This is a genomic window from Herbaspirillum sp. 1130, from assembly GCF_017833835.1.
Taxonomy (GTDB): Bacteria; Pseudomonadota; Gammaproteobacteria; order Burkholderiales; family Burkholderiaceae_D; genus Herbaspirillum; species Herbaspirillum huttiense.
Map to the genome: position 1 here is coordinate 678769 of NZ_JAFICQ010000004.1, position 57671 is coordinate 736439.

At 64.1% G+C, this 57671-nt stretch carries 50 protein-coding genes (2 of these 50 only partly in view); 16 read left to right on the forward strand and 34 right to left on the reverse strand.

Going from position 1 to position 57671, the window contains the following annotated elements; all coding sequences use genetic code 11:
- The 9 genes from kdpB to JOD78_RS20940 form a co-directional block, all read right to left on the reverse strand.
- Positions 1–1588, reverse strand: partial view of a potassium-transporting ATPase subunit KdpB gene (gene kdpB, locus JOD78_RS20900; RefSeq protein ID WP_121043716.1) — the 5' portion only. The gene continues 608 nt to the left of window position 1, outside the view; 1588 of the gene's 2196 nt are visible here — the first part of the coding sequence; the start codon lies at positions 1586–1588; the stop codon falls past the left edge of the window.
- A 61-nt stretch (positions 1589–1649) separates the two neighbouring features.
- A complete protein-coding gene (gene kdpA / locus JOD78_RS20905) occupies positions 1650–3431 on the reverse strand; it encodes a potassium-transporting ATPase subunit KdpA (RefSeq protein ID WP_209567565.1) in 1782 nt (593 codons plus the stop codon).
- A 1-nt stretch (position 3432) separates the two neighbouring features.
- Positions 3433–3522: a K(+)-transporting ATPase subunit F gene (gene kdpF / locus JOD78_RS20910; RefSeq protein WP_017452361.1), complete on the reverse strand. Its 90-nt coding sequence runs from the start codon at positions 3520–3522 to the stop codon at positions 3433–3435.
- Positions 3523–3850: 328 nt separating this feature from the next.
- On the reverse strand, positions 3851–6001 hold the full coding sequence (locus JOD78_RS20915; protein WP_227022734.1) for a diguanylate cyclase: 2151 nt from the start codon (positions 5999–6001) through the stop codon (positions 3851–3853).
- 340 nt (positions 6002–6341) lie between these two features.
- The gene (locus tag JOD78_RS20920) at positions 6342–7925 is read right to left on the reverse strand and encodes a gamma-glutamyltransferase family protein (RefSeq protein WP_134136605.1); all 1584 of its coding nucleotides are present in this window, start codon (positions 7923–7925) and stop codon (positions 6342–6344) included.
- Positions 7926–7996: 71 nt separating this feature from the next.
- Positions 7997–8410, reverse strand: a complete 414-nt coding sequence (gene hpxZ, locus JOD78_RS20925) for an oxalurate catabolism protein HpxZ (RefSeq protein WP_121043726.1) — start codon at positions 8408–8410, stop codon at positions 7997–7999.
- Between the two features lie 25 nt (positions 8411–8435).
- Positions 8436–11015: a branched-chain amino acid ABC transporter ATP-binding protein/permease gene (locus JOD78_RS20930; RefSeq protein WP_209567567.1), complete on the reverse strand. Its 2580-nt coding sequence runs from the start codon at positions 11013–11015 to the stop codon at positions 8436–8438.
- Positions 11012–11890, reverse strand: a complete 879-nt coding sequence (locus JOD78_RS20935) for a branched-chain amino acid ABC transporter permease (protein ID WP_209567569.1) — start codon at positions 11888–11890, stop codon at positions 11012–11014. The genes JOD78_RS20930 and JOD78_RS20935 overlap by 4 nt, the downstream gene beginning before the upstream one ends.
- Positions 11891–11958: 68 nt before the next feature.
- Positions 11959–13143: an ABC transporter substrate-binding protein gene (locus JOD78_RS20940; RefSeq protein ID WP_034332429.1), complete on the reverse strand. Its 1185-nt coding sequence runs from the start codon at positions 13141–13143 to the stop codon at positions 11959–11961.
- A gap of 212 nt (positions 13144–13355) precedes the next feature.
- Between JOD78_RS20940 and JOD78_RS20945 the strand changes: the two genes are divergently transcribed.
- From JOD78_RS20945 to JOD78_RS20960, 4 genes are read left to right on the forward strand one after another with little or no spacing between them, the layout of a single operon-like run.
- Positions 13356–13808, forward strand: coding sequence for a hypothetical protein (locus JOD78_RS20945; RefSeq protein ID WP_051156467.1), 453 nt, complete (start codon positions 13356–13358; stop codon positions 13806–13808).
- A gap of 9 nt (positions 13809–13817) precedes the next feature.
- On the forward strand, positions 13818–14786 hold the full coding sequence (locus JOD78_RS20950) for a polysaccharide deacetylase family protein (protein ID WP_209567571.1): 969 nt from the start codon (positions 13818–13820) through the stop codon (positions 14784–14786).
- A 27-nt stretch (positions 14787–14813) separates the two neighbouring features.
- A complete protein-coding gene (locus JOD78_RS20955) occupies positions 14814–16046 on the forward strand; it encodes an amidase (protein ID WP_209567573.1) in 1233 nt (410 codons plus the stop codon).
- 31 nt (positions 16047–16077) lie between these two features.
- Entirely contained in the window at positions 16078–16920 is an 843-nt protein-coding gene (locus tag JOD78_RS20960; RefSeq protein ID WP_204725962.1) for a GntR family transcriptional regulator, read from the forward strand.
- Positions 16921–17017: 97 nt separating this feature from the next.
- On the opposite strand, the gene JOD78_RS20965 is transcribed toward JOD78_RS20960, so the two are convergent.
- From JOD78_RS20965 to JOD78_RS20980, 4 genes are all read right to left on the reverse strand, one after another.
- The gene (locus JOD78_RS20965; protein ID WP_134136597.1) at positions 17018–18028 is read right to left on the reverse strand and encodes an LLM class flavin-dependent oxidoreductase; all 1011 of its coding nucleotides are present in this window, start codon (positions 18026–18028) and stop codon (positions 17018–17020) included.
- 95 nt (positions 18029–18123) lie between these two features.
- Positions 18124–19152 (reverse strand): NADP-dependent oxidoreductase, encoded by a 1029-nt coding sequence (locus tag JOD78_RS20970; RefSeq protein ID WP_039786989.1) that lies wholly within the window; start codon positions 19150–19152, stop codon positions 18124–18126.
- A gap of 74 nt (positions 19153–19226) precedes the next feature.
- Positions 19227–19826 carry a TetR/AcrR family transcriptional regulator gene (locus JOD78_RS20975; protein ID WP_039787399.1) on the reverse strand — a complete coding sequence of 200 codons (600 nt, stop codon included), beginning with the start codon at positions 19824–19826 and terminating at the stop codon, positions 19227–19229.
- Positions 19827–19883: 57 nt separating this feature from the next.
- Positions 19884–21131 carry an MFS transporter gene (locus tag JOD78_RS20980; RefSeq protein ID WP_209567575.1) on the reverse strand — a complete coding sequence of 416 codons (1248 nt, stop codon included), beginning with the start codon at positions 21129–21131 and terminating at the stop codon, positions 19884–19886.
- A gap of 101 nt (positions 21132–21232) precedes the next feature.
- On the opposite strand from JOD78_RS20980, the gene JOD78_RS20985 reads away from it, so the two are divergent.
- Entirely contained in the window at positions 21233–22189 is a 957-nt protein-coding gene (locus JOD78_RS20985; protein ID WP_209567577.1) for a GlxA family transcriptional regulator, read from the forward strand.
- 6 nt (positions 22190–22195) lie between these two features.
- Here the strand turns inward: JOD78_RS20985 and JOD78_RS20990 are convergent, their stop codons facing one another.
- The gene (locus JOD78_RS20990) at positions 22196–23353 is read right to left on the reverse strand and encodes a metallophosphoesterase (RefSeq protein ID WP_209567579.1); all 1158 of its coding nucleotides are present in this window, start codon (positions 23351–23353) and stop codon (positions 22196–22198) included.
- Positions 23354–23681: 328 nt separating this feature from the next.
- On the opposite strand from JOD78_RS20990, the gene JOD78_RS20995 reads away from it, so the two are divergent.
- Positions 23682–24224, forward strand: a complete 543-nt coding sequence (locus JOD78_RS20995; protein ID WP_034341298.1) for a hypothetical protein — start codon at positions 23682–23684, stop codon at positions 24222–24224.
- 111 nt (positions 24225–24335) lie between these two features.
- Here JOD78_RS20995 and ppk2 read toward each other — a convergent pair whose 3' ends face one another.
- Positions 24336–25247, reverse strand: coding sequence for a polyphosphate kinase 2 (gene ppk2, locus JOD78_RS21000; protein WP_209567707.1), 912 nt, complete (start codon positions 25245–25247; stop codon positions 24336–24338).
- Positions 25248–25491: 244 nt separating this feature from the next.
- Here ppk2 and JOD78_RS21005 point away from each other — a divergent pair, with 244 nt between their 5' ends.
- Positions 25492–26439 carry a LysR substrate-binding domain-containing protein gene (locus JOD78_RS21005; RefSeq protein WP_121043749.1) on the forward strand — a complete coding sequence of 316 codons (948 nt, stop codon included), beginning with the start codon at positions 25492–25494 and terminating at the stop codon, positions 26437–26439.
- Between the two features lie 80 nt (positions 26440–26519).
- On the opposite strand, the gene JOD78_RS21010 is transcribed toward JOD78_RS21005, so the two are convergent.
- From JOD78_RS21010 to ugpB, 4 genes are all read right to left on the reverse strand, one after another.
- A complete protein-coding gene (locus JOD78_RS21010; protein WP_121043752.1) occupies positions 26520–27614 on the reverse strand; it encodes a sn-glycerol-3-phosphate import ATP-binding protein UgpC in 1095 nt (364 codons plus the stop codon).
- A 34-nt stretch (positions 27615–27648) separates the two neighbouring features.
- A complete protein-coding gene (gene ugpE / locus JOD78_RS21015) occupies positions 27649–28500 on the reverse strand; it encodes a sn-glycerol-3-phosphate ABC transporter permease UgpE (RefSeq protein ID WP_034341291.1) in 852 nt (283 codons plus the stop codon).
- A 52-nt stretch (positions 28501–28552) separates the two neighbouring features.
- Positions 28553–29437, reverse strand: coding sequence for a sn-glycerol-3-phosphate ABC transporter permease UgpA (gene ugpA, locus JOD78_RS21020; protein ID WP_088755676.1), 885 nt, complete (start codon positions 29435–29437; stop codon positions 28553–28555).
- 175 nt (positions 29438–29612) lie between these two features.
- The gene (ugpB, locus tag JOD78_RS21025; protein ID WP_121043755.1) at positions 29613–30926 is read right to left on the reverse strand and encodes a sn-glycerol-3-phosphate ABC transporter substrate-binding protein UgpB; all 1314 of its coding nucleotides are present in this window, start codon (positions 30924–30926) and stop codon (positions 29613–29615) included.
- Positions 30927–31222: 296 nt separating this feature from the next.
- On the opposite strand from ugpB, the gene ubiA reads away from it, so the two are divergent.
- Together ubiA and JOD78_RS21035 are read left to right on the forward strand one after the other, a co-directional pair.
- Positions 31223–32077 (forward strand): 4-hydroxybenzoate octaprenyltransferase, encoded by an 855-nt coding sequence (gene ubiA / locus JOD78_RS21030; RefSeq protein WP_039786971.1) that lies wholly within the window; start codon positions 31223–31225, stop codon positions 32075–32077.
- A gap of 72 nt (positions 32078–32149) precedes the next feature.
- Entirely contained in the window at positions 32150–32809 is a 660-nt protein-coding gene (locus JOD78_RS21035; RefSeq protein WP_209567581.1) for a thiopurine S-methyltransferase, read from the forward strand.
- Positions 32810–32816: 7 nt separating this feature from the next.
- Here JOD78_RS21035 and JOD78_RS21040 read toward each other — a convergent pair whose 3' ends face one another.
- From JOD78_RS21040 to JOD78_RS21055, 4 genes are all read right to left on the reverse strand, one after another.
- Positions 32817–33044, reverse strand: a complete 228-nt coding sequence (locus tag JOD78_RS21040; protein WP_088755680.1) for a hypothetical protein — start codon at positions 33042–33044, stop codon at positions 32817–32819.
- 61 nt (positions 33045–33105) lie between these two features.
- Positions 33106–33864 (reverse strand): peptidoglycan DD-metalloendopeptidase family protein, encoded by a 759-nt coding sequence (locus JOD78_RS21045; protein ID WP_209567583.1) that lies wholly within the window; start codon positions 33862–33864, stop codon positions 33106–33108.
- Positions 33864–34676, reverse strand: a complete 813-nt coding sequence (proC, locus tag JOD78_RS21050; RefSeq protein WP_121043767.1) for a pyrroline-5-carboxylate reductase — start codon at positions 34674–34676, stop codon at positions 33864–33866. The genes JOD78_RS21045 and proC overlap by 1 nt, the downstream gene beginning before the upstream one ends.
- Before the next feature lie 85 nt (positions 34677–34761).
- A complete protein-coding gene (locus JOD78_RS21055; RefSeq protein WP_121043770.1) occupies positions 34762–35463 on the reverse strand; it encodes a YggS family pyridoxal phosphate-dependent enzyme in 702 nt (233 codons plus the stop codon).
- A 72-nt stretch (positions 35464–35535) separates the two neighbouring features.
- On the opposite strand from JOD78_RS21055, the gene JOD78_RS21060 reads away from it, so the two are divergent.
- Together JOD78_RS21060 and JOD78_RS21065 are read left to right on the forward strand one after the other, a co-directional pair.
- Positions 35536–36564 carry a PilT/PilU family type 4a pilus ATPase gene (locus JOD78_RS21060; RefSeq protein WP_209567585.1) on the forward strand — a complete coding sequence of 343 codons (1029 nt, stop codon included), beginning with the start codon at positions 35536–35538 and terminating at the stop codon, positions 36562–36564.
- Between the two features lie 85 nt (positions 36565–36649).
- Positions 36650–37135 (forward strand): glutathione peroxidase, encoded by a 486-nt coding sequence (locus JOD78_RS21065; protein WP_039786962.1) that lies wholly within the window; start codon positions 36650–36652, stop codon positions 37133–37135.
- Positions 37136–37148: 13 nt separating this feature from the next.
- On the opposite strand, the gene JOD78_RS21070 is transcribed toward JOD78_RS21065, so the two are convergent.
- From JOD78_RS21070 to JOD78_RS21085, 4 genes are all read right to left on the reverse strand, one after another.
- The gene (locus JOD78_RS21070) at positions 37149–37529 is read right to left on the reverse strand and encodes a gamma-glutamylcyclotransferase family protein (protein WP_209567588.1); all 381 of its coding nucleotides are present in this window, start codon (positions 37527–37529) and stop codon (positions 37149–37151) included.
- A 35-nt stretch (positions 37530–37564) separates the two neighbouring features.
- Positions 37565–38461, reverse strand: a complete 897-nt coding sequence (locus tag JOD78_RS21075; protein ID WP_204725978.1) for a phosphate/phosphite/phosphonate ABC transporter substrate-binding protein — start codon at positions 38459–38461, stop codon at positions 37565–37567.
- Positions 38458–40743: an EAL domain-containing protein gene (locus tag JOD78_RS21080; protein WP_134136584.1), complete on the reverse strand. Its 2286-nt coding sequence runs from the start codon at positions 40741–40743 to the stop codon at positions 38458–38460. Before JOD78_RS21080 ends, JOD78_RS21075 begins: the two co-directional genes overlap by 4 nt.
- 266 nt (positions 40744–41009) lie before the next feature.
- Positions 41010–42137, reverse strand: coding sequence for a sigma 54-interacting transcriptional regulator (locus JOD78_RS21085; RefSeq protein ID WP_134136583.1), 1128 nt, complete (start codon positions 42135–42137; stop codon positions 41010–41012).
- Between the two features lie 192 nt (positions 42138–42329).
- Between JOD78_RS21085 and JOD78_RS21090 the strand changes: the two genes are divergently transcribed.
- Positions 42330–43238: a LysR family transcriptional regulator gene (locus JOD78_RS21090; RefSeq protein WP_121043788.1), complete on the forward strand. Its 909-nt coding sequence runs from the start codon at positions 42330–42332 to the stop codon at positions 43236–43238.
- Positions 43239–43345: 107 nt separating this feature from the next.
- On the opposite strand, the gene JOD78_RS21095 is transcribed toward JOD78_RS21090, so the two are convergent.
- From JOD78_RS21095 to JOD78_RS21110, 4 genes are all read right to left on the reverse strand, one after another.
- Positions 43346–44146 (reverse strand): SDR family NAD(P)-dependent oxidoreductase, encoded by an 801-nt coding sequence (locus JOD78_RS21095; RefSeq protein ID WP_134136580.1) that lies wholly within the window; start codon positions 44144–44146, stop codon positions 43346–43348.
- 10 nt (positions 44147–44156) lie between these two features.
- Complete coding sequence (locus tag JOD78_RS21100) at positions 44157–44927, reverse strand: SDR family NAD(P)-dependent oxidoreductase (RefSeq protein WP_034329145.1); 771 nt, start codon at positions 44925–44927, stop codon at positions 44157–44159.
- 117 nt (positions 44928–45044) lie between these two features.
- The gene (locus JOD78_RS21105; protein ID WP_034329143.1) at positions 45045–46928 is read right to left on the reverse strand and encodes a TRAP transporter large permease subunit; all 1884 of its coding nucleotides are present in this window, start codon (positions 46926–46928) and stop codon (positions 45045–45047) included.
- A 105-nt stretch (positions 46929–47033) separates the two neighbouring features.
- Complete coding sequence (locus JOD78_RS21110) at positions 47034–48068, reverse strand: TRAP transporter substrate-binding protein (RefSeq protein WP_034329140.1); 1035 nt, start codon at positions 48066–48068, stop codon at positions 47034–47036.
- Positions 48069–48822: 754 nt separating this feature from the next.
- On the opposite strand from JOD78_RS21110, the gene JOD78_RS21115 reads away from it, so the two are divergent.
- The 4 genes from JOD78_RS21115 to JOD78_RS21130 all read left to right on the forward strand — a co-directional run bounded on the left by JOD78_RS21115 (position 48823) and on the right by JOD78_RS21130 (position 52762).
- Entirely contained in the window at positions 48823–50004 is a 1182-nt protein-coding gene (locus JOD78_RS21115) for an acetyl-CoA acetyltransferase (RefSeq protein WP_209567590.1), read from the forward strand.
- Positions 50005–50124: 120 nt separating this feature from the next.
- Positions 50125–51741 (forward strand): acyl-CoA synthetase, encoded by a 1617-nt coding sequence (locus JOD78_RS21120; RefSeq protein ID WP_348534276.1) that lies wholly within the window; start codon positions 50125–50127, stop codon positions 51739–51741.
- Positions 51738–52307, forward strand: a complete 570-nt coding sequence (locus JOD78_RS21125; RefSeq protein ID WP_209567592.1) for a hypothetical protein — start codon at positions 51738–51740, stop codon at positions 52305–52307. Before JOD78_RS21120 ends, JOD78_RS21125 begins: the two co-directional genes overlap by 4 nt.
- Positions 52308–52309: 2 nt before the next feature.
- Positions 52310–52762 (forward strand): PPC domain-containing DNA-binding protein, encoded by a 453-nt coding sequence (locus JOD78_RS21130; RefSeq protein ID WP_245202221.1) that lies wholly within the window; start codon positions 52310–52312, stop codon positions 52760–52762.
- An 81-nt stretch (positions 52763–52843) separates the two neighbouring features.
- Here the strand turns inward: JOD78_RS21130 and JOD78_RS21135 are convergent, their stop codons facing one another.
- The 3 genes from JOD78_RS21135 to glcF form a co-directional block, all read right to left on the reverse strand.
- On the reverse strand, positions 52844–54139 hold the full coding sequence (locus tag JOD78_RS21135; protein ID WP_121043809.1) for a dicarboxylate/amino acid:cation symporter: 1296 nt from the start codon (positions 54137–54139) through the stop codon (positions 52844–52846).
- Positions 54140–54483: 344 nt separating this feature from the next.
- Positions 54484–56598 (reverse strand): phospholipase C, phosphocholine-specific, encoded by a 2115-nt coding sequence (locus tag JOD78_RS21140; RefSeq protein WP_209567595.1) that lies wholly within the window; start codon positions 56596–56598, stop codon positions 54484–54486.
- Positions 56599–56775: 177 nt separating this feature from the next.
- Positions 56776–57671: the 3' portion of a glycolate oxidase subunit GlcF gene (gene glcF / locus JOD78_RS21145; protein WP_209567598.1), read on the reverse strand. Its footprint extends 346 nt past the window's final position; 896 of the gene's 1242 nt are visible here — the last part of the coding sequence; the start codon falls outside the window, past its right edge; its stop codon occupies positions 56776–56778.

Here is a 57671-nt window from a genome sequence, read left to right on the forward strand (position 1 = left end):
TGGCCGCGGCGGTCAGGCGGTTGTCGCCGGTGATCATGATAGTCTTGATGCCCATGCGGCGCAGTTCGCCGAAGCGTTCCTTGATGCCGCCCTTGACGATGTCTTTCAGCTCCACCGTACCGAGGATGCGGATCGGTGCGCCCTGGTTGATGACGGCCGCCTCGTTGTTCCATTCGATCACCACCAGCGGTGTGCCGCCACGGCGGGCGATGGCTTCCACATCGCTTTCCACCTGGGCCGGCAGGCGCTGGTCGGCCGAGCGCACCAGCTTGCGGATGGCGTCGGCAGCACCCTTGCGGATGCGGCGGTTGCCGATGTCGATGCCGGAGACACGGGTCTGGGCCGAGAAGGGAATGAATTCCGCGCCCAGGTTGGCCATCTCGCGTTCGCGCAGGTTGAATCGGTTCTTGGCCAGCACCACGATGCTGCGGCCTTCCGGCGTTTCATCGGCCAGCGAGGCCAGCTGGGCGACATCGGCCAGTTCGCGCTCGGCCACGCCCGGTGCCGGCATGAAGGCGGCGGCCTGGCGGTTGCCGAGGGTGATGGTGCCGGTCTTGTCCAGCAGCAGCACGTCGACGTCACCGGCGGCTTCCACCGCGCGGCCGGAGGTGGCGATCACGTTGGCCTGCATCATGCGGCTCATGCCGGCCACGCCGATGGCCGAGAGCAGGCCGCCGATGGTGGTCGGGATCAGGCACACCAGCAGGGCGATCAGCGCCGTCACCGTGACCGGCGAGCCAGCACCGGCGGCAGTGACCGAGAAGATCGAGAACGGCAGCAAGGTCACCGTCACCAGCAGGAACACCAGCGTCAGTGCCACCAGCAGCAGGGTCAGCGCCAGTTCGTTGGGAGTCTTCTGACGACGTGCGCCTTCGACCATGGCGATCATGCGGTCCAGGAAGGCTTCTCCCGGATTGACCGAGACGCGTACCACGATCCAGTCCGACAGCACGCGCGTGCCGCCGGTGACGGCCGAGAAGTCGCCGCCGGATTCGCGGATCACCGGGGCCGATTCACCGGTGATGGCGCTCTCGTCGACAGTGGCCACGCCTTCGATGACGTCGCCATCGGCCGGTACCGTATCGCCCGCTTCGATGAGCACCAGGTCACCCTTGCGCAGGCTGCCGCCTTCGACCACTTCGCACTGGGCGGCGGCAGCGGCGACGCCACCGCGTGTCTGGTCGCTGCTGCGCAGCTTCTTGGCCATCACGCTCTTCTTGACGCCACGCAGGGCGGCGGCTTGCGCCTTGCTGCGGCCTTCGGCCAGGGCCTCGGCGAAGTTGGCGAAGAGCACCGTGAACCACAGCCAGGCAGCGACGGCGAAGATGAAGCCAGCCGGGGCTTCACCCTTGCCGGTAATCGCCTGGATGAACAGCAGCGTGGTCAGGATGCTGCCGAGGTAGACCACGAACATCACCGGATTGCGCCATTGCACGCGCGGCGACAGCTTGCGGAAGGAATCGGCCAGGGCCGGCTTGACGATCTTGGGATCGAACATCCAGCGCGCAGTCTGCGCGGCGGAAGGAATGGCATCGGCCGGCACGGCTTGGGTGCTGCTGGCCGGAGTATTGCTGGAAGGGGTAGTCATAAGGGTATCCGTTGCGGGTTGCTCCACCGGGCGCAGTGCCCGGCGGAATCCATCCAATCATTTACATCGCCATCATCTGCAGGTGCTCGACCACCGGTCCCAGCGCCAGCGCCGGCACATAGGTCAGGGCACCGACCAGGATCACCGCGCCGATCAGCAGCGCCACGAACAGCGGGCCATGCGTGGGCAGGGTGCCGGAGGTGGCGGCCAGGCGCTTCTTGCCGGCCAGCGAACCGGCCATGGCCAGCACCGGCACGATGATGCCGAAGCGGCCCAGCCAGGTGCAGATGCCGGTGGTGATGTTGTAGTACGGCGTGTTGGCCGAGAGCCCGGCGAAGGCGCTGCCGTTGTTGTTGGCGGCCGAGCTGAATGCGTAAAGAATTTCCGAGAAACCGTGCGCACCGGGGTTGGCGATACCGGCCAGGCCCGCTTCCACCATCACCGACAGGGCCGTGAAGATCAGCACCAGCGCCGGGGTCATGAGGATGGCGATGGACATCATCTTCATGTCGAACACGCCGATCTTCTTGCCCAGGTATTCAGGCGTACGGCCGATCATCAGGCCCGCGATGAACACCGCCAGCACCGCAAAGATCAGCATGCCGTACAGGCCCGAACCGACCCCGCCGAACACCACTTCACCCAGCTGCATCTGCAGCATCGGCACCAGTCCGCCCAGCGGCGAGAGCGAGTCATGCATGGCATTGACCGCACCGCAGGACGCGGCCGTGGTGATGGAGGCAAACAGCGCCGAGGCCGGGATGCCGAAGCGGGTTTCCTTGCCTTCCATCATGCCGGGGCCGGAGGCGTGCAGCGAGGCCAGCATGGGATTGGGCTGCGACTCGGCGTACATCAGCACCAGCGTCAACACCACGAACAGGATCGTCATCGAGGCCAGGATGGACCAGCCCTGGCGACGGTCGCCGACCAGCACACCGAAGCTGGTGCACAGTGCTGCCGGGATGATGAGGATGGCCAGCATCTGCAGGAAGTTGGTCAGCGGCGTCGGGTTCTCATACGGGTGCGCCGAGTTGGCGTTGAAGAAGCCACCACCGTTGGTACCGATCATCTTGATGGCTTCCTGCGAGGCCACCGGGCCCATGGGCAGGGTCTGCTTGTCGGTGCTCTGCGCTTCGGTCACCGGTTCGCCCTTGGCATCTTTCAGGGGCTGGCCTGCGGCATCCAGCTTGGGCACGGTGTAGTTGGTCACTTCCAGCGTCTTCACGTCCTGATACGCACGGAAGTTCTGGATGCTGCCCTGCTGCACCAGTACCAGCGCGAACACCACCGACAGCGGCAGCAGCACGTACAGCGTGCTGCGGGTCATGTCGACCCAGAAGTTGCCGATGCCCTTGCTGCTGTGACGGGCGAAGCCACGGATCAGGGCGAAGGCGATGGCGATCCCGGTGGCGGCAGACAGGAAGTTCTGCACGGCCAGTGCGGCCATCTGGGTCAGGTAGCTCATGGTGGCTTCACCCACGTAGCCCTGCCAGTTGGTGTTGGTGACGAAACTGAGCGCCGTGTTGAAGGAGGAGTCCGGGCTGACGTTGGCCAGCGCGGCCGGGTTCAGTGGCAGCCATTGCTGCACGCGCTGCAGCAGGTAGACCACGATCAGGCCCAGGAAATTGAACAGCACGGCCGCGATGGCGTACTGCTTCCAGTCCATCTCGTGCTCGCGGCTGATGCCGCAGAGGCGATAGAAGACGCGCTCGATGCCGCCGAAGAGACGGTTCACGCGGGACTTGCCTTCCATCACTCGGGCCATGTACCAGCCCAGCGGCAGGGAGAGGACCAGCAGGACGGCCAGGTAGAGGCCGAGCTGGAAATAATTGTTGCTGTCCATGTCAGAAATCCTCCGGCTTGATCAGGGCGTAGACCAGGTACAGCAGGAGGGCGATGGAGACCACCAGCCCCAGCAGATACATGAGGTTCATTTCTTCTCCCCTTCCTGCCGTTCCAGACGGCTGCACAGGGCGATGAAGGCCCACATCGAGAGGCCGCAGACGAGCAGCATGCCTATGTAGAGAAAATCCGTTTGCAACATTTCCCACTCCATTGTTGACGTTGTTGTTCGCTTCCAGGGACGGAAAACGAGACAGTCGAACGATAGGGAAAGCAGCATCAAATCCCGGTAAATGTTTGGCGCAGGAGCGTAAACAAACCGTAAATGAGACGGAGCGGCTCGTCAGCAATGACGAGTCCGGAGAGAGAAAGAAGGGAAAGGAAGGAAAGCGGAAACCGGGCGCGATCGCGCCCGGCGGATCAGACGTCGCCCGCGCGTCCCAGCTCGACGCGGTTCTTGCCCAGGCGCTTGGCGGCGTACATGGCCTTGTCGGCCATGGACAGCAGTTCCTCGGGGCCGACTTCGCCGTCCAGGTTGGGCTGGTAGACCGCCACGCCGATACTGCTGGAGATGTTGACGGTGGAGTGCGTCAGCTGGAAGGGTTCGCGGATGGTGTTGAGGATCTTCTGCGCCACCATCAGCGCGTCTTCCTGGGTCTGCAGGTTTTCCAGGATCACCACGAATTCGTCACCGGCCAGGCGGGCCACGGTATCGACATCGCGCACCGAGCGTTGCAGGCGGCGTGCGAACTCCACCAGCAGTTCGTCGCCGGCCTCGTGGCCGTAGCGGTCATTGACGCCCTTGAAACCATCGATGTCCATGAAGAACAGCGCCAGCAACTGGTCGGCCCGGCGCGCCCGCATCATGCCCTCGGGCAGGCGGTCGCTGAAGGCGCGGCGGTTGGGCAAGCTGGTCAGCACGTCGGTCAGGGCCAGTTCGCGCATCTGGTCGCGGAAGGCCAGGCGCTCGGTGATGTCGTGCAGGAAGGCGATGAACAGGTGGCCGCTCTGGCGCTTGACGTGGCCGACCGTGATCTCGATGGGCAGCTCGTGGCCATCGTGATGCTGGGCTTGCAGCTCGATGCGGTTGTTGATGACGACGCTGGTGCCATCCTTGAGGAATTGCGCCATGCCGCGATTGTGGGCCGCACGCATGTCCGGCGGAATGATCAGTTCGGCCATGTCGCGTCCCATGGCCTGGTCGCGCGGCCAGCCCAGCAGCAGTTCGGCCTGGCGGTTCCATTCGACCACGCGGCCCTGTTCGTCAGCGGCGATGAAGGCATCCTGGGCGTTTTCCAGGATGGCGCGCAGTTCGGCGGCGCTCTCTTCCAGCTGGATCTGGTTGGCCTGCTGCTGGTCCAGCGCTTCCTGCAAGGCACTGGCGGTCTCGTGCAGGCGGCTGGTGCGCTCGGCCACGCGCTGCTCCAGGCTTTCGTTGAGGGAGCGCACTTCGCGCAGGTAGGTCTCTTCGCGCTCGACCATGTTGACCAGGGTCGAGGACAGCAGCTGGATCTCGCGGTAGCTGTTCACCTGCGGAATGGGCACGTCGCCACGGCCCGCGGCACGCTGCTCCAGCGCGGCCGACAGCGCGTTGATGGGGGCCACCAGACGACGCGCGAGGAAGAAGGCCAGCAGTACCAGGATCGCCCCGGAGAGCGCACCGACCACGATCACCCGCTTTTCCAGATCACGGAAGGCCTGCAGCGCCACGGTCTCGGGCTGGCGCACGATCACGCTCCAGTGCAGCTTCATGCCGCCCTTGACGCCCGTGCGGGCATAGCCGCTGACGTAGCGGCGGCCATCGGGCCAGGTCTCGATCAGCGAGCCGCCATTGTCGCTGCCTTGCGCAGCGCGCACGCTGGCGGTATCGAGCTTGGTCTCTTCCATGCCCTTGGGGCCGAGGATGACGGTGCCATCGTCGCGCACGATGATGACGTCGACGTCATAGCGGTTGCCGGCCGGGTCGAGCAGCTTGGCGGCGATGTCGCGCGCCCAGGACCACGACAGATGCAGGCCGACCACGCCGAGGTAATGGCCGTTCAGATCATGCACCGGGGCCGAGAGGTCGACAAAACGCCAGGGATTGGATTGCGGCGGCAGCTTCTGCGCCAGCAGCACGGCCGGATGGAAGTCGGCGCTGTACTCGCCCTTGCTGCCTTCCTGGAACCAGGGGCGCTGCGCCACGCTGGCCCCTTCCAGCAAGCCGTTGGTAGCCACCTGCACGATGCCCTCGGGATTGGCCAGGCCGATCCAGGCGTAATGCGGCACGTTCGCCTGCAGTTCGTTGAAGACCCGGCGGATGCGCGGCAGATCGCGGCCGGAACGGACCGACGGCCGCTGCACCAGCAGGCGCAGGTCGATTTCGCGCTCGTTCATGCCGCGCTCCAGCGCATCCTGCATCTGCCAGGCCAGCTGCTTCATGCGCGTTTCGCTTTCGGAACGCGCATAGCCGCGCGTGAACTGATCCACCAGGATCAGTACCGACACGGTCGTGATGAGCACGGTAATGACCACCCCCAGCGTAATCAGCGACGACAGATTGGGCGGGGATGGGGCTTTATTCTTGTTCAATTCAGACAAAATTGCGACGCGGCTTGATGCATGACGGCTCCCCTGTGAACCGCATAGGTTTACGGCATCTTGCCAGAACAGCTATGGTTTTTCATCGCATTTCCAGAAAAACTTCGAGAATTTTTTTCTACGGCAAAAAACTCATCAATCCTCTCGATTCAAAGTGGAGACAAAAGCGGTAAAAGAGCGCAATAAGCGTCATTTCCTGTCAAACGGGAAATGCAAAAAGACAACGGAGGGCGAGTCTTGGTGAGGATCTTCGCCCTCCGCGAGAAGCGGCGCGCACACCGGCAGTGCCGGGAGCGCAGAGGATGGCAATGCAGAAAGGACGAGCAGCCCGTCAGACTCCGGCACACACGCCATCGGCACGCGGATCGGTCGCCCCTTCGATCAGCCCGTCCGGATGCACGCACACGGCACCGGCGTGACCCATCATGTCGGTGTAGTCCTCCACCACCTGCACTTCATGGCCGGCCTGGCGCAAGGCGTCGATGGTGGCGGCCGGCACCCGCCCTTCCACCTTCAGGTTGGTGGAGACATCGCCCCAGGTGCGGCCCAGCAGCCAGCGCGGTGCGCTCACGGCCGCCTGCAGGTTCTGGCCGAACAGCACGTGGCGGGTAAAGACCGCTGCCTGGGTCTGCGGCTGCCCTTCCCCGCCCATGGTGCCGTAGGCCAGGGTGCGGCCATCGTTGAGGCGTGCCAGCGAGGGGTTCAGTGTATGGAAGGGCAGCTTGCCCGGTTGCAGCTGGTTGGCCCCGTCATCCAGGGTGAAGCTGGCACCCCGGTTCTGCCACACGATGCCGGTGCCGGGCACCACCACGCCGCTGCCGAATTCCCAGAAGATGCTCTGGATGTAGCTCACCACACGGCCTTGCGCGTCGGCGGCGCCCATCCAGATGGTGTCGCCCGGCTTGGCCGGATGCGGCCAGGGGGCGGCGCGCTGCATGTCGATCTGTCCGGCCTCCTGCTCCAGCGCCTCGGCCAGCAGCCAATGCGCGGCATCCACGCTCATGTGGGCCGGATCGGTGACGTGCTGGTTGCGCAGGATGAAGGCGCGCTTGGTGGCTTCCACCAGACCGTGGATGTGGTCGAAGCCTTCGGCCTGCGTGATGCCGAGACGATCGAACAGGCCGATGATCATCAGGGCCGAGACGCCCTGTGTCGGCGGTGGCAGGTTGTAGACGCGGCCTGACGTTAACTGCACCATCAGCGGCTTGACCACTTGCGCGCGGAAGGCTTCCAGGTCGCTGCGGCGCACCGGGCTGCCAGCCGCTTCCAGGCCTGCAGCAAGGCGTTGCGCGAGATCGCCGCGATAGAAATCATCCAGACCGGCCTCGGCCAGGCGCGACAGGCTGTCCGCCAGGGCTGACTGTTTCAGCACCTTGCCTTGGGCCGGGATGCCGTCGGCGGCATAGGTGGCGGCAAAGCCGGGCTGGTCTTTGAGCTCGTCCCACTTGTCGCGGGTCAGTTCATGTTGCGAGCGGGTGATGGGCACACCGTTCTTCGCATGGCGGATGGCATCGGCCAGCAGCACCGGCAGCGGCAGCGCGCGGCCGTAGCGGCGCGCGTGCTCCAGTGCCGCGGCCCAGCCACCGACCGCACCGGCTACCGTCAGCGCCGCATGCGGCCCGCGCGTGGGCACGGCGCTGTGGCCGTGCTGTGCATAGAACTCCTTGGTCGCCAGCGCCGCCGAGGGACCGCAGGCGCGAATGGCCACCGGTTCCTGCCCAGGTTCGCTGATGACCCAGAAGCCATCGCCACCGATGCCGTTCATGTGCGGATAGACCACGGCGATGGCGGCCGCAGCCGCAACCATCGCCTCGACCGCATTGCCACCCTCGCGCAGGATCTGCGCGCCCGCCTGCGCGGCCAGGTGATGGGGAGCGGTGACCATTCCGCCCAGACAGGTCTTGCTGTACAACATGGCTGACTCCTGATGTTCTTGTCGAGATGAAAAAACTGCTGCGAGGATGATACCTGCGGATGGCCGGGCTTTCAGGCGGCCGGCGCTTTGGGCGCATCCATCCACGATACGTGCGCGGCCACGATCCGCCAGCCTTGCGGGCAACGCAGCCAGGTGTGGCTCTGGCGGCCGATGCGCGGTTCACCCTCGCGCGTGAATTCGGTATCGGCCACCGCATAGTCCCGGCCATATGTGGTGATGACGGTGGCGCGCAGGCTGCGCATCAGGTTCTTCGGTGAACGTCCCTGACGGAAGGCGCGGATGGCCTCGGTGCCGACCAGATTCTCGGTGGCACCGTAACGCACGGTGTGCGGGCCATCAAGAAACAGTTCATCGAGGACCTCGACCTGGTTGGTGGTGAGCGCGACTTCGTAGCGTGCAAACGCTTGGCGTACTTCGGCCACCACGTCGGGCAGGTTGATGGCGTAAGGCCGGGTCGATTCCATGTGCAATCCTTGCTGTGACTCAGTGTCAGTGCGCGCCGAGATAGGCCTTGGCCAGCGCATCATTGGCGGCGATCTCGGCGGCCGTACCTTGCGCTACCACGCGTCCGCCTTCGATGACGTAGGCGCGGTCGGCCAGTGACAGCGCCAGTGCCGCCATCTGGTCCACCAGCACGATGGTCATGTTCTCGCGGCGCAGTTGATCGAGGGCGGCAAACAATTCGGCGATCACCTTGGGGGCGAGGCCCAGCGAAGGTTCATCCAGCAACAGCACGCGCGGACGCGACATCAGCCCGCGCGCAATGGCCAGCATCTGCTGCTCGCCACCGGAGAGCAACCCGGCACGGTGATGCAGGCGCTCGCGCAAGCGCGGGAAACGGCCCAGCATGTCTTCGACGCGCGCCTCCACATCCTGCGGATAGAGGAAGGCACCGAGGCGGATATTGTCCAGCACCGAGAGTTCGGGAAACACCTGCCGTCCCTCCGGCACCAGCACTACGCCGTGGCGCACGATCTGTTCGGCGCGCAGGTGCATGAGGTTCACGCCACCGGCGTGAATGCCACCCTGCACCGGCCGATGCAGCCCGGCCAGCGAGCGCATCAGGGTGGACTTGCCGGCACCGTTGGCGCCCAGCAGCGCAATCATCTCGCCCTGCCGCACCTGCAGGTTGATGCCGTGCAGGACCGGCTCGGCGCCATAGCCGGTGACCAGCTCGCCCACGCCCAGCAATTCGTCCGCGCCGCTGACGGCCTTGCGCACGGCCGCCACGGCCTGTTGGGTGCCCTCGCCGAGATAGGCCTTGCGCACCGCCGGATCGTTCTGCACTTCCTGCGGCGTGCCGATGGCCAGGCGCTGGCCGGCATCAAGCACGACGATGCGGCGCGAAATCTGCATCACCAGTTCCATGTCATGCTCGACCACCACCACGCTGATGCCGGCCTCGGCGATGCGGGTCAGCAATTGCGCCAGCAGGGTCTTGTCTTCGCGCGAGAGACCGGCAGCGGGTTCGTCGAGCAGCAGCACATCGGGATCGGCCGCGAGCGCGCGCGCAATCTCCACCAGACGGCGGTCAACGTGGGCCAGATCGGCGCTGGGAATATCGAGCGCACCGCGATAGCCGCAAAAATCGAGCAGCTGGCGGCAACGCGCACGCACTTCGCCAGAGACGAAACCCCGCGCCGACAGCAGTCCGCCCAGACGCCCGCGGCCACAGGCCAGGGCCACGTTGTCGGCCACCGTGAGGCTGCCGAACAATTGCGAAGTCTGGTAGGTACGGGCCACGCCGTGGCGCGCGATGCGGAAGGCGGGCAACCCTGCCAGCGGCGTCTGGCCCAGCGTGAACTGTCCGGCGCTGGGACGATAGAAACCGGAGAGCATGTTCAGCGCAGTGGTCTTGCCCGCACCATTCGGACCGATGAGGCTGGTGACGGCACCGCCGGGGACCTCGAAGCCGAGATCGCTGACGGCCCGCACACCGCCGAACACCATGGTCAGGCCATCGGCGGCCAGCGTGCGGCGCGCGCGTACCGGCAGCGCGACCTCTTCTGCACCCTCCTGCAAGGCGGCAGCGGGGACGGCCTCCACCGGCTTGCGCAGGCGTGCCGCCAGCTTGCCCAGCAGACCGGTCACGCCATCGGGTGCCACCCACAGTACCAGCAGCAGCAAGGCACCGAAGAACAGCAGCCGATAGTCCTCCAGGCTGGAGAGCAATTCCGGCAAGGCCCCCACGATGACGGCACCGATCACCGGACCGAGGATGGAGCCCGAGCCGCCCAGCACCACCACCAGCACGAACAGGATGGACTGCATGAAGCTGAAGGTATCCGGTGTGACGAAGGTGGAGAGCGGTGCGAAGAGACCGCCGGCCAGACCGGCCAGTGCCGCCGAGAGTGCAAAGGCCACGGTCTTGATGACCAGCGGATTCAGGCCGATGGATTCGGCGGCCGTCTCGCTGTCGCGCACCGCGCGCATGGCCGCGCCCCAGCTGCCGCGCGAGAGCCAGCAGTAGGCAGCCAGCACGACGGCGGCGGTGATCAGTCCCAGCACCGCAATCGCACGTTCGGCCTGCAAACCCAGGAAGGCAGGTGCAGCCAGGCCCATGATGCCGTTCTGTCCGCCGGTCAGGTCGCGCAGTTCGATGATGGCGTGCTGGATGATGAAGCTGAAGGCAATCGTGATCATCGCCAGGTACGGCCCCTTCACGCGCAGCGCCGGCAAGGCCAGCAGCACGCCCAGCGCCCCCGCCACCACGGCCGCCAGCGGCCAGGCCAGCCAGAATGAGAGTCCGGCCTTGGTGGTGAGGATGGCGACCGTATAGGCACCGACGGCGTAGAAGCCGACATGGCCGAAGGAAACCTGGCCGGTCAGCCCGATGAGCACATTGAGTCCGATGCCGACGATGGCCACCAGGGCGATGCCGGCCAGCACGAAGACGTAGTAGCTGTTGATCGACAAGGCCAGCGTGATGGCCGCGATCAGGCCGACGGCAGAAAACGCCAGGGCAGCGGGCGTGCCCAGCCCGAGCTTGACCCTGCCTGGCGCAGGAGCCGCTGCCGGATGGGCCGCCGCCTGCAGGCTGCGGGCGATGGAATGGGGTAAACGATTCATACCTTTTTCACCTGTGCGCGGCCGAACAGGCCATTGGGACGAATGGCCAGCACCGCGATCACCAGCGCGAAGGTGATGATCTGGGTATAGCCGGAACCGAGGGTGGCCGTGATGAGCGCCTCGGCCATGCCAAACAGCAGGCCCGCGATCATCACGCCCCAGGCGCTGGTGATGCCGCCGAGGATGGCCACGGCAAAGGCCTTGAGGCCGAACAGCGTACCCATGTCGGCATTGACGTTGAACAGCGGCGCAATCAGCACGCCCGCCACGCCGGCCAGCAGCGTCGAGAGCGCGAAGGCGACCGCGATGGCACGCGTGATCGGGATGCCCATCAGGCGCGCCGCATCACGGTTCTGCACCACGGCCAGCAGGGCCGTGCCCCAGCGCGTGCGGCGCGAGATGGTGTGCAGCAGTGCGGCCAGCGCCAGGCCGATGGCGGGAATGAGAAGGTGCAGCGGATAAACGCCCAGCCCCATGCCGCCCAGTTCGATGGAGGACAGCGCCAGCGGCGAAGGCAGGCTGCGCGGTTCCTTGCCGAAGGTATGCATGACCAGGTTGTCCAGCACGATGCCCAGGGCCACGGTGGACATCAGCCAGGCATCGGAGCCCTGGCGCGCGAAGGGACGCACGGCCAGTACCTCGACCAGCATGCCGTAGAGCGCGCAGGCGGCCAGCGCCAGCACGATGGCCAGCCACATCGGCCAGCCCAGCGTCTGGGCGAAGGTGAAGCACAGCACGGCCCCCAGCATCATGGAACTGCCCTGCGCAAAATTGACGGTGCCGGAGACGGCATACGTCATGTAAAAACCCAGCGCCATCAGACCGTACATGCTGCCCAGTCCGAATCCGCTGATCAGTGCCGACAACAGCAGCATCGCGTTCTCCTGGCGCCACCCTGCCCGCTCATGCAGGCAGCGGCGGCGCATCGTCTTTGCAAAAGGTGTTACTGGGCCAGGCCAACCGGCAGGATGCGGTTGTCGATGAATTGCGCCCAGACGTAGTCATCGGCTTGCAGGGCGTCATGCACGGTCGGGCTGAAGGGCTTGACGTAGGTCTTGATCAGGCCTTCATAACGATCGATCTTGTAGAAGCCTTCGCGCACCGCATCGCCGTTAGTGGAGCCGGCCTTGGCGATGGCCAGTGCGGCCAGCTGCATGCCGTCATAGGCATTGGCCACACCCACGGCCGGGGTGATGTCGTCCGGGCCCTTGATGGCGGGGTACTTGGCCTTCAGTTCGGCCACCACCTTCTCGCCCACCGGCGAGAGCTTGCCGAAGAAGCTGAAGGTCTGGATGAAGTGCACGTTCTTCGCGTTCGGTCCGGCCAGTTCGGTGAAGCGGCCGCCGGCCGGGCCCCAGTGCGAGACCACCGGCACCTTCCAGCCCATGCGGTCGAGCGACTTGACCACCTGGGCCGAGGGGCCGACGTTGCCAACCAGATAGAGGGTGTCGGCACCGGCCGCCTTCAAGCGGCTCAGTTGCGGCACCACGTCGACGTCGCTGGCTTCGAATTTCTCGATGCCGGCCGGCTTCAGGCCCTTCTCGGCGAGCGCGGCGACGATGCCTTTTTCATTCGATTCGCCCCAAGGATTGTTGACCAGGATCAGCCCGGCCTTGCTGCTCTTGAAGGTCTTCTGCGCGTAGTTGAGCATGGCCTTGTCCACCAGTTCATCCACTGCCGACACGCGGAAGGCGTAGTTGGGATTGGCACCATTCTTCGTCACACCGGTGCCGGCTGCCCAGGGGCCGACGAAGGGCACTTTCTCCTGGTTGATGATGGGCACGATGGCCATCGAAACCGGCGTATCCAGGCCCCCGAACAGCACCGCCACCTTTTCCTTGAAGATCAGTTCGCGTGCGGCCACCACGCCCTTGGCCGGATTGCCTTCGTCATCGCGGCGCACCAGCTCCAGCTTGCGCCCGCCCAGCAGGCCGCCCTTGGCGTTGATCTCGTCGATGGCAATGCTCATGCCGCGCGTCAAGGCTTCGCCGGCCTGGGCCGACTGGCCGGAAAGGGCCGTGACCAGGCCGATCTTGATGGGGTCGGCGGCCAGTGCCAGCGGCGACAGCGCGGCGGCGAGGGTGGCGGCTGCGGCGGCGATGAGGGTACGGCGGGTCAGGCGAATCATGGTGTTGCCTCCAAAGGTTTGCGAGAAGTGAGTGTGTGGCTTTGCCCGGCATGACTTATGCAAGGGCTATGCCAAGCGCAGCAGGAAGCATTAATTTTTGCCGACAATATCTCTCTAATATTGGCGGCATTAAATACGGCATATTGCTGCTGATTGGATATTTAACTTGCATTCAATAATGCACAATGCTTGTGCAAACCATGGAGAAAATGATGCACGCCGCACCATCATCAATCACCGGACAGGGAACAACCCTGCCTCCCCTGCCCTATGATCCGGCCGCCCTGGTGGACGAATACCTGCGCGTGCTGATGATTCCCGACCCGGTGGCCGCGCGCCGCTTCGTCTCACCGGAGCTGAAGATCCGCTTTACCGGCGGCCGGGAAATGATCGACCCGGCGCAATGCGCAGCCTTCAACGCCACCCGCTATGGCTGGGTCAAGAAGCGTTTCGAGGGCACCGAAGTGGTAGCCGGTGCCACGGTCGAACAAGCCATCGTCTACAACCGTGGCACGCTGTTTGGCGTGTGGCCCGATGGCGAGGCCTTCGAAGGCAATCGCTACGTGGACCGCTACGTGATCCGCCACGGGCTGATCGTGCAGATGGATGTATGGAACGACAGTGCCGAACGCCTGCTGGTGCGCGCCGGCTTGGCCGAGCTGTAAGGAGGCGGCATGCAAGCGACGATTCTGCCGCCCAATGCGGGCGAAGCGCTGGGCCATGATGATGGACGGGATGCCTATGGCGTGCTGCGCTCGCATGGCCGCTTCGGCTATTCGCCCATCCATCGCCGGCCCGACTATTGCTGGCCCAATGGCGCCAGACTGGCGGTGTACCTGGGCTTCAACATCGAGCACTTTGCCTTCGGTGAAGGGTTGGGTGCCAAGCTGGGGCCGGTCTGTCCGGAGCCCGACGTCCTCAACTATGCCTGGCGTGAATACGGCAACCGTGTCGGCGCCTGGCGCTGCCTGGAACTGTTCGAACAACTGGGCCTGCCGGCCGGCGTGCTCATCAACACCGCGCTCTACGATCATTGCCCGGAACTGGTGGAAGCCTTCGCCGCGCGCGGCGATGAACTGATCGGCCACGGCCACACCAATGCACATCAGCAAGGCACGCTGGACGAGGAAGCCGAAGCGGCCCTGCTGCGCCACTGCCGCACCCGCATCCAGGCCGAGAGCGGCGTAGCGCCCACGGGCTGGCTCTCGCCCTGGATTTCGGAGAGCCTGGTCACGCCCGACCTGCTGCAGGAAACCGGCTATCGCTACAACCTGAACTGGGCCCATGACGACCAGCCGGTACGCATGCGCACCCGCACCGGCGAGACGCTGTGGTCGATTCCCTATCCGCAGGAATTGAACGACATCCCCATGATCGTGGCGCGCCAGATGGATGGCCGCGACTTCGCCCGCATGATCGTGGACAACTTCGACGAGATGCGTGAACAGGCGCTGCGCCAGCCACTGGTGATGGGCATTGCCCTGCATCCCTACCTGGTCGGCCAGCCTTATCGCCTGCGCCATCTGCGCACCGCCCTGCAGCACCTGGCGGCGGCGCGCGATCGCGGCGAGATCTGGTTCACCACACCCGGCGCGATCTGCGACCACGTGGACAGCCTCGAACAATTACGCCAGCCGTTCTGAGCCGGCATGACGCACCAGGAGAATGAATTGAGCACTGCCCAGGCCATGGCCACCCGCACTAATGCCTTCGAAATCAATGACCATGTAGGTGCCTTCGTGCCGCATGGCCGCTTCACCCTGCCGGGCGCTGCCAGCGGCCCGCTGGCCGGGTTGCGCTTCGCTGCCAAGGACTTGTTCGACGTGGCTGGCCACCCGACCGGCGCCGGCAACCCGGACTGGCTGCGCAGCCATCACATCCCCACGCGCAGCAATGCGCTGGTGGAGCAGTTGCTGCAGGCCGGCGCCACGCTGGTCGGCAAGACCCTGACCGATGAACTGGCCTACAGCATTCACGGCGACAACCATCATTACGGCACGCCGGTCAACAGCGCCGCACCGGAGCGCGTGCCGGGCGGCTCCTCCAGCGGCTCGGCCGCCGCGGTGGCGGCGCGCCTGTGCGACTTCGCGCTGGGCACCGACACCGGCGGCTCGACCCGCGTACCGGCCAGCTATTGCGGCGTGTGGGGCCTGCGTACCAGCTTCGGCTTGCTCTCCACGGCCAGCATGGCGCCGCTGTGCCCCAGCTTCGATACGGCCACCTGGCTGGCGCATGATGCGGGGACCTTCGAACGGGTCGGACAGGTGCTGCTGCCCAAGACCGGATCCGCGCAACTGCGCAAGGTCTTGCTGCCGTTCGATCTGCTGGAACTGGCCGAGGCCGACTTCCATCCGGTCGTGCAGCGGGTCTATGACGCACTGCGCAGCGAACTGCCCGGCGAGCACATGCGGCTGTCGGGCGACGAAAGCGAACTGGAGAGGTGGCGTCAGGCCTACATCCATGCCTCGGCCTTCGATGCCTGGCAATGCCACGGAGCGTGGATCAGTTCGGCGCGTCCGGTATTCGGTCCTGCGGTGCAGGCGCGCTGGGACATGGCGCAGAACATCAGCGCCGACACCGCCCGCGCCGCGCGCGAGAAACAGGATCTGGTGCGGCATCGTGTACGCTCCCTGCTGGGCGCCGACGGAGTGGCGGTGATGCCGTCCGCATCCAGCGTGGCGCCCTTGCGTGACGCCACGGCGGCCGAGATCGACCAGGTGCGTGCGCGCACCTTCCGCCTGACCTGCGTGGCCGGACTGGCGGGCTTGCCGCAGGTGAGCATGCCCTTCACCACTCCCGCCGGGCTGCCGATCGGCGTATCATTGCTCGGCCCGGCCGGTAGCGACCTGGCCCTGATCGGGCTGGCGACGCGCCTGTGGCGCAGCCTGCAGGCAGCGCAGTGAGACCGGGCATGATCCACCCCATGACTAGACGATGAGCGACCTCTCTCCCCGCAAGACGGCCAAGCCGACTTCCCGCACTGGCAAGTCCCAGGAGCACGCCACCAAACCGGCAGCGGCACCGGCCCGCCAGAGCCGCGCCGGCCGTCCGCGCGTGCGGCACGACGACCTGGCCGATACCGCGCCCCTGGTACTGGAAGGCGAAGCGGGCGAGGACATCATCGTGCGCATCTACCAGACCGTCTTCGACAGCGTGATGAGCCAGCGCCTCACCCCCGGCACCAAGCTGCCGGAGGCGGCGCTGTGCGAACTGTTCGGCGTGGGGCGCACGGTGGTGCAGAAGGCGCTGCAGAAACTGGCGCACGAACACATCGTCGAGTTGCGGCCCAATCGCGGTGCCGTGGTGGCCATGCCGACACCGGAAGAGACCCGCGAGATCTTCGAGGCGCGGCGCGCACTGGAAGGCGCCATCATGCGGCTGGCCGTACGCAATGCGACGCGCGCCGACCTGGCCAAGCTGCGCCGCCAGCTCAAGGAAGAGCACCAGGTCATGCACAGCTATGCGCAGACCCACTGGGCGCGCCTGGCCTCGTCCTTCCACATGCGGGTAGCCGAGCTGTCGCGCAATGCCACGCTGCAGCGCTATCTGGGCGAACTGGTCTCACGCTGCTCGCTGATCGTGGCGCTGCATGAGCCGGCCGGATATGCAGCCTGCGAGCACGATGAACATACGCATATCGTCGACCTGATCGAGCGCGGCGATAGCGAGGGTGCGGTGGCGGCCATGGAAGCGCATCTGGTCTCGCTGGAGGAACACATTCACCTGGTCAGCGAAAAGAGCGGCAACAGCCTGGCGCGGATGCTGGGGATGGAATAAAGTCATCACCCGCATCACCTGCATCGCTTTGTAGGGATGAAAAAAATGGCGGCAAGGACTGAAGTCCCTGCCGCCATTTTTACGTGCAAACCGTCAATCAGATCGTGACCGATTCCTTCAATGCCTCGCGCGCTTGCGCTGCAATCTCGAAGGAGTGCAGGCGCGCCGCGTGATCGTAGATCTGCGCGGTGATGATGAGCTCATCGGGCGCATGTTCATCGATGAAGGCTTGCAGGCCTTCTTCCACGGTCTCGCGGTCACCGACCACGGCGCAGGAGAGCGAGCGCTCGACATGGGCCTGTTCACCGGGCTGCCACAGCGCATCGATGTCATCCACCGGCGGACGCAGCTGGCCGGGTGTACCCCGGATGAGGTTGAGGAACTGCTGCTGCAGCGAGGTGAAGAGACGCTCGGCTTCGCGCTGGGTATCGGCGGCGAAGACATTCAGGGCCAGCATCACGTAAGGCTTCTTCAAGGTCGCCGACGGCTTGAAGCGCTCGCGGTAGATCTGCACGGCCGACTTCATGAAGCCCGGCGCAAAGTGCGACGCGAAGGCGAACGGCAAACCGAGTTCGGCCGCCAGCTGGGCGCTGAACATGCTGGAACCCAGCAGCCAGATCGGCACTTTGAGACCGCTGCCCGGGACGGCACGCAGGTTCTGGTAGTCCGAGGGTTCGTCGAAATATTCCTGCAGCTCGATGACGTCCTGCGGGAAGTTGTCTGCCGTATCCCCGCCCATGTGGCGGCGCAGGGCGCGCGCGGTGCGCTGGTCGGAACCCGGCGCGCGGCCCAGGCCCAGGTCGATGCGGCCGGGATAGAGAGACTCCAGCGTGCCGAACTGCTCGGCGATGACCAGCGGCGAGTGGTTGGGCAGCATGATGCCGCCCGAGCCGACGCGGATGGTTTTGGTGTTGGCTGCCACGTGCGAAATCACCAGGGATGTAGCCGCGCTGGCGATGCCGGGCATGTTGTGATGCTCGGCCAGCCAGTAGCGTTTGTAGCCCAAGGCTTCGGCGCGCTGTGCCAGTTCCTTGCTGTTGTTGAAGGCCTGGGCGGCGGTGCTGCCCTGGTTGATCGGCGACAGATCTAGGACGGAAAACGGAATCATGCAGGAATCCTTGTCGAGTCGGCACGGCCTTCGCAGGCCGTGCCGGTGGCCGGGTAGCTTCCCCGGAAAAGGCGTGCGGTGGGCGGTGCGCGGACTCAGTCCAGCTTCACCACCAGCTTGCCGAAGTTCTTGCCTTGCAGCAGGCCCATGAAGGCTTCAGGGGCCTTCTCCAGGCCTTGCACCACGTCTTCGCGGTAGTGCAGCTTGCCTTCCTTGAGCCAGGTGCCGACTTCCTTCTGGAAGGCCGCATACAGGTCGGGACGATTGACGTAGTAATCGAAGATGATGAAGCCCTGCACGCGGATGCGCTGCGTCAGCAAGCGGCGCAGGATGGCGCTGCTCTCGGTGGCCAGGCCGCCGCCGTTGTAGTGGGCGATCAGGCCGCACACCGGTACGCGGGCGTGAATGTTGAGCAGCGGGATGACGGCATCGAGGACGGCGCCGCCAACGTTTTCGAAATACACGTCGATGCCGCGCGGGCAAGCCGCTTTCAATTGCTCGGCAAAGTCAGGTGCACGGTGGTCGATACAGGCATCGAAGCCCAGTTCCTTGACTGCCGATTCGCACTTCTGTGCGCCGCCCGCAATACCGACCACGTGGCAGCCGCGCTGCTTGGCGATCTGGCCGACCAGCGAACCGACCGCACCGGTAGCGGCGGCCACGACCACGGTTTCGCCGGCGCGCGGCTGGCCGATGTCGATCAGGCCGGCGTAGGCGGTGTAGCCGGGCATGCCCAGCACGCCCAGCGCATGCGAGGGATGGGCGAAATCGGCGGGCAGCTTGTTGGCACCGCTGCCGTCGGAGATGGCGTATTCCTGCCAGCCGGTATAGGCCATGACCAGGTCGCCTTCCTTGAAATCGGGATGGCGCGAGCTGACCACGCGCGACACCACGCCGCCGGTCATGACGCCATCGATTTCCACCGGCGGTGCGTAGGAAGGCGCATCACTCATGCGGCCGCGCATGTAGGGGTCCAGCGAGAGCCATTCACCGCGCAGCAGCATCTGGCCTTCCTGTACTTCCGGAATGGCCACTTCTTCCAGGCGGAAATTTTCTGCAGTGGGAGCGGCAGCGGGACGCGAAGCGAGGACGATGCGGCGGTTGGTCTTGGGCAATTGAGTCATGGAACTCCTTTCCGTATTCGGTTCATTGAGAGGCGCGGCGCGCCATCGAATCCTTCTGGCCTGATATGGCTTGATTACTGCGGTGCGACCAGCACGTGCCGCGTGACCAGCATGGCCGCTTCCATCGGTGCGCGGTCTCGGCCCAGCTTGGACAGCAGGCTGGCACCCAGCCACTGCTGGTACAGCATGGTGGCCGTGGCCAGCGGTTGCAGCACAGTGTGCAGCGAGCCTTCGGCGATGCCTTCCTCGATGCAGGCGGCGATGCGTTCGATGAAACGCTGCGTGCCGCCGTGCAATACCTGGCGCATGTCGTCGGAGAGATCGGCCACTTCGGCGGAGAGCTTGACCACCAGGCAACGCTGCTCGGCTTCTTCGCAGCACTGGCTTTCCAGCCAGTATCCCCAGTAGGTCAGCAGGCGCTCGCGGGCGCTGCCGCCCTGGCTGCGGTCGGACAGGACGTGATCCAGCCGGTCCAGATAGCCGGCCACATAATGCTCGATCAGTTCGCGGCCATATTGTTCCTTCGATCCGAAGTAGTGATAGAAGGAACCCTTGGGAATCTGCGCCGCCGCCAGGATCTCGGCCAGGCCGACGCCGGTGTAGCCCTTCTGCGCAATGAGCGCATGGCCGGCTTGCAGGATGTGGCGCTTGTTGTGGTCGTAGTGTTCTCGCATCGGCCCATTCTAACGGAAAATTAGACCGGTCGTCTAAGACCGGTCTTTTTCATCAGATCAGCGTGATGCCGGTGCATTGCGCGCAGGTGGAAACAGCGGCCACACCAGCAAGGCCACCCCTGCAGTGACTATCCACACAGCGGGCCAGCCGTGCCAGTGCAGCAGCAGCGGAATGGCCTGGGCGGTGAGGAAGAAGACGCCGAACACGCAGCTGTTGCCCAGTCCCAGCGCGGTGCCGACCTGTGCCGGACCCGCCGCCACAGCCAGCTCGGTATAGGCCACGCCATGCCATGCGGAGACCACCACGCCCGCCGCCACCAGCACGCCGCCCAGCCATTGCAGCGAGACGGAGAGGGTGCTGAGCGAAGACACGCCCAGCAGCAGGAACAGCAGCGCACTGACCAATGCGCAAGCACGCAGATAGGGACGGCGCTGGCCGCGTGTGTCCGTCCAGCGGCCACTGGCAATGCGCGCCACCGCTGCGCCCACTTGCACCAGCGTCAGCAACACGCTGATGAGGAGCAGACCGGCCTGCCCCACTTCATGCAGGAAGATACCGCCGAAGCTGATCAGCGCCACCTGGGGCGCACACAAGAGGCCGGTGCCCAGTGCCAGCCGCCAGACCAGCGGACTGCGCAAGGCCGGCATCGCAGGAGAAATTGCCGTGTGCGAAGGTGATGCCTTGTGCGGCTCGCGCAGCCACAGCAACACCAGCGCGACGCTGGCCAGGCACAGTGCCATCAGCAAGCCATACACCGCACCGAAGCCGGCCCGCGCTGCCAGCGTGGGCAAGAGCAAAGCACCGATACCGCCGCCGAGCGGCACTGCCGTCTGGCGGATGCTCATGGCGAGTCCCCGCTCGCCCTCTGCGAACCAGGCCATGATGGCGCGTCCACTGGCACCGTTGACACTGCCGCCCAGCAAGCCTGCCAGCGTGAGACCGACGCATAGCCACACAAAGGCCGAACCGCCCTGCCCCGGCCGCGCCATCGCCATCAGCAGGCACAGCGCGGCGCTGGTCCCCAATAGTCCGGCCAGCAGCACCTTGCGGTCCCCCAGGCGATCGGTCAGCACGCCCCAGGGCAGTTCACCCAGGGCCACGCCCAGGCTCAGCAATCCGAGCGCCAGGCCCAATTGCGCATTGCTCAGGTGATAGTCGCTGCGCAGCACCAGCGAAGTCACGGGGATCCCGGAAAACACGGCCGAGAAACTGGCATTGGCGGCAACGCCTGCGGCCAGGACCTTCCAGCGATGGGCGGACGGGCTGCCGGGGAGGGTGGCGGGATGAGTGGATAGCGTGGACAAGGCAGGCTCCAGTAGGGATCAGGCCTTGCAGTGTGGCGTGCAGCCGCATGGCTTGAATGCCATAATTCCGGCATTGCCAGCCATTTGACGTTTTCTGCACCATGCCCGCGCGCGACATCGCCTTCCTCATTTTTGCTGACTGCAGCATGCTCGATTTCACCGGCCCGCTGTCGGCCTTCGATGCCGCCAACCGCGTGAGTGGACGCGCGCTCTACCGGATCACGCTGTACTCCGAGCCGGGCGGCCTGATCCGCAGTTCGGCCGGGGCGATGATCCAGACCGAGCGCATCGGCCGCGCCAGTTTCGATACCTTGGTGGTAGCCGGTGGCGGTGCGCCGCGCGAGGGGCTGGTGTCCGAACCACTGCGCCGCTACATCCTGCGCGCAGCCAACCGTTCGCGCCGCATCGCCGGTGTATGCACCGGGGCTTTCGTGCTGGCGGCCGCAGGCCTGCTCAATGGCAAGCGCGCCACCACGCACTGGCGCATGGCGGCCAAGCTGCAACAGATGCATCCGCAGGTAAAGGTGGACAGCGACCGCATCTATTCCTGCGATGGCAAGGTGTGGACCTCGGCCGGCATTTCCGCCGGGATCGACCTGGCGCTGGCCCTGATCGAGGAAGACCACGGTGCGGAACTGGCCAAATCGGTGGCGCGCGAACTGGTGGTGTATCACCGCCGTCCGGGCGGCCAGTCACAATTCTCGGCCTTGCAGGAAATGGATGGGGGCTCGGAGCGCATCCGCCGCGCACTCAGTTTTGCGCGCGCGCATCTGCATCAGGAAGTGACCGTCGACACGCTGGCCGAAGTGGCCTGTCTCAGTCGCCGCCAGTTCGACCGCAGCTTTGCGGCCGAGACCGGCCAGACCCCGGCGCGCGCCATCGAACAGATGCGCGCAGAAGCGGCGCGGCTGCGCATCGAACAATCACAGGACAGCCTGGAGAGCATCGCCCGCGCCACCGGCTTTGGCGATGCCGAGCGCATGCGGCGCGCCTGCCTGCGGCTGTTCGGCCAACCGCCGCAAGCCATGCGGCGGCTGGCGCGGCTGGACGAGGAGTGACTCGGTTCAGCGGGTGGTCAGGCGCACGCGTGTGATTTCGGACGGGGCCAGCAGCCGTTTGGGCGGGCCCCAGTAGCCGGTGCCACGGCTGACGTAGATCCACAGACCCTGCAGGCGCTTGAGACCGGCGACATAGGGCTGTTGCAGCGGCACGAAGAAATTCCACGGGAAGAATTGTCCGCCATGCGTATGGCCCGACAGTTGCAGGTCGAAGCCGGCCTCGACGGCCGCCGTGGCGCTGCGCGGCTGGTGCGCCAGCAGCACGCGCGGATGGCCGGTCGGCGCATCGGCAATGGCGGCATGCGGATCGCTGCGATGGGTCTCGTCGAAATGATGGGCGGTGTAGTCCGTCACCCCGGCCAGCACCAGACCCGCCCCTTCATGGCGCAGGACCACGTGTTCATTCATCAGCACGGTCACACCCAGGCGACGGACTTCATCGATCCATTCGTGGGCATTGGAGTAGTACTCGTGATTGCCGGTGACGAAGTAGGCACCATGCCGCGCCCGCAGTTGCGCCAGCGGCGCGGTGTGCGGGGCCAGCTGGCGCACGCTGCCATCGACCAGGTCGCCGGTGATGGCCACCACGTCGGGCTGCAGCGCATTGACCTTGTCGACGATGGCTTGCAGGTACGGGGCCTTGATGGTGGGGCCAACGTGGATGTCGCTGATCTGGACGATGGTGAACCCCTCCAGCGCCGCGGGCAGGTTGGCGATGGGCACGCTGACCTCCACCACGGCAGCGGTGCGGCGGGCGTTGAGATAGCCGATGACCGTGGCCGCTGCGGTGAGGGCCAGCACCAGCCAGGCGCTCAGTTCCACCATCTCGTGCTGCTGGATGGCCGGCAGGTGCAGCCAAGGCAGCGCGGCCAGCGCCAGCGCGCGCAAGAGCGTGAGCAGCAGCGCCGAAGAGAACGCCCCCATGGCCAGCATGCCGGCCCAGGCCACGCGGTCGGCGGCGATTTCGGACAGGCCGCGCCGCTTGAGATAAGGCACGGCCAGCGCTACCGGCATCAGCAGGAAGGACAGCAGCAACACCGCTGCGCCCAACGTGATCCAGCCCGCGTGGGTGGTCAGGGCCGGCAGCAGCTGCCAGCCTATCCAGGCATGCAGCGCGGCCAGCAGGCCGAGGACGGTCAACAGCGAAAGGAGGCTACGGCGCATGGAAAACCTTTGAAAGAGGACACATTGCCCGGAACTGCGGGGGCCGGACCAAACTTGCCGGAAAGCAAGCATATGAAGGCTTGAGACATGCTTTTCAAGCAATTTCTGCGAAAAACCTCGTAAATCCTGCCCAAAATGGCTCATCGGCAGGCAGCAGAAATGGTCAGATGAAGAAAAAGTCCGCCGCGGGTATGCAATAAGACGCGCAGAGGAGGATAATATTGCCTCTATCCCCCCGTTTTTAATTCGCGCGACCTTGGCGGCGACAGCCGCATCGATGGCAAGAGCATCGACACCAGGCCGCGCCTGCATCATTGGAAGAGTTATTTTGAGTTCAAGCAAAACCAAACGCTGGCATGGCAATGTCGAGGCGATCAAGGCCGAATTCCTCAACGGCGTGATTACCCAGATGAGCTCCTACGGCGACCGCGTCCATTTCAGCATGTTCGGTTCGGTGCAGAAGCCGCACTATGAAGTCATCAACAGCTTCGACAAGAAGATGGCCTTCGATGGCAATCATCACCTGCACCGCGCCGAGGAAACCGAATTCGGTCCCGGCAACGTGACGCCCATCTTCACCCTCGACCAGATCAAGCGCATCGTCGCCACCGGCGGCAGCGGCACCCGCAGCACGCCGCGTTCGGCGCGTGCCTCCTCGGCCCGCAGCGCCGCCGGCAGCGCCCGTCCGACCACCGCCGCCGCCCGTGCGCGCGAAGCGGTCGATGGCGAGAAGTACGCTTACTTCAAGGCCAACCGCCACATGCTGCCGGATGAAATCAACCAGCATTCCGATGAGATCAGCAAGCTGATGCTCAATGGCATGTCGGCGGAACAGGCCTTCGGTGAAGTCATTTCCAAGTACTTCGACTGAGCCTGATACAGGGTCCGGGACGGCAGGCGGCGCAGGCCGTTCCGTCCTCCGAACGAAAATGGCCGGAGCTCAGTCTCCGGCCATTTTCATTGCGGCGCCCTGCTCTGCCGATCAGTAGATTTCCGGCACGATCATGGAATCGGGCACCGGATGGCGCTCGTAATCCTCATGGCGTTCGCGCTCGGGCAGCAGCACGGTCGGATGCGGCACTTCCGCGTAAGGCATCTGCTGCAGCAGATGGCTGATGCAGTTCAGGCGGGCCTTCTTCTTGTCCACCGCCTGCACGATCCACCATGGCGCTTCCGGAATGTGGGTGCGTTCCAGCATCACTTCCTTGGCCTTGGTGTATTCCTCCCAGCGGCGGCGGGATTCCAGGTCCATGGGGCTCAGCTTCCATTGCTTGAGCGGATCGTGGATGCGCGAGAGGAAGCGCAGGTGCTGCTCTTCATCGGTGATCGAGAACCAGTACTTGATGACCTGGATGCCGGCACGCGTGAGCATGCGTTCGAACTCGGGCACCGAGCGGAAGAATTCCTCGTATTGCTCGTCGGTACAGAAACCCATCACGCGCTCCACACCCGCACGGTTGTACCAGCTGCGGTCAAACAGCACGATCTCGCCGGCTGCCGGCAGGTGCGATACATAGCGCTGGAAATACCATTGCGTGCGTTCGCGGTCATTGGGTGCCGGCAGCGCCGCCACGCGGGCCACGCGCGGGTTCAGGCGCTGGGTGATGCGCTTGATGACACCGCCCTTGCCGGCCGCATCGCGTCCCTCGAAGACGATCACCACCTTGTGGCCGGTCTGCACCACCCAGTCCTGCAGCTTGACCAGTTCGCCCTGCAGGCGGAACAGTTCGCGGAAATACAGGCGGCGGTATTCCTTTTCCTCGCTGCCGTGGGCGCTGGAAAATTCGCCGGTGACCGGATCGACGGTGCGGTCTTCCAGCTCCAGTTCCATTTCTTCATCGTAGCTGTCGGCCAGTTCGCGGTGGACGCGCTTGACCAGTTCTTCCTTATCCATCATGTCCTCGTATCCAAGATAAAGTGGCGAACGCTGCACTCCCCTTCGCCTGAAAAGTGCGTGACAACATACCTGCCCATTGTGACCAAGACATGACAGGCCGATAACATCAAAATCAAAGCCTGCCTGCGCTGGCGCATGCGCCTCCATCCTGCGCCATCTGGCGGGAAAGCGCCATGATGCCGCACAGAACCAGCCGGGCGAAAATACGCTATAGTCCCGAAAACGATTCCGGCATAACAGCATGACACTTACAGAACTCAAATACATCGTGGCCGTCGCGCGGGAAAAGCATTTCGGCCATGCAGCAGAAGCTTGTTTCGTCGCCCAGCCCACGCTGTCGGTGGCCATCAAGAAACTGGAAGATGAGCTGGGCGTGGTCATCTTCGAGCGCGGCGGCACCGAGGTCTCGGTCACGCCGCTGGGCGCGCAGATCGTGGCCCAGGCCGAGCGCGTGCTGGAACAGACCGCCGCCATCAAGGAAATCGCCAACCAGAACAAGGATCCGCTTTCCGGTCCCTTGCGCCTGGGCATCATCTACACGATTGGTCCCTACCTGCTGCCTTCGCTGGTCAAGACCATGATCGAGCGCGTGCCGCAGATGCCGCTGATCCTGCAGGAGAATTTCACCACGCGCCTGATCGAACTGCTGCGCCAGGGTGAACTCGATGCGGCCATCATGGCCCTGCCCTTCCCCGAGCACGGACTGAATGTGCTGCCGCTCTACGATGAAGAATTCATGGTGGCATTGCCGCGCCAGCACAAGTGGGCCGAGCGCAAGGAAATCGATGCCCGTGAACTCAAGAGCGAGACCATGCTGTTGCTGGGCAATGGCCACTGCTTCCGCGACCAGGTGCTGGAAGTCTGCCCGGAGATGTCGCGCTTCTCCACCAATGGCGATGGCATCGCCCGCACCTTCGAAGGCTCGTCACTGGAGACCATCCGTCACATGGTGTCTTCCGGCATCGGCGTGACGGTGCTGCCACGCGCCTCCATTCCCGATACCGATACGCGCGAAGGCATGGTGCGCTATGTGCCCTTCGTGGCGCCGGCCCCCTCGCGCCGCGTGGTCATCGCCTGGCGCAAGAGCTTTACGCGGCAGGCGGCCATCGATGCCGTGCATCAGGCGGTGCTGGCGTGCAAGCTCAATGGTGTTCAGATGCTCACCGAAGAGTCGGCCAGCGCGGCCTGATCCCTGCGCGAGCTTGCAAGCAAAACGGGCCTCGCCATTGCGAGGCCCGTTTCGTTTCCCACTGTGGGAAACGATGATCGTCAGGCGATGCGATGGGTGCTCTTCACATCAAACCAATGCACATCCCCCGCCCCGAACGACGCCCCGATGCGCTGACCGGTGCTGACCGGCACATTGGCCGGGCAACGCAGCACCAGCGATTGCCCGCCGCAGCGCGCATGCACCAGCAATTCCGCACCCAGCGCTTCGACCAGCTCCACCTCCAGTGACAGCTGCGCAGCCGAGCCGTCGAGGATGGGCAGCAGGTGTTCCGGGCGCACGCCCAGGATGCGCTCCTGGCCGGCCGCACCGGTCACCGGCTGCGGCAGGCGCACGGTAGCGGTGGCCTCGCCCCTGCTGGCCTCGAAGCTGGCCCCGTCGGCCGACAGGCTGCCCTGCAGCAAATTCATCGGCGGTGAACCGATGAAACTGGCCACGAAGGTGGTGGCCGGACGGGCATAGACTTCAGCCGGGGTGCCGATCTGTTCGGCCACGCCGCGATTCATCACGATCATCCGCTGGCCCAGGGTCATGGCCTCGACCTGGTCGTGGGTCACATAGAGGCTGGTGGTGCGCAGGCTGGCATGCAGCTTCTGGATTTCCAGCCGCATCTGCACGCGCAGCTTGGCGTCCAGGTTGGAGAGCGGTTCGTCGAAGAGGAACACGGCGGGCTTGCGCACGATGGCGCGGCCCATGGCCACGCGCTGGCGCTGGCCACCGGAAAGCTGGCGCGGCGTGCGTTCCAGCAGCGCGCCCAGTTCCAGGATGGCGGCGGCACGCTGCACGCGCTCGTCGATCTCGGTCTTGGACAAGCCCTGGATCTTCAGGCCATACGCCATGTTCTGGTACACCGTCATGTGCGGATACAGCGCATAGTTCTGGAACACCATGGCGATGTCGCGTTCCTTGGGTTCCAGGTCATTGACCACGCGCTTGCCGATGACGATCTGTCCGCTGCTGACTTCTTCCAGCCCGGCGACCATGCGCAGCAGCGTGGATTTGCCGCAGCCCGAGGGCCCGACCATGACGATGAATTCGCCATCGGCGATGTCGGCATCGATGCCATGGATCACGTCGACCGCCTTGGTGCCGGCACCATAGGTCTTGCGGACTTGCTTGAGATGGATTGCTGCCATGATTGTCAGTCTCTAACTCTCGGAATGATATAAATTATTTCTCGGAATCAACCAGGCCCTTGACGAACCATTTCTGCATGACCACCACCACCAGTCCGGGCGGGAGCATGGCCAGGATCATGGTGGCCATCACCAGGTTCCACTCTACCGCCGAATCACCGCCGGAGATCAGCGTCTTGATGCCGATGCCGATGGGATACATGCTGGTGTCGGTGGCGATGATGAGCGGCCACAGGTACTGGTTCCAGCCATAGATGAACATGATCACGAACAGCGCGATGACGTTGGTGCGCGACAGCGGCCACAGCACATCCTTGAGGAAGCGCAGCGGCCCGGCCCCATCGATGCGCGCGGCTTCGGCCAGTTCATCGGGCACCGTCAGGAAGAACTGGCGGAACAGGAAGGTGGCGGTCGCCGAGGCGATCAGCGGTACGCTCAAGCCCGCATAGCTGTTGAGCATGCCGAGATCGGACACCACCTGATAGGTCGGCGTGATACGCACTTCCACCGGCAGCATCAGCGTGACGAAGATCATCCAGAAGAACAGCCCGCGCCCCGGAAAACGGAAATACACGATGGCAAAGGCTGACAGCATGGAGATGGAGATCTTGCCGATGGCGATGATGAGCGCCGTGGCCAGGCTCACCCACAGCATGTTGAGCACGGGCGGTGCGGTCACCTGCCCGGCCGCGCCCTTGAAGAGCACGGCGCTGTAGTTGTTGATGAATTCCCCGCCCGGCACCAGCGACAGCGGCGACAGGGCCGACTGCTCGGCAGTCTGCGTGCTGGCCACGAAGGCGACATACAGCGGGAAGAACACGATCAGCACACCCAGCACCAGGACCACGTGGCTGAGGAAATCGAGGACGGGACGGCGTTCGATCATGCGGCCACCTCTGCAGTGAGGAAGATCAGGAAAGCGTTCATGGCGACGGGCTTCATGCGTATTGCACCTTCTTTTCAACGTACTTGAACTGCACCACGGTCAGCAGGATCACCAGTGCCATGAGCACCACCGATTGCGCCGCCGAGCCGCCCAGGTCGCCGCCCTTGAAGCCATCGGTGAAGACCTTGTAGACCAGGATCTCGGTATCCTTGCCGGGACCGCCGTGGGTAGTGGCGTCGACGATGACGAAAGTATCGAAGAAGGCATAGACCACGTTGACCACGAACAGGAAGAAGGTGGTCGGCGAGATCAGCGGGAAGACGATGGTGAAGAAGCGCTTGACCGGACCCGCACCATCGATGGCGGCCGCTTCGATGAGCGACTTGGGAATCGATTGCAGGCCGGCCAGGAAGAACAGGAAGTTGTAGCTGATCTGCTTCCAGATGGCGGCAATGACGATGAGGATCATGGCGTGCGTGCCATTGATCATGTAATCCCACGGCAAACCCAGCCAGGCCAGCACATGCGAGAGGATGCCCAGCGAGGGACTCAGCAGGAACATCCACAGCACCCCCACCACCACCGGCGAGACCGCATAAGGCCAGATCAGGAAGGTCTTGTAGACCGAAGCGCCCCGGCGCACGCGGTCGGCGAAGACCGCCAGCAGCAGCGAGAGCGCCAGCCCGAAGAAGGCCACCAGCGCCGAGAAGAGCGCAGTGGTGCGGAAGGATTCGAGATAGGTCGGATCGGCAAAGAGCGTCTTGAAATTGTCGAACCAGACGAATTCGGAATAGCCGCCGAAGGCATCCTGCAGCAGCATGGACTGATACAAGGCCTGGATGGCCGGCCAGAAAAAGAACAGCAAAGTGATGATGATCTGCGGTGCCACCAGCAGATAAGGCAACCACTTCGAAGTGAATCGCGCGCGTTTTTCCACGATCGTTCCAGCCAGGGATCGCCTGGCCGCAGAAGTTGAATGAATCGGAAACGGAGGTCAGCTTGACCACATCCCAAAACGGAAGCCGGCGCTGCCCTCCGCGATCACGGAGCACACCGCCGGTTCCTGTCCCGTCACCGCGTTCAGGCGGGACGGGAGGTGTTGCTGATGAGACTTACTGATTGCCCTTGTTGGCCTTCTCGAAACGGGCCAGCAGTTCGTCGCCGCGCTTGACGGCGGAGTCCAGGGCTTCCTTGGCGGTCTTCTTGCCGGTCCAGACGTTTTCCAGTTCCTCGTCGAAGACGGTACGAACCTGGGCGTAATTGCCCAGGCGCAGGCCGCGCGACTTCTCGGTGGTCTTGACGATCATCTGCTTGACGGCGACGTCGGTGCCCGGGTTGCGCTCATAGAAACCGGAGCTCTTGGTCAGTTCGTAGGCGGCCTTGGTGACCGGCAGGTAACCGGTGTCCTGGTGCCACTTGGCGGCCACTTCCGGCTTGGAGAGGTAGCTGAAGAACTTGGCCACGCCCTTGTACTCGTCGCTCTTCTTGCCGTTCATGACCCACAGCGAGGCACCGCCGATGACGGTGTTCTGCGGTGCGCCCTGCACGTCGTTGTAATACGGCAGGGTGGCCACGCCGAACTTGAACTTGGCGTTCTTGCGGATATCCGCATAGGCCGAGGACGAACCGGTGATGATGGCGCACTCGCCCGCATTGAACTTGGCATTGGCCTCGTCCTTGCGGCCGGCGTAGGTGAAGTAGCCCTGCTTGGCCCAGTTCGACAGGTTCTCGATGTGGCGCACGTGCAGCGGGCTGTTCATCTTCAGACGGGCATCGAGGCCGCCGAAGCCGTTGTTCTTGGTGGCCAGCTCAACGTTGTGCCAGGTTGAAAACGATTCCAAATGCACCCAGGATTGCCAGGTCGTGGTGTAAGCACACGAGGCACCGCTGGCCTTGATCTTGGCCGCCATGCCGACGAATTCCTGCCAGGTGACGGGAGGCTTTTCAGGATCCAGGCCGGCCTTGGCGAACATGTCCTTGTTGTAGAACATGATGGTGGTGGAGCTGTTGAAGGGGAAGGACATCATGCCCTTCGGGGTCGAGTAGTAACCGGCCACCGCAGGCACGTAGGCGTTCTGGTCGAACTTCTCGCCAGCCTGCTGCATCACTTCATACACCGGCTTGACCGCGCCCTTGGCGTAGATCATGGTGGCGGTGCCCACTTCGAACACCTGCAGGATGCTGGGCGCATTGCCGGCACGATAGGCGGCGATGGCAGCCGACATCGATTCGTCGTAGGTCCCCTTGTAGACCGGCACGATCTTGTAATCACCCTGGGTCTTGTTGAAGTCGTCGGCCAGGGCATTGACGCGTTCGCCCAGGGCGCCGGTCATGGAATGCCACCAGGTGATCTCGGTTGCAGCGAAGGCAGAGGAAGTGATCGTCGCCAGGACACCGGTCGCGATCAGCGTTTTCATCATGTTCATCAGAGGGAACCTCTCGAAAAAAGGGGTTTTGATGCTAACAACGCTCCATGACAGCCGCGTTACATTAGCCGTACTGCCGGCTTTGGGCAAAAGAAATGCATGTGGCCGTGCAGCACGAAACCCGGGGGATGTCTCGGAAAATAAGAATTCGTTTTTATAAGTTCTGCTGATGTGTAGCACACCGCATCCACTGTCAGCACTTTGTCAGCGCATCAGCAAACAAGCGTTGAAAAGCACGACAGTGCGGAAACGGCGACGCGAATTATAATGCGGACTTTCGATTTTGCGGACATTCCATGGACAGGCTCAGGCTTTACGCGCTGCTGGTGCGCGCCCACAAACCCATCGGCATCCTGCTCTTGCTGTGGCCCACGCTCATTGCGCTGTGGCTGGCCTCGGGCGGCGTACCCGACTGGCGCATCCTGGTGATCTACGTGCTGGGCACGGTGCTGATGCGTTCGGCCGGCTGCGCCATCAACGACTATGCCGACCGCGACTTCGACCGGCATGTGAAACGCACCGAACAGCGCCCTCTCACCTCCGGCAAGATCAAATCGTGGGAAGCGCTGATGGTGGCCGGGGTGCTGGCGCTGGTGTCCTTCCTGCTGATCCTGCCGCTCAATGCGCTGACGCTGCAACTGTCGGTGGCAGCCGTGATCATCGCGGGCAGCTATCCGTATTTCAAGCGTTTCTTCGCCATCCCCCAGGCTTACCTGGGCATCGCCTTCGGCTTCGGCATCCCGATGGGATTTGCCAGCGTGACCGGCAGCGTACCGCTGGCGGCCTGGGTACTGCTGGTGGCCAACATCTTCTGGGCCGTGGCCTATGACACCGAGTATGCGATGGTGGACCGGGACGACGACCTGAAGATCGGCATCAAGACCTCGGCCATCACCTTTGGCCGCTACGACGTTGCGGCCATCATGCTGTGCTACGTGGTGGCGCTGGCGCTGATCTGGGTGGTCGGCCTGCAATACGGACTGGGGCTGTGGTTCACGGCGGGCATGCTGGTGGCCTGCGGTTTTGCCGTGTATCACTACACCCTGATCCGCGAGCGCGACCGCATGCGCTGCTTCGCGGCCTTCAACAACAACAACTGGCTGGGTGCGGCGATCTTCGCCGGTGTCGCGCTCGATTACCTGATGCGCTGATGCGCTGATGTGCTGATGCATTGATGCCAGGCAGGCCCTGCGGCTGCCTGGCGTAAATTCAAAGGAAACGGGATGAAAGCGGAATTTTGGCTCGAACGCTGGCGCGATGGACGCACGCACTTTCACCAGTCGCGGGTGACGCCGCTGCTGCAGAAATACTGGCCGCAACTGGCGCTGCCGGCCGGCAGCACGGTGCTGGTGCCCTTGTGCGGCAAGTCGCTGGACATGCTGTGGCTGGCAGAACAGGGCCATCGCGTGCTGGGGGTGGAGTTGTCGGAACTGGCCATCACCCAGTTCTTCAGCGAGCACCAGCTGACCCCGGCAGTGCATGAAAGCGCGCAGGGCCGCCATTACGTGGCAGGGCAGATCGAACTGATCTGCGGCGACATCTTCGCGCTGGAGAATGCCACCCTGGCCAACTGTGCCGGTGCCTATGACCGCGCCGCCCTCATCGCCCTGCCCCCGGACATGCGTGCGCGCTACGTGGAAGAAATCTATGGACGGCTGCCAGCCCAGGCACGCAGCCTCCTGATCACGCTGGAATACGATCAGGAAAAAATGGAAGGCCCGCCGTTCTCGGTGGCCGAAGAAGAAGTGTTGCGCCTCTACGCATCGCATAGCGAGGCGGTGGCCATCGACCGGCGCGATATCCTGGAGAAGGAACCCAAGTTCATGGAGCGCGGATTGCGGGCGCTGGATACGGTGGTGTATCGCTTGCAGCGCAAGGGCTGAGCTTCCCTCAGACCTCAGCCGTCGTCCTCACCACCGTCACCCGGCTGATGAGGAACTCCCCCTCCACCACCACCCGAAACGGCACCCCGGCCACGTTGAATCCGGGGCCGCCCTCGTCGTCCCAGACCTGGGCTAACGCATCGAAGTCGCGCGGAGTCATCTGCAGCATCTGTGCGCTGATGACGAAGGTGGCGCCGGTCTTCTGCCGGCGCACGATGTCTTCCAGTTTGGCCATGTGAATTCCTGATTCTTGAGATGGCGTCAAGGGCGGCACGCGCAGATGCGCGGCCGCTGCCTCAACGCGCCGGCAGCAGCGCCATCACGTTGACCGGCTTGCCGTTGCGGCGGATTTCGAAATACAGCTTGACCTTGTTGGTATCGCTGTTGCCCATGGTGGCGATCTGCTGGCCGCGCGTGACCATCTGGCCTTCCTTGACCGTGATCGTCGCATTGTGCGCATACACCGACAGCAGCTGCGGCGTGTGCTTGATGATCACCATGTTGCCGTAGCCGCGAATGCCATGCCCGGCATACGTCACCTTGCCCGCTGCAGCGGCCACCACCGTCTGGCCCTGGGTACCGGCGATATCGATGCCCTTCTTGTAGCTGTCAGCGCTGGGGGCGGACTTGCCCTGCGTGGGCCACATCCAGTCCAGCTTGGCATCGGCCGGGGCCGGGGCATCGTCATCATCTTGCGACTTGGGCGCTGGTTTGGCGGCGGGCTTGCCGGCATTCTTGCGCGGTGTGGTCTCCGCACCGGAAGAGGCGGACGCACGCGGCGTCTGCCCGGCGCCGGTACGGGCCACCACGCCAGCCGGCGGGCGCACCAGGATGCGCTGGCCGACTTCGAGGTCATCCGGATTGCGCAGGCGGTTCCAGGTGCGCAGGTTGGCCGGGCTCTGGTCGAAGTCGCGGCCGATGCTGTAGAGCGTGTCGCCGCGCTTGACCGTGTAATAGCCCTCGCTGTCGGCCGTGGAGGCGCAACCGGACAGCAGCAGCACGGAAGCCAGCGGCAAGGCCGCCAGCAGGCCCAGGAAGCGGTCAGCCTGTCCCATCAGGCCTTGCCGAACTCGTCGCCCAGCTCCTTGCTGCGATGGGCGGCGGCTTGCAGGGCCTGCACGATGGCCCCCTTCACGCCCGATTGCTCCAGGCTGGTCAGCGCGGCATAGGTGGTGCCGCCCTTGGAGGTCACGCGCTCGCGCAGCGTGGCCACGGATTCATCGGAGCGGCGCGCCAGTTCGGTGGCACCGGCGAAGGTCGCCTTGGCCAGTTGCAGGCCGTCTTCCGGCGACAGGCCCAGCTGGGCCGCTGCCTGCTCCATCGCTTCGAGGAAGTAGAACACGTAGGCCGGACCGCTGCCGGAGACGGCGGTGACGGCGTCGAGCTTTTCTTCGCTGTCCAGCCACAGGGTCTCGCCCACGGCCTTGAGGATGGAATCGGCCTGCGCGCGCTGCAGGGTCGAGACCTGCGCATGCGGTACCACGCCCGAGATGCCCTTGCCGATCAGGGCCGGGGTATTGGGCATCGCGCGCACGATGGCCTGGTGGCCGTCCAGCCAGCGCGACAGGTCCACCATGCGGATGCCGGCGGCAATCGAGACGATCAGTTGGGCCCCGATGAAGGGCTTCAAGCTGGCCACCACCTCGCGCATCTGCTGCGGCTTGACCGCCAGCACCACCACGTCCGCGTTGGCGAGGGTGCCATCGATGGACTGCGCGGTCGTCACACCGAACTTGTCCTTGAGCGCCTGCAGCGCATCGGCATTGAGATCGACCACGTGGATGTCTTCTGCCGCCGCGACCTTGCCGGCCAGTCCGCCGATCAATGCCGCTGCCATGTTGCCGCCGCCGATGAACGCTATCTTCACTTCCGCTCCTTGTGTCTTGTGTTGAGGCTTGATGATTGGGTAAAAAACTTCACAGGGGCCAAATCGCGTGGCCCCTCACGGGCCGTCACGCGTAATGCCGCGCCCCGAAGATGGCGCTGCCGACCCGCACGATGGTGGCCCCTTCGGCCACCGCTGCCTCCAGGTCGGCCGACATGCCCATGGACAGAGTGTCCAACGCCAGTCCGCCTGTGCGCAATTGTTCATACAGGCCGCGAACCGCCGCAAAGGCGGCGCGCTGTTGCTTCATATCGTCGCTGGGGGCCGGGATCGCCATCAGGCCACGCAGGCGCAGCCGGGGCAATTGCGCCACCTGGGCCGCGACCTCGGGCAATTCCTCCGGGGTCAGGCCGCTCTTGCTGGCTTCGGCGCTGATGTTGACCTGCAGACAAATGTTAAGTGCGTCCAGTTCCTCAGGCCGCTGTTCCGACAGGCGCTGGGCGATCTTGAGACGGTCCACCGAATGCACCCAGTCGAAGTGCTCGGCGATGGGCCGGGTCTTGTTGCTCTGGATGGGGCCGATGAAATGCCATTGCAGTGGCGTATCCGGCACCAGGGCGGGCAGCGCGGCGATCTTGTCGAGCGCTTCCTGCAAATAATTTTCGCCAAAGGCGCGCTGGCCGGCGGCCACTGCTTCGGCCACCGCCTCCGGTCCAAAGGTCTTGGAAACGGCCAGCAGTTGCACCGAGGATGGAGCCCGCCCGGCCTGGCCGGCAGCCTGGGCGATCTGTTGTTGCACGTGTTGCAAGTGTTGAGCGATTGACGACATAATCCGGGAGCCGGAAGGGGCAGCCTGCAGGGAGATAACGATATTGTTGGTCCAACCTTGCCGGGATTATAAATGGACATTGCCACCCTACTGGCATTTGCCGTCAGGAATCAGGCTTCCGATCTGCATCTTTGTGCGGGGCTCGCGCCCTTGCTGCGGGTCCACGGGGCCATTCGCCGCATCAACCTGCAGCCGCTGGACGGCGCTCACCTGCAGCAATCCCTGCTGGCGGTGATGCCCGCGCCCCTGCAGCCGCACTACCGCGCCGGGACCGATTGCGACTTCGCCCTGGCGCTGCCGGGACTGGGCCGCTTCCGCATCCACGCCTTCCACCAGCAACGCGGCCCGGCCGCCGCCATCCGCCCGCTGGGCCAGCAGCCGCCGGCATTGGCCGAACTGCATGCCCCGCCCGCCTGTGCCGAACTGGCCACCCGCCCGCATGGCCTGGTGCTGGTGAGCGGACCGACCGGGTCGGGCAAGAGCAGCACGCTGGCGGCCATGGCCAGGCTCATCAATGAGACGCGCCCGGTCCACATCCTCACCCTCGAAGATCCCATTGAATTCCTGCACGCGCCCAGCCGCGCCCTGGTCAGCCAGCGCGAGATCGGCACCCACGTCGCCAGCTTCGCGCAGGCCCTGCGGGCGGCGCTGCGCGAGGATCCGGATGTCTTGCTGGTCGGCGAGCTGCGTGATACGGAGACCATCCGCCTGGCTCTGACCGCCGCCGAGACCGGCCATCTGGTGCTGGCCACACTGCATGCGGCCTCGGCCGCGCGCGCCGTGGATCGCATTATTGATGCCTTCCCCGAAGGCGAGAAGGACACCGCGCGCGCCCTGCTGGCCGAGGCACTGCAGGGCGTGGTCGCCCAGATCCTGGTGCCGGCCGCTGACGGTGCCGCAAGGGTGGCGGCCCATGAAGTGCTGGTGGCCACGGCGGCGGTGCGCAACCTCATCCGCGAGGGACGCAGTGCGCAACTGCTTTCGGCCATGCAGGCCGGTGCCGCCCAAGGCATGCAGACACTGCAGGCGAGCCTGTCGCTGCTGGTGCAACAGGGCCGCATCAGTGCGGCGAGCGCACGCGAACACGGCCTGCAGGCCTGATCCCCGGTACGGGGGGGCCCGAGCAAGCCCGCCCGCAGCGGTTTAGAATGGCGGCCACACCGATGCTAGCCTCAAGGAACGATCCATGACCACTCTCTACGATTTCCAGCCCAAGCTGGCCGACCAGACGCCCTTCCCGCTGGAACAGCTGCGCGGCAAGGTGCTGCTCATCGTCAATACCGCCAGCAAGTGCGGCTTCACCCCGCAATACAACGGCCTGGAAGCCATCCATCGCCAGTTCCACGCACGCGGGCTGGAAGTGATGGGATTCCCCTGCAACCAGTTCGGGGCGCAGGAGCCGGGCAATGCCGAGGAAATCGGTGCCTTCTGCGAAAAGAATTACGGCGTGAGCTTTCCGCTGTTCGCCAAGATCGATGTCAATGGCGACCAGGCCGATCCGCTCTACCAGTACCTGAAGAAGGAAGCACCGGGCCTCCTGGGCAGCAAGGCCATCAAATGGAATTTCACCAAGTTCCTGGTGCGCCGTGACGGCACCGTCTTCAAGCGCTATGCGCCGCAGACGCGCCCTGAGGAAATGATTTCCGATATCGAAACGCTGCTGGCCGAATAAGTCAGTCCCCTCTTCATGCCGGCCAGCAGCCCTCGTGCAGCTCGCGCCCGGCAGCGGCCAACGCAGCCGGCATGAAATACGCATGGGCCATCAGCAAGCGGCCCGGCTGCGCAGGGTCCGGCGCTTCAAGCTCCACCTCGATCTCCTGCCGCGTGTAGAGCACCGGCACTTCCTCGAAGCGATCCAGTTGCGCCATCATGGTCTCGGGCACTTCCCACACTTCTCCGGCGATGCGGCACGGCCCCTGCTGCCACACCAGCGCCGGATAATGCGGCAAGGCCACCAGCCGCCAGCACTGCACGCTGCGGGCCGGTGCCACGAACTGCGCACCGTCCATCATGAACGCGTTGGATTGCCCGCGCTTGAGCGAACCATAGACGAACACCTTGGGCACAGCTTCTCTCCTGCAAAGCGCCGTGCAGCCCGCCGTTACGGCAATGCACGGATGATCTGGTAAGCCGCGTCGTGCACCGGCACGAAGTGGGTGGCACGCAGGTTGTCCAGGGCCAGCTTCACGCGCAGCGCGTTCTTGTCCAGGAAGACTTCGCGGATCTTGTTGCGGATATCGGCGCACAGCTGGCCCCGATAGACGAAGGGGTCGAAAGGAATCGGCCCCGAACGCCATAGTACCCGCACATCGCTCTTCTTGAGTTGGCCGTCGCTGATCATGCGCGAGAGATTGGTACTGGCCACGAAAGCCGCATCGGCATTGTGGTTCAGCACGGCCATGACCGATTTCTCATGATTGCCTGAATAGCCGATGCGCGAGAAATACTGGTCGAACTGCAGCTTGTACTGGCGCGCAAAGAGGTGGCGCGGGATCAGCGCGCCCGAGGTGCTGTCGGGGTCGGCCAAAGCCAGCACCCGTCCCTTGAGGGAGGCCACGCTGTCATACGGTCCCTGCTGGCGCGTGATCAGCAGCGCGTAATACACCGACGACACGCCGCCCTGCGCCGCAAAATTGGGCTCCACCTGCTCCATCGAAGCAAAAGGCGTAATCTGCGGATCGCCCTTGCGCGCCGTCACGTAGGACGCCGGCCCCAGCCGCGCGACATCGATGGCGCCGGCGATCAGTCCTTCGATGACCCCGCCGTAGGAGGTCGGGATGATCACGTCCACCGGCATCTTCAACCGTTCGCGCAATTCTTCCACCAGCGGTGCCAGGGCCGATTGCTGGTCGACGTCGCGCCCCTGCGGCACGAAGGAAAAGCGCAGCCGCTGCGGCCGTTCACAGGCGCTGCGGTTGGCGGCCAGCGACGGCAGGGCCAACAGCAGGCAGCAGAGCGCACCAACGGCCAGGGACAGGGAAGCGATGCGGGTCATCATGAGAAATCGAAGCTGCCTTTCTGCAGGAGCGGCACCAGCTGGGCGGCGGCGACCGGGCGTTGCAGATAGAACCCCTGCACTTCGTCGCACCCCATCAGCTTGAGGTGCATGAGTTGTTCACGGGTTTCCACGCCTTCGGCCACCACCTTCAAGCCGAGATTGCGGGCCAGCGTGACAGTGGAAGCGACGATCATGCCGTCGCTGTTGTCGTTGCGGATGTCGCGCACGAAGGAGCGATCGATCTTGAGCGCATACACCGGAAGCGCCTTGATGTGGCTGAGGCTGGAATAGCCGGTGCCGTAGTCATCCAGGTAAATGCGCAGCCCCTCGTCGCGCAGTTTTTCCAGGGTCTGGCGCGCCTGTTCCAGGTCGGCGATGAAGCAGCTCTCGGTGACCTCGATCTCCAGCCAATGCGCGCTCAGCTGATGGCGCTGCAGGGATTCGCGCACGGTGGCGATGAGGCGCTCGTCATTCAATTGCTTGGCCGAGACATTGATGGCCACCGGCACCAGCGGCAGCCCGTCGGCACGCCATTGCGCCAGTTGCCGGCAGACTGCCTCGATGATCCAGTGGCCCAGCGGCTGGACCAAGTCATGCGTTTCGGCCAGACCAATGAATTCGCCGGGAAAGATCAGGCCATGCTCGGGATGCTGCCAGCGGATCAGCGCTTCCATGCCGACCACGCTATAGTCCTGCAGCGCCACCTTGGGCTGGTAGTGCAGGCAGAATTCGTTTTCCTTGAGGGCCTGGCGGAAGCGTCCCAGCAACTCCAGCCCGCGCACCGCAATCGCATTGAGCGAGGCATCGTAGAAACGATAGAGGCCGCTGCCAGCGCTCTTGGCGGTGTACATGGCCGAGTCGGCATTGGTCATCAGCGTGGTGATGCTCTGGCCATCGCGCGGATACAGCGCGATGCCGATGCTGGGCGCGGTTTCGACATCGCAGCCCAGCAGATCGGGATACGGTGCGCGCAGGGTTTCGACCAGCTTGTCGGCGATCTCGGCAACCACTTCCTCGCTGCGGATCTCGGACACCAGCACCACGAATTCATCGCCGCCCAGCCGCGCCACCAGGTCGTATTCGCGCACGGCCGCGCGCAGGCGGCGTGCCACTTCCTGCAGCAGGGCGTCTCCCACGGCATGGCCGAGCGTGTCGTTGATGAGTTTGAACTTGTCGAGATCGAGGAAGAACAGCGCGTACAGGTTGCGGCTGCGCCGCGCCCGCGAGAGTTCGGTGGCGGCCAGCTCGTAGAACAGCATGCGGTTGGGGATGCCGGTCAGGTAATCGTGCGAGGCGAGCTGGTAGGCGCGGCTCTTTTCCTGTTCCAGCTGCTGGATCAGGCCGCTCTTCTCGCGCTCGGAATACAGCAGTTGCTCGTACAGGAAACGGCGACGGTGGGCCATCGCGATCAGGCCGCCCGAGAGCACCACCACCAGCAGCGAGATCAGGATGGCCTGCAGGTAATACTGCCGGTGCGCCGGCCACAGCTTGCCCAGCAATACCTGCTGGTCGCGGCTGACCACCACCGCCAGCGGGTAATGCGCCAGCCGGCGCTGCACGCCCACATGCTGGGCCGCATCACCCGGACGCAGTGCATGGATGAGGCCATCGCCCTTGCCGGTGAGCAGGAAGGTGGCGTACTCCTGCCCGGCGTAGTTGGAGCCGCCCGAGAGGATGCCCCCGGCCAGCTCGGCCAGTTGCAGCCCGGCGGTGTTGATGATCTCGATACGGCTGGCACCATCGACGCTGACCTCTTCATAGGTCTTGAGGAAATAGCCGAGATCGAGAATGGCGGCGAAGAATCCCTGCAGCGTTCCCTTGCCATCCTGCAGCGGAATGAGCAGCGGCACGCGCCAGCTGTAGCCGTCGCGGTTCAGGGGCGGCTTGATGATCATCTGGTTCTGTTCACCGGTACTGGTCAGCGTACTCATGAAACCGGCATTGATGAGACGGCTCAGTTCCGGCTCGCTCTTCTGGCGTGCCGAGGAATAGACCAGCCGTCCGCGCGCATCGAACATGGCCACACGCAGGTAGGCCGAATCGCCATTGAAGAGCGGATTGAAATACGCCGAGGATGATTGCTCGCCATTGAGCATGGACTGCCCGATGCGCGAATACAGCAGGGTCTTGCCCAGCACTTCATCCAGATTGGCCGAGACGATGGCGGCCACGTTGCGGCTGTCGGCCACCGAGCCGGCGATGGCCAGCTGTTTTTCATTCTCGATGCGGATCAGCGTGAAATACCACAGCAGCGACAACGCGCCGGCGGCGAGCAGCACCATCCCCGCCGACACGCCCCTGCCCGCGAGCAGTCTGGTCAGCAGCCCTTGTGGCTCGAACGATAACGGCTTACGCAATCCCCACCCGCCTGATCATGGTGCCGAGACCGGCACCTTCGCTTGTCCCTTTTTGACTGGCTGAGGGTAGCGGGCATTTATTTCAAGTGAATGACAAACGCACGAGCATTAACAGAAATTTAATGCTGGCAAACGCGCCGGGGGAACGCTCTTGCCGTGCACCAGATGCTGCGCAAATGATTTATATCGTTTCAGGCAACCGCATAGGCAGCATGCGCAGGCATGGCCTGATCGCGCACATGGGGGATATCGAGCTGGCGCAGCTTGCGGTACAGCGAGGCCCGGCACATGCCCAGTTGCCGCGAGGCGGCGGAGATGTTCCAGCGGCTGCCGTTCAGGGCTTCGATGACGCGGGTGCGTTCATCACGCCCTGGATCGGCGGCGTCGGCCTGGCTGCTGCTCCCGGCGGCCAGGCGCGATGCCGGACGGTGCAGCGGCAGCACCTGCGCCAGCGTCGCGGGCTGGAACTGCATCAGTTCTTCCGGCAGATCACGCAGGGTGATGCGGCCGTCATTCATGACGGCACAGCTGTAGCGGATCACCGCATGCAGCTGGCGCAGATTGCCCGGCCAGGGATAGGCCAGCAGGCGCTGCAGGGCGGCGGGATCGAGCATGCTCTCGTCGGCCGCATGGCCAAGCTCATCGGCGATCATCTGCATCACCAGCGCGGGCCGGTCGCTGCGGTCGCGCAGGGCCGGCAGACGCAGTACGCCACCGGCGATGCGGTAATACAGGTCTTCACGGAAGCGGCCTTCGGCGACCAGGGTTTTGAGGTCCTGGTGGGTAGCGCAGATCAGTTGCACGTCCACCGGTACCGGACGCAATGCGCCCAGCGGAATCACTTCGCGTTCGGAGAGTACGCGCAACAGGCGTGTCTGCAGCGCAAAGGGCATGTCGCCGATTTCATCGAGGAAGAGCGTGCCGCCATCGGCCTGCTGGACCTTGCCCTTCATGCCGCCGGGCAGCGCACCGGAGAAGGCCCCCTTGGCGTAGCCGAACAATTCGCTTTCGGCCAGGCTCTCGGGGATGGAGGCGCAGTTGATGGCGATCCAGCTGGCGCGGCGGCGCGCGCTGTAGTCATGCAGGGCGCGCGCGAGGTATTCCTTGCCGGTACCGGTCTCGCCCAGGATCAGCACGGGAATGCCGCGATCGATCAGGCGCTTGCCGCGCTCGACCAGGTCGCGCATCAGCTCGTCGCCGGCGGCGAGCTGGCCGATGTCGCGATAGCGCGGGGCGTGGCGCGTGGAAGCCGAAAGGGGTGCGGGGGTGAGGCAAACGTCACTGTCAGGCAAGGGCTGCGCTACCGGGGTGGTCGGCATGATGGTCTCCTGTCTTGGACTGCTTTTTTTATCGAGCCGGCTTCCCTCGGGACCGGTTCTTTATGCGCGGGAAGCCGCCTGGGGCGGGCCCGGAGACGTGTCGCAACGGCACGTCTGCGGCAAAGAATAGCCAGTCCGATCCATGACTTCCAATACAATGTACAGACAGAATCAATACCTTGAAGGTATCAAATGATCGAATTGAGACACCTCACCTATTTCCGCACCGTAGCAGAAACCCTGCATTTCGGACGCGCGGCAGAGTTGCTGCATATCTCGCAACCGCCGCTGACACGGCAGATTGCGGCGCTGGAGAGGGAGTTGGGCGCGCAATTGTTCGACCGCAGCAAACGCGCCATCCAGCTGACGTCAGCGGGCAAATATTTTTATCGCGATACCACAGAAATTTTCAAGGCACTGGAGCGGGCCAAGCGCAATGCGGCCTCTTCCAGCACCGGGCAGAGCGGTGCGCTGAAGGTGGGGTTCATGATGTCCTCGGCCTACAACATCCTGCCGGCGGTGACGCGCCATTATTCGGCGGCCTATCCGGAGGTGGACATGCGCCTGAGCGAATACGTGCCCAACCTGCTGGCCACCGACATCGAGGATGAGAAGATCGACGTGGGCATCATGTATCGGCCGGAGGATTGCCGCCGGCTCGACAGCTACACCATCTATGCCGAGCCCTTGCTGGCGGTGCTGCCGCGCGGGCACCGGCTGGCGCACAAGCCCGACATCTCGGCCGCCGAGCTGGCCGAGGATGCCTTCATCAGCATTCCGCGTCCGATTGCGCCGGTGGTGTATGACCTGATCCAGCAGCATTGCCAGCTGCATGGTTTCCGTCCCCGCATCGTGCTGGAGACCAACCTGCAGCAGACCATCGTCAACCTGGTCGGTGAAGGCCTGGGCGTGGCGCTGGTGCCGACCTCGATGCAGGCCATGCATCTGGACACCACGGTCTTCAAACCGCTCATCGGTGCGCCGACGGTGGAGGTGGCGGTGATCTGGAACCGGGAAAATACCAATCCCTGCATACGGACGTTTGCGGAGACGGCGGTGGAGGTGTGGCGGAGGATGCAGACAACGTCGTGCGCAGCCTGAACATAAAAAAGCCCGGACGCTCTTGAACGCCCGGGCATCAAACCGCAGCAGATCGGCTTCCACGCCCGCCTGGCCGCGGTCAACAAACAAGGTTCAACAAGCCGCACTCAGCCGACACAACGCAGCGACAGCCCGCCATCGACAATCATGTCCAGCCCGGTGATGTAGCGCGCGTTGTCGGAAGCGAGGAACAGCGAGGCATGCGCCACGTCCCACGCATCCCCCATGAATCCCATCGGACATTGCGCATTGCGCCTGGCGCGCATCTCCTCGATGTCGCCCCCATAGGAAGCCTTGAGCGGCTCGCGGATCATGGGCGTGTCCATCATGCCGGGCAGCACGCAATTGGCGCGGATGCCCATGGGCGCATACTGCATCGCCACGTTCTTGGTGAAGGCCAGGATCGCCGCCTTGGTCGCCGTATAGCCCAGGTAGGGAAAACCGATCCAGCGTAAAGCCGCCATCGAGGAGATGTTGACGATGGCGCCCTTCCTCTGCTTTTCCATGATCGGCAGCACATGCTTGTGCGTCAGGAACAGGCTGGTCTGGTTGACCGCCACCAGCCGGTTCCAGCTTTCTTCGCTGGTCTCCACCGGCCCGCCGACTTCGGCGATGCCGACGTTGTTGTGCAAGACGTCGACTCGCCCGAAATGCGCCATGGCCGCCTCCGCAATGGCTTTCACATCGGCACTGCGCGAGACGTCCGCCGCCAGCACTTCACACACGCCACCTTCGCGGCGGATGATCTCCTGGGTCTCCAATGCGGCTTCGATGCTGCGATCTACCGCCAACACCCGGCCGCCCTCGCGCGCATACAGCACGGCAGCGGCCTTGCCGTTGCCCCAGCCCTCGCCCACCGAACCGGCACCGGTGACGATGATGGCCTTGTCTTGCATGAGCTTGTCCATCGATGCCCTCTCAGATTTCCAGCACGCCACCGGCAACGAAGCCGCCATCGACCGGAATCACGTGACCGGTGATGTAGGCCGATTCCTCCGCCGCCAGATAGCACACCGCCGAGGCGATCTCATCGGTGGTGCCATAACGGCGCATCGGGACCAGCCGGTAATAGCTCTCGCGCGTCTGCTCCGAATGCATGGCCTGGGTCATGGGCGTGTCGACCGGACCGGGGGCGACGCTGTTGACGGTGATGCCGTACTGCGCCAGCTCGATGGCCATCTGGCGCGTGAGCCCGATGACCGCCGCCTTCGAGGTGCCATAGGCCGTGCGGCCGGCACCGGCGCGGATGCCCGAGATCGACGAGATGTTGACGATGCGCCCCCATCCTTGCTTGACCATCAGCCGCGCCGCATGCTGACCCGCCAGCAGCACGCCGGTCACGTTCACGTTCATGGTCTGCAGCCAGTTGTCGAGGGGATAGTCGAGGAAGGAATACGTGCGCGCCACGCCGGCATTGTTGACCAGCACGTCGCAGCGTCCGTAATCCTTCTCGATGTGGGCGAAGGCCTGGGCAATCGCCTCCGGGCTGCCCAGATCCATCTGCAGCGCGGCTGCGCGATGGCCGGCAGCCACCAGCGCATCGGCGGTCTTGGACGCCGCTTCCAAGTTGATGTCGGCCACCAGGACGGTGTGTCCCTTGGCGGCCAGTTGTGCAGAAATGCTGGCGCCGATGCCCATGGCTCCGCCCGTCACGAGCGCCACGCGGGCGCCGCTATCATTGCGATTCATATTGTCTCCGTGGATGGAGGCGGCCCCGGAAGAGGGAAAGGGGGCCGCCGTTTTTAATTCGTCATTGACAGGTCAATCAAGGAAGCTTCCCGATCGCTCGCAAGACTCATGCGGGGATCAGAGGAAACCGATGGAAATCCAGGGCACGAAAGCCACCACCAGCAGCGCTACCACCAGCGCGGCCAGGTAGCCCCAGACCCGGTTGAACACGCCATCCGGCGAGACCTTGCCGATGGCGCAGGCGGCATAGAAGCCGACCCCGAAAGGCGGTGCGAACAGGCCGATGCCCATGGCCAGGATCACCACCATCGCATAGTGCACGTCATGCACGCCCAGCGAACGCGCCACCGGGAACAGCAGCGGCCCGAACAGCACGATGGCGGGAATGCCTTCCAGCAGGCTGCCCAGCACGATGAAGATGACGATGGTGATCAGCAGGAACCCGGCACCGCCGCCCGGCACGCCCTGCATCAGCGCCACCAGCTTGGCCGAGAATCCCGATTGCGTGAGCGCCCAGGCCATCGCGGTAGCCATGCCGATGATGAGCAGGATGGCACCCGACAAGGCCGCCGATTCGATCAGCATGGGATAGAGCCGCTTGAAGTTCAGGTGCTTCAGGAACAGGTGCATGATCAGCCCGACCACCACCGTATAGGCCACGCCGATGGTGGCCACTTCGGTCGCCGTGGCGACGCCTTCGATGACGGCCACGCGGATGAGCATGGGCAGCGCCAGCGCCGGAATGGCCGCGATCAGGGTCTTGACGATCAGCGAGACCGGCGCGCGCTGCACATCCGGCATCGGCTCGCGGCGCGCCCGCATCCAGCACACGACCGCAATGGCGATGGTGGCAATGGCCGCCGGCATCAGTCCGCCAATGAACAGCGCCGTGATCGACACGCTGCAGACCGCACCGATGGTGATGAGCACCAGGCTCGGCGGAATGGTTTCGGTCATGGCACCGGAAGAGGACAGCAAGGCCACCAGTTCTTCCGGCTTGGAACCGCGCTTCTTCATCTCGGGGAACAGCGCCGGGGCAATCGCGGCCATGTCGGCTGCCTTGGAACCGGAGATGCCGGAGACCAGGAACATCGCCCCCAGCAGCACGTATTGCAGGCCGCCGCGCACGTGGCCCAGCAGCGCGGCCATGAAGTCGATCAGGGTCTTGGCCAGGCCCGACATTTCCAGCAAGGAGCCCAGCAGCACGAACAGCGGCACCGACAGCAGGATCAGGCTGGACATGCCCTCGTCCATGCGGCTGACCACGATCATCAGCGGTGCCGTAGTGGCCAGGGCCAGATAGGCCATGGTGGCCGTACCGAAAGCAAAGGCGATGGGGATGCCGCCGGCCACGCACACGCCGATGAGCAGCACGAAGAACACGATCAGGTTGTAATTGCCCATGCCCAGCAGCATGGGCTTGGCCAGCCACAGCGCGCCGGCAATCACGGCCACCACGGCCAGTGCCGAGAGCAGCAGTCGCATCGTCGTCATGGCCGCCATGCGCGAGACCGCCGCCAGCAGCATCAGGATCGCGCCGACCGGCAGGGCCGCAGCGCGCAGGCCATCGGGGATTTCCAGCGCCGGTGTGGTGATCGGCATCTGCTCCACCGCATGGTCCACGGCCGGGTGGATCACCATCAGCACGAAGATGCAGACCACCAGTGCCGCCACCGTTTCGAGCCACACGCGGCCTTTCTCGGAACACTTGTTGATGATGGCGGTGAGCCGCATGTGCTCGCCACGATCCAGCGCCAGCACGGCCCCCAGCATCGACAGCCAGATGAACAGAATCGAGGCCAGTTCATCCGACCATACCAGGGGGTCATGCAGCGCATAGCGGTAGATCACGCCGGTCAGCAGCACCACGGTTTCAGCCACCACCAGGGCGGCCGCCACGGCACCGACCACGTGCATCACCATGCGATTGAATGCGACCAGCGCGCGCGCAGCCGGGTTCATGTTGACCGGGGCGCGGTAAGTCATTGCAGCTTCCATCATCAAGCTCCAGCGAAATGGATTCAGGGCGGGAGCGCTGCCCTCACGGCGAGGGCAGCGCTCCGGCGCACGGGCTCATGCAGGCATGAGCACCGGCAAACGAAGCGCTCAGGCCAGCTTGCCGGTGTACTTTTCCAGCAGGGCCCAGGGCTCGTCGCCGAACTTCTTCTTCCACTCGGCATAGAAGCCGGCACTGCGCAGCTTGGCGCGGAAGGAATCGGCATCGGCATTGTTGAAGGCCAGACCCTTGCCCTTCATTTCATCGACCAGCGAATCGTTGAGCTTGCGCACGTCGGCACGCTGGTTCATGGCGGCTTCGTTGATGATGCGGGCCATCATGTCTTGCAGATCCTTGGGCAGGCGCTCGAAGGATTTCTTGTTGCCCAGGAACCAGAAGCCATCCCACATGTGGTTGGTGATGGAGCAGTACTTCTGCACTTCGTAGAGCTTGGCGGTGGAGATGATGGCCATGGGGTTTTCCTGGCCTTCCACGATCTTGGTCTGCAGGGCCGAATAGACTTCGGCGAAGTTGATCGAGGTCGGTGCCGCATCGAAGGCCTTGAACATCGAGGTCCACAGCGGGCTGGGCGGCACGCGCAGCTTCATGCCCTTGAGGTCGTCGGCCGCCTTGATGGGCTTGGTGCTGTTGGTGATCTGGCGATAGCCGTTGTCCCAGATCTTTTCAAAGGCGAACAGCGTGGACTTGGCTTCGATCTGCTTGCGCACGTGCGCACCCAGTTCGCCATCCATGGCCGGCCAGACCTGGCTGTAATCCTTGAAGGCAAAACCGATGCCGGAGATCTGCGCGGCCGGCACCAGCGTGCCCAGGATCAGCGGCGAGAGCGTGAAGAAATCAATGGCGCCCGCACGCACCTGCGAGAGCATGTCGGTATCGGTGCCCAGCTGGTTGTTGGGATAGAGCTGCAGTTCGATGCGGCCCTTGGATTGTTCCGCGATGGCCGCGGCCATTTCCTTGGCGCGCGCATTCATCGGGTGTGTCACCGGCAGATTGTTGGCGTACTTGAAGGTGAACTCGGCCGCATGCGCGGAGGTCGATACCAGGCCGGTAGCGGCGGCAGCCGAGGCCACCGAAGCCGTCTTCAGAAAATGGCGGCGCGTGATCTTGCCAGTGGATTGTTCCATCTGCTTGTCTCCTGTCTGTCTGTTTGTAATTTTGAAAATCGCTGAATCCGGCGCTACCAGGGGTGCTGGATCGGGCGTGCAGCTCCCTGTTCCGGGTGGTCAACACTGCCTGTGCCTCGACAGAGCAAATTGGATGCCAAGCCTCCGGTCTTCCCTTGTCGGCATGGCGCTCCCCCTCTCCCTCAACGGCACTGCGCCTGTATTCTCTGCGATAAGGGCGGGCCTGTACAAGCGCGCAATCATCGCCGCCGCCATTTATTTGCGCGCAGCGTGACTGCGACACCTGTCGCAGAAGTGTCGCTGCACTGTCGCAGCGGTCGACACCTGTTCATGCTGCTCATGGGCAATAACGCATCCATCAGACTGCTGCAGCGCAATGATTTACGTTAACGTAAAGTACGTGATATCTTCATGCGGTCGGCGGGCACTGCCCTGTTCCGTTGGATTTTTCCTGCATTTCGGGAATGAGCGGGCGGCCTGCCGGACACATCAGCACGCATCAACATCAACAACAAAGCGAGACCCGGCGCGGCTTTGCGCCGGCACTCTCAGGAGACGGGCAAGATGCAGGCCGGCACCTGGCGCGATGCGCCATCACCGGCTGCGCGATGCCGAGGCAAGGGATGCGCAACACCGGCTGCATGCGGTGGCGCGAGCGGTCCTGCGCGTGGCATCGATTTTGCATATTGCCCCTGTGTGTAACGGAGCGACCCCGCTCCATTGACCCCGTGACTACGGACACAAGGACAACCCCATGACTGTTTCTGCATCCTCACCCTGCATCACCGGCTGGAACCATTCGCAGTTCGGCAAGCTCGACGGCATCGATCCGGAAGTGCTGATCGGCCAGGTCGCCAAGGCCGCCATCGAACACGCCGGGCTGCAACCGGAAGACATCGACTCGGTGCACTTCGGCACCTTCAATGCCGGTTTCCTGTACCAGGATTTCCCTTCCTCGCTGGTGCTCAACACGCTGCCGCAGCTGCGCTTCAAACCCGCCACGCGCTTGGAGAATGCCTGCGCCACCGGTTCGGCGGCGATCCATTCGGGCCTGCAGGCGATCAAGGCTGGCGAATCGAAACACGTGCTGGTGATCGGCTTCGAGAAGATGACCGAACTGGCCACCGCGCAAGTGGGCGAGGTGCTGCTCAAGGCCTGCTACGCCAAGGAAGAAGCGGGCATTCCGGGTGGCTTTGCCGGCGTCTTCGGCAAGATCGCGCAGAGCTACTTCGAGCGCTTCGGCGACCAGTCCGATGCGCTGGCGATGATCGCGGCCAAGAATCACAAGAACGGCATGGTCAATCCCTATGCGCACATGCGCAAGGATTTCGGTTTCGATTTCTGCCGCACGGTCTCCGACAAGAATCCGTATGTGGCCGGTCCGCTCAAGCGCACCGACTGCTCGCTCATTTCCGATGGTGCAGCTGCCCTCGTCATCAGCGCTGCCGATGTGGCCAAGTCCATGCCGCGCGCGGTGCAGTTCCGTGCGGCGGTCCACGTCAATGATTTCCTGCCGTTGTCGCGCCGAGATCCAACCCGCTTCGAAGCGGCCGAGCTGGCCTGGAAGAAGGCGCTGGGCGCAGCCAGCCTGAGCCTCGATGATCTGTCGCTGGTGGAGACGCACGACTGCTTCACCGTGGCCGAACTGCTGGAATACGAAGCCATGGGCCTGGCCCCGCACGGCCAGGGCGCACGCGTGATTGCCGAAGGCATCACCGCCAAGGACGGCAAGCTGCCGGTCAATCCCTCGGGCGGGCTGAAGTCCAAGGGCCATCCGGTCGGTGCCACCGGTGTCTCGATGCACGTGATGGCGGCCATGCAGGCATCCCATGATGCGGGCGACATGCAGATCGCCAATGCGCGCTATGCCGGCGTGTTCAACATGGGCGGCGCGGCGGTGGCCAACTATGTGAGCATCCTGGAGCGTGTGAACTGAAAATGCGGTAGCAGCACCGGCGCGCCGTCCTGTCGTTGAAGGCCGGTGCGCCGCATGAAGTGATGTACAAAAAACAGAACAAGGCAGCACGCCAATTTCCATCAGAATTCCATCAGAAGAATCGGGACGAGTGAGACGATGTTAAGCAAAGTGATGAACCTGGGCCGCCTGCTCTCGGACGTGGCGCGCCGCTTTCCGGAGGAGCCGGGACTGATCCTGGCGCAAGGCGCAGCCGATGGCAGCGACCGCCTGATCCCCTGGCGCGAGATCAATGCCCGTGTCGATGCGCTGGCCCATGCCCTCACCCGGCGCGGCGTCAAAAAGGGCGACAAGATGCTGGTCCACTCGCGCAACAACCAGCAGATCTTCGAGAGTGCCTGGGCCGCCTTCAAGATGGGCGTGGTCTGGGTGCCGACCAATTTCCGCATCACGCCGCCCGAGGCCGCCTATCTCGGCCAGTCCAGCGGCGCCTGCGTGATGCTGTATGACCGCGGTTTCGCACCGTATGTCGATGCGGTCAAAGCCGCCTCGCCAGCACTTGAACACGTGGTGGCCCTGGCCGACGCACGGCCGGGCGAACTCGATTACGAAACCCTGGTGGCCGATGGCAGCGGCGAAACCTTCCGCGAGGCCGAAGTCGATTACGACGATCCGCTGTGGTTCTTCTACACCTCCGGCACTACCGGCCATCCCAAGGCGGGCATGCTCTCGCACGGCCAGATGGCCTTCGTGGTGACCAATCACCTGGCCGACCTGATGCCGGGCCTCACGCATCAATCGCGCTCGCTGGTAGTGGCACCGCTGTCACACGGCGCAGGCGTGCATGCGGTGGTCAATACCGCGCGCGGTGCGGCCAGCATCCTGCTCTCTTCCGAACGGCTGGTGGTGGAGGAAGCCTGGCAGCTGGTGGAAAAATACAAGGTGGACAATCTCTTCACCGTGCCCACCATCGTCAAGATCCTGGTCGAAGATGAGTCCGTGGACCGCTACGATCACAGCTCGCTGAAACACGTCATCTATGCCGGCGCACCCATGTATCGCGCCGACCAGGTCCATGCATTGAAGAAGCTGGGCAAGGTGCTGGTGCAGTATTACGGCCTGGGCGAAGTGACCGGCAATATCACCTTCCTGCCGTCCTATTTGCACTTCGAGGATGACGCCCATCCGCAGGCACGCGTGGGGACCTGCGGCATGCCGCGCACCGGCATGCAGATCGCCATCCTGAACGACGATGGACAAGAACTGGCGCCCTTCGAGACCGGCGAAATCTGCGTGCGCGGACCGGCCGTCTTCATGGGCTATCACAACAATCCGGAGGCCAATGCCAAGGCCTTCAAGCATGACTGGTTCCATACCGGCGACCTCGGGCATGTGGACAAGGATGGCTTCCTCTACATCACCGGACGTTCCTCTGACATGTACATCTCGGGCGGCTCCAACGTCTATCCGCGCGAGATCGAGGAAGCCCTGCTGACGCATCCGGCCGTCTCCGAAGTGGCGGTGCTGGGCGTGCCCGATCCCAAGTGGGGCGAGAGCGGGCTGGCGGTGATCGTCTGCAAGGCTGGCCAACAGGTCGATGGCGAGGCCTTGCTGACGCATCTGGAAACCCGCATCGGCAAGTACAAATGGCCGCGCCGCTTCGTCTACTGGGACAGCATGCCCAAGTCGGGCTACGGCAAGATCGTCAAGAAACAGATCAAGGCGCTGCTCGAAGAACAAGGCGACTACCGGCTATGAAACGCGCCAGCCAACCTGGCGAGACCACGGCCAGCACCGGTTTCCTGGCGGTGCGCAAGTTCCTTCATGCAGGCCAGCCGAGCTATCCGCGCACGCTGGACCTGGAGGCCGATCCGGCCGAGGAACTTCGTATCACCCTGCAACCAGGCACGCCGGTGGGCCCGGCCTTGCGGCGCGTGCTGGCACGCTACGGCCAGCGCGGCGGCGTGGGACGGCTGTGCGGCGGGACTGCGCGGCGGCTGCATTATCACCGCATCGAACAGACCGGCGATGTCAGCCGGCCTTATGACTATGGACCACCGCATGTATTGGAAGGCGTCATCAGCTTCGTGACCGGCGCCATCACCATCGGCCAGAACGCCGATGGAAAAGTCTTGCTGCATTGCCACTCAGGTTTCATCGATGGCGATGGCACGCTGCATGGCGGCCATCTGCTGCTCGACACGGTGGAGGTGGGCGACGATCCGCTCATCCTGCGCCTGTGCCTGTTCTCCCGCAGCGCCTTCGTCGTCAACAGCGATGAAGAGACGCACTTCAGTCTATTGCATCCGACACCCATGGAATGATGATGACGCTCCCCGCCCATGACAGCGACTCCCTTGACGACCACATCCACGTAGAACAGGGCCAGCTCGGCAAGCTGGTGATGGCCCGGCTCAAACCCAACCAGGACCTGACCGAAAGCGTGGAAGCGCTGTGCCGCCAGCATGGCATGGACAAGGCCATCGTGCGGGGCGCCATCGGCAGCCTCATCGATGCCCATCTGCAATACGCCACTCCGGCCGGGGTGCGTGCGATGGAGATCAACGGGCCGGGTGTGGAAATCCTCAACGTCTTCGGCGAAATCGGTTTTAGCGATGGACCGGCCAGCGCCCATCCGCTTCAGGGCGTGGTGGCCGATACCGAGGGCCGCATCTTTGCCGGACGCTTCGTGCGCGGCGCCAATCTCTCTTTCATCACCATCGAGATCACCTTGCAGGAATGGATTGCGGTCAAGCAATCCGAGGCGCTGCCGGCCTGAATCACTTTCCTTTCCCCCATGAAAAATGCCGCGCGGCTCATCACCGGGCGGCATTGTTTCATTCTTGGACTAACTATCGGATCAGGCTTCCGTATGCAGCGTGGCTTCGGCTTCCTGTTCGATCTCGACTTCGGCGCGCGCGGCTTCTTCTTCGCTCAGCAGGCCGCCTTCCCACTTGGCCACCACGGCCGAAGCGATCGAGTTGCCCACCGCATTGGTAGCCGAACGGCCCATGTCGAGGAAGGTATCGATGCCCAGGATCACCAGCAGGCCCGCTTCCGGGATGTTGAACTGGTGCAGCGTGGCGGCGATCACCACCAGCGAGGCGCGCGGCACGCCGGCGATGCCCTTGGAGGTCAGCATCAGCACCAGCATCATGGTGATCTGGGTGGAGATGGGCATGTGGATGCCATAGGCCTGCGCGATGAAGAGCGTAGCGAAGGTGCAGTAGATCATCGAACCGTCGAGGTTGAAGGAATACCCCATCGGCATGACGAAGCTGGAAATCTTGCGCTTGACGCCAAAGCGGTCCAGCGCGTCCAGCAGCTTCGGATAGGCCGCTTCCGAGCTGGCGGTGGCGAAGGCCAGCAGGAAGGCTTCCTTGATCAGCGCCAGCAGGTGGAAGATGCGCTTCTTCAGGAACACGAAGCCCACTGCGATCAGGATCACCCACAGCAGCACCAGCGAGAAGTAGAAGTCACGCATGAAGACCGCGAAGCTGACCAGGATGTCCAGGCCATTGACGGCGACCGTTGCGGCCATGGCGGCAAACACCGCCACCGGCGCGAACTTCATGACGTAGACGGTGATCTTCAGCATGGTGTGCGACAGGTCGTCGATGACGAGCAGCAGGTGCTTGCCGCGTTCACCCAGCGCCGCCAGGGCGATGCCGAAGAACATGGAGAACACCACCACCTGCAGGATCTCGTTCTGCGCCATGGCTTCCACAATCGACTTGGGCACCAGGTGGTTGAAGAATTCCTTGACCGTGAACTTGCTGGTGGCCAGGCCAGCACCGGCAGCATCCGGCGACGGCAGCGCCACGCCGGCGCCCGGTTGCAGCAGGTTGGCCATGATCATGCCCAGCGCCAGCGACACCAGCGAAGCGATGAAGAACCAGGCCAGCGACTTGCCGAAGATGCGGCCCACCGACTTGGCGTCGCCCATGTGGGCGATGCCCACCACCAGGGTCGAGAACACCAGCGGTGCGATGACCATCTTGATGAGGCGCAGGAACAGGTCCGAGGCAATCGAGATATAGCCCGCCAGCTCCTTGGCCTCGCCCTTGTCGTAGTGATTGAAAATCAGGTAGCCGACCAGGATGCCCAGCAGCATGGCTGCAAAGATGTAGGCGGCTTGTGGAATGCGTTTCTTCATGTGTTCTCCTGCCCTCGCTCGCCACCGGCACGAGGCACCGGTGAGAGGACGATGATGTAAGGCTTGCGGGCGGCGCCGGCCGGTGCGGTGACAGGGGCGCCATGCTTTTGGATGGTCAGAAAGCGTCAGTTTCTGATGAGAAACTCTGACCGTTTTTTCCCGCCGCGCGGAAAAAAGGACGAAGCTTATTGACTTATGCCCCCCGCCGTCAAGGCTAAGCAGGTAAAACTGCCCCAAAACGCAGCAAACCGTCCACAGGAGCCGGAATGTGGCGATTTTGCCAACATGCCTGAGGCCAACTTGTCAGCGCTTTGTCAGCCACGAAACACCCGCCTGCAGGGGCTTCAGAGTGCGGTCGTCACCGGTGCCGTGGCGGCCGGATCGCTCATGCTGGGGCGACCGGTTTCCAGATGGCCCGCCAGCCGGCGCAGCCAGTGCGGCCGGTCCTGCAGTTGCCACTGCAGGTCGTACCAGTGGTGGCTGGCCGCCAGATCCCAGGCGCTGCTGACGCTCTGCCCGGCCGGCACGTGCAGCACGCGCGGGGTGTGGCCGTAGGCCAGATCGGTGACCGTGGCGATCAAGGGTGCCGGGCCGGGATTGAGCAAGCTGACGTTCAGCACGCCGCGGGCCGCATCGTAATGGCTGCGCAGTTCCGGTTCCGGCTGCGACGTGCTTCCGGCCTTCCCTGCGAAACGGCGGAAATAGCCGTTCGGTCCCCACACGCTGAACTGGTAACGGCCTCCGGCAGCAAGCGGCCAACTGTCAGCGAGCTGCTTGCCGGCTTCCACGGTATAGCCGCGCGGTGCGCTACCGAGGACATCGTCGTGGACCTGGAAATGCGCGCCCTGCCGGCCGACATTGTCGAAGCGCAGGATGTAACGGTCGCCCTCGCGGCTGCCATGCACGTGCAGCGCATAGGGCAAGGCACAGGCAGTCCGCACGCCCGCTTCCTGCGGCGCGATGGACAGCGCGGCGCCGGGTGCGGGCGCGCTGATGGCGACCGGACGTTTGCATTGCAGGTCGGAATCGGCCAGGTAGTGGGTGGTATCGGGCAGGCGCGGTGCCGAAGTATCGCGCCGGCTGAAATCCAGCGTCGATGTGAGGTCGCCGCACACCGCACGCCGCCAGGGAGAAATGTTGGGCTCGATGACGCCGAAGCGGCGCTCGATGAATTGCAGTACGGACGTGTGATCGAACACCTGCGAATTGACCCGTCCGCCGCGCGACCATGGCGAGACCACGAACATCGGCACGCGCGGGCCCAGCCCGTAGGGCAGCTGGTCGGCAATGAACTTGCCCTGCTGGCTCGCGGCCACCACGGCATGGCGCTCCAGCGCGATGTCCACCGTGCTCTTGCCGGAATCCGGCACCGTGGGGGCCTGCGGCGGGACCACGTGGTCGAAGAAGCCGTCATTCTCGTCATACATGATGAAGAGCACGGTCTTGCTCCACACCTCGGGATTGGCGGTGAGCGCATCGAGGATGTCGGAGAGATAGCGCGCGCCATACAGCGGCGTGTAATCCGGATGCTCGGAATACACCGCCGGCGGCAGCAGCCACGACACCTGCGGCAGCTTGCCCTGCTCCACATCGGCCCTGAGCTGCGCGACGCTGCGGGACCTCATGCCGCGCGCGTGCAGGGAGGAACCGATGGGCGCATGCACGAAGTTCTCGAACGAAGCCAGCATGTTGGTGCCGTAGTTGCCACTGAACTTGTCGAAGTCAGTGCCCTGCTGGTAGACCTGCCAGGAAATGCCGGCCTGCTCCAGCCGTTCCGGATAGGTGGTCCAGGTGAAGGGCGGCAGCTTGGTGCTGCTGAACTGGTTGTCGATGTAGTCGGTATTGTCCAGCAGCGGCCCGCCGCCGCTGCCCAGCGGATCGATCATGCCGGTCATCAGGTACATGCGGTTGGGATGGGTGTTGCCGGGAATCGAGCAGAAATACTGGTCGCACACGGTAAAGGCATCCGCCAGGGCATAGTGGAAGGGAATGTCCTCGCGCACGTGATAGCCCATGCACAGATTGCCCTTCTGCTGCGCCCATTGATCGGCGCGTCCGCCGTTGATGGCACCCTGGGTGGTGGCCCAAGTGTGCGGCAGGCTGCCGACGCATTGCGCATTCATCGCCGGATCAGTGGTGTCGTAACGGAACGGTGCGATGACGGCGGCGGGATCCTCCTGACGCGGCTGGAACCAGACCGGATGGCCATTGGGCAGCGTCACCGGAAAGCGGTCGTTGTAGCCGCGCACACCGGACAGATGCCCCAGGTAGTGATCGAAGGACCGGTTCTCCTGCATGAAGACCACGATGTGCTCGACGTCCTCGATGCTGCCCGTGCGCACCCGGGGCGCAATGGCCAGGGCCTTGCTGATCGAGGCCGGCAGCAGCGCGGCGGCGCTGGCGGCACCGGCCACGCTGGCCGACAATCTTAGGAAATCGCGTCGACTGGTTCCGCCCATGGTCCTGGTCCTCGTGCGGGCAGCCAGGCGCGACAAGACCTTGCGGGCTTCGCCTGACTACACCGCTGGTATCGGTGAAGGCGAAAGTCTAAGTTTTTGATCTGACAGGACAATGACATCGTGAGACGCATCACGATGTCATCCGGACTATCCTGACTATCCTGACTATCCGCGTCCTCAGGCCTGTTGCAGGGCGCTGTCCAGCAATTCGATCCAGTGCCGCACCGGCGTGTCGGTCCCGGATTGCAGGTGCGTGACGCACCCGATGTTGCCGGTGACGATCATGTCCGGATCGGTGGCCTGCAGCTTGCTGATCTTGTTGTCGCGCAGACGATAGGAAAGCTCGGGCTGCAGTACCGAATAGGTGCCGGCCGAACCGCAGCAGAGATGACTGTCCGCACACAGCTGCACATCCACGCCGGCCGCGCGCAGGATGTCCTCGACCTTGCCGCGGATCTTCTGGCCATGCTGCAGGGTGCAGGGCGGGTGATAGGCCACGCGCTTGCCGTTGAAATCCTTGAGCTTGTGCTGCAGCTGCTCTTCGAACTCGGGCAGGATCTCGCTGATGTCGCGCGTCATGCGGGAGATGCGGCGCGCCTTCTCGGCGTAATCCGGATCGTGCTGCAGCAGGTGCCCGTATTCCTTGACGGTGGCCCCGCAGCCGGAGGCATTCATGACGATGGTGTCGGCACGCACGCCGTCACGTCCTTCGATGTAGGGCCACCAGGCGTCGATGTTGCGGCGCATGTCGTCGAGGCCGCCGTCCTGGTCATTGAGGTGATAGCGGATGGCCCCGCAGCAGCCGGCCTTGGGCGGCGCGAACAATTGCACGCCGAGGGCATCGAGCACGCGCGCGGTGGCGCTGTTGATGTTGGGGGCCATCGACGGTTGCACGCAACCTTCGAGCAGCAGCATCTGGCGCGCATGCGTGCGCGTCGGCCAGCTTCCCGCATCCTGCGGCAGCGGCACCTTGTTCTGCAACAGCTTGGGCAAGAGCGGGCGCACCATCTGCCCCGCCTTCATGGCCGGACGGAAGATCCACTTGCGCGGCACCAGCTCCTTCAAGGCAGTGC

Bases quoted from the DNA above. Each gene is read 5' to 3' on its own strand.
- kdpA (WP_209567565.1), bottom strand. From the start codon at position 3,431: ATGGACAGCAACAATTATTTCCAGCTCGGCCTCTACCTGGCCGTCCTG.
- kdpF (WP_017452361.1), bottom strand. From the start codon at position 3,522: ATGAACCTCATGTATCTGCTGGGGCTGGTGGTCTCCATCGCCCTCCTG.
- JOD78_RS20920 (WP_134136605.1), bottom strand. From the start codon at position 7,925: ATGTTGTACAGCAAGACCTGTCTGGGCGGAATGGTCACCGCTCCCCAT.
- hpxZ (WP_121043726.1), bottom strand. From the start codon at position 8,410: ATGGAATCGACCCGGCCTTACGCCATCAACCTGCCCGACGTGGTGGCC.
- JOD78_RS20930 (WP_209567567.1), bottom strand. From the start codon at position 11,015: ATGAATCGTTTACCCCATTCCATCGCCCGCAGCCTGCAGGCGGCGGCC.
- JOD78_RS20935 (WP_209567569.1), bottom strand. From the start codon at position 11,890: ATGCTGCTGTTGTCGGCACTGATCAGCGGATTCGGACTGGGCAGCATG.
- JOD78_RS20940 (WP_034332429.1), bottom strand. From the start codon at position 13,143: ATGATTCGCCTGACCCGCCGTACCCTCATCGCCGCCGCAGCCGCCACC.
- JOD78_RS20945 (WP_051156467.1), top strand. From the start codon at position 13,356: ATGCACGCCGCACCATCATCAATCACCGGACAGGGAACAACCCTGCCT.
- JOD78_RS20950 (WP_209567571.1), top strand. From the start codon at position 13,818: ATGCAAGCGACGATTCTGCCGCCCAATGCGGGCGAAGCGCTGGGCCAT.
- JOD78_RS20960 (WP_204725962.1), top strand. From the start codon at position 16,078: ATGAGCGACCTCTCTCCCCGCAAGACGGCCAAGCCGACTTCCCGCACT.
- JOD78_RS20965 (WP_134136597.1), bottom strand. From the start codon at position 18,028: ATGATTCCGTTTTCCGTCCTAGATCTGTCGCCGATCAACCAGGGCAGC.
- JOD78_RS20970 (WP_039786989.1), bottom strand. From the start codon at position 19,152: ATGACTCAATTGCCCAAGACCAACCGCCGCATCGTCCTCGCTTCGCGT.
- JOD78_RS20975 (WP_039787399.1), bottom strand. From the start codon at position 19,826: ATGCGAGAACACTACGACCACAACAAGCGCCACATCCTGCAAGCCGGC.
- JOD78_RS20985 (WP_209567577.1), top strand. From the start codon at position 21,233: ATGCCCGCGCGCGACATCGCCTTCCTCATTTTTGCTGACTGCAGCATG.
- JOD78_RS20990 (WP_209567579.1), bottom strand. From the start codon at position 23,353: ATGCGCCGTAGCCTCCTTTCGCTGTTGACCGTCCTCGGCCTGCTGGCC.
- ppk2 (WP_209567707.1), bottom strand. From the start codon at position 25,247: ATGGATAAGGAAGAACTGGTCAAGCGCGTCCACCGCGAACTGGCCGAC.
- JOD78_RS21005 (WP_121043749.1), top strand. From the start codon at position 25,492: ATGACACTTACAGAACTCAAATACATCGTGGCCGTCGCGCGGGAAAAG.
- JOD78_RS21010 (WP_121043752.1), bottom strand. From the start codon at position 27,614: ATGGCAGCAATCCATCTCAAGCAAGTCCGCAAGACCTATGGTGCCGGC.
- ugpE (WP_034341291.1), bottom strand. From the start codon at position 28,500: ATGATCGAACGCCGTCCCGTCCTCGATTTCCTCAGCCACGTGGTCCTG.
- ugpB (WP_121043755.1), bottom strand. From the start codon at position 30,926: ATGAACATGATGAAAACGCTGATCGCGACCGGTGTCCTGGCGACGATC.
- ubiA (WP_039786971.1), top strand. From the start codon at position 31,223: ATGGACAGGCTCAGGCTTTACGCGCTGCTGGTGCGCGCCCACAAACCC.
- JOD78_RS21035 (WP_209567581.1), top strand. From the start codon at position 32,150: ATGAAAGCGGAATTTTGGCTCGAACGCTGGCGCGATGGACGCACGCAC.
- JOD78_RS21040 (WP_088755680.1), bottom strand. From the start codon at position 33,044: ATGGCCAAACTGGAAGACATCGTGCGCCGGCAGAAGACCGGCGCCACC.
- JOD78_RS21045 (WP_209567583.1), bottom strand. From the start codon at position 33,864: ATGGGACAGGCTGACCGCTTCCTGGGCCTGCTGGCGGCCTTGCCGCTG.
- JOD78_RS21055 (WP_121043770.1), bottom strand. From the start codon at position 35,463: ATGTCGTCAATCGCTCAACACTTGCAACACGTGCAACAACAGATCGCC.
- JOD78_RS21060 (WP_209567585.1), top strand. From the start codon at position 35,536: ATGGACATTGCCACCCTACTGGCATTTGCCGTCAGGAATCAGGCTTCC.
- JOD78_RS21065 (WP_039786962.1), top strand. From the start codon at position 36,650: ATGACCACTCTCTACGATTTCCAGCCCAAGCTGGCCGACCAGACGCCC.
- JOD78_RS21075 (WP_204725978.1), bottom strand. From the start codon at position 38,461: ATGATGACCCGCATCGCTTCCCTGTCCCTGGCCGTTGGTGCGCTCTGC.
- JOD78_RS21080 (WP_134136584.1), bottom strand. From the start codon at position 40,743: ATGGTGCTGCTCGCCGCCGGCGCGTTGTCGCTGCTGTGGTATTTCACG.
- JOD78_RS21085 (WP_134136583.1), bottom strand. From the start codon at position 42,137: ATGCCGACCACCCCGGTAGCGCAGCCCTTGCCTGACAGTGACGTTTGC.
- JOD78_RS21090 (WP_121043788.1), top strand. From the start codon at position 42,330: ATGATCGAATTGAGACACCTCACCTATTTCCGCACCGTAGCAGAAACC.
- JOD78_RS21095 (WP_134136580.1), bottom strand. From the start codon at position 44,146: ATGGACAAGCTCATGCAAGACAAGGCCATCATCGTCACCGGTGCCGGT.
- JOD78_RS21100 (WP_034329145.1), bottom strand. From the start codon at position 44,927: ATGAATCGCAATGATAGCGGCGCCCGCGTGGCGCTCGTGACGGGCGGA.
- JOD78_RS21105 (WP_034329143.1), bottom strand. From the start codon at position 46,928: ATGATGGAAGCTGCAATGACTTACCGCGCCCCGGTCAACATGAACCCG.
- JOD78_RS21110 (WP_034329140.1), bottom strand. From the start codon at position 48,068: ATGGAACAATCCACTGGCAAGATCACGCGCCGCCATTTTCTGAAGACG.
- JOD78_RS21115 (WP_209567590.1), top strand. From the start codon at position 48,823: ATGACTGTTTCTGCATCCTCACCCTGCATCACCGGCTGGAACCATTCG.
- JOD78_RS21125 (WP_209567592.1), top strand. From the start codon at position 51,738: ATGAAACGCGCCAGCCAACCTGGCGAGACCACGGCCAGCACCGGTTTC.
- JOD78_RS21130 (WP_245202221.1), top strand. From the start codon at position 52,310: ATGACGCTCCCCGCCCATGACAGCGACTCCCTTGACGACCACATCCAC.
- JOD78_RS21135 (WP_121043809.1), bottom strand. From the start codon at position 54,139: ATGAAGAAACGCATTCCACAAGCCGCCTACATCTTTGCAGCCATGCTG.
- JOD78_RS21140 (WP_209567595.1), bottom strand. From the start codon at position 56,598: ATGGGCGGAACCAGTCGACGCGATTTCCTAAGATTGTCGGCCAGCGTG.